The organism is Methylobacterium terricola, from assembly GCF_006151805.1.
In the GTDB taxonomy this organism is placed as follows: Bacteria; Pseudomonadota; Alphaproteobacteria; order Rhizobiales; family Beijerinckiaceae; genus Methylobacterium; species Methylobacterium terricola.
Genome location: NZ_VDDA01000023.1, coordinates 1 through 55,246, shown reverse-complemented (window position 1 = coordinate 55,246; position 55,246 = coordinate 1). Strand labels below are relative to the sequence as shown.

The window sequence follows — 55,246 nt, the reverse complement described above, 5'->3', positions numbered from 1 at the left end:
GCCGGGAGCCTCCGAAGCCGCAAGCGGCGCCACCCTTTCGATCACGGGAAGGTTGCTCCAAGTTCGTCCATATGCCGAGGCGGCGTCCACTTAGACGTACCCCCGGCCCGAAGGGAAACGCCTTCTGGTCGGGCGCAATCGTCGCCTCGGACTGCTCTACATGGTCGATGACCAGCTCGGCGTCGCCAGCGCATGCAGGATGCTGTGGCCGAAGTGGCCGAGGCTGTGGGGCACGAGACCGGCGCGTAAAATGAAAAGGCCCGCACGATGAGCGGGCCTTGGAGATGATTGGGGATGGCGCCTTACTCCGGAGCCGGCAACGTCCTGTAGGTGGTCCTGGATCGGCCCAGCGTCCGCTCGACGACCACCTCGACCCTGCCGCTGTCGACGAGGTCGCGCATCACCGTGTCGAGCTGCCGGGCGTCCATGCGTCCGTCTACCCTGCGGTACAGCTCGGAGCGGGTGACGGGTCGATCGGCCTGCCGAATGAACGCCTCGATCTCGTCCACCGGCAGGGGCAGGGAGTTCGCCAGTGGTCCGCTCACTGCGGGTAGGCCGAGCTCCACCCACAATCGCTGCGCTGCCGCCTTTCCGAAGGTCCGCCGGCACTCGGCCACCATCCGCAAGGCTTCCTTGCGCTGATCGGCCCGCGGGGCGTAGCTGCCCGAGCGGCGGATCGAGGGCAGCACCTCGCCAGTGACCCATTTCCGGAACCGGTGCGGGAGAGTGCCGGGCGTGGTCGCTCCCTGGCACCGCAGGATGAGGGTGTAGAGGCCGCTCTCCGAAATGAGGGTCACTTCCTGCTTGCCGCCAGGGGTGTCGGAAGTTCCGACACCCTTCTCGTCTGCGTCGAGGCGCGCGATGGCATCTCGCGAGTTTGCAATCGCGAGAGCGCCGCACACGTCGGCGGCGACGAACCATGGTGCGCCGTCGCGGTCGATGACGCGCACCGGACGGGCCTCGAACTGAAAGGGAACGACGGCGCTCACGCCGTGCCTCTTGCGGCTATGATGTCGGTCAGGATTGATGCGACGAGGCGACGATCAGTCGTCGAGGCGCAGAGGCTCGCCCAGGCCAAAGGATCTCCGTCGTGGCACCAGGAGAGCGCCAAGACTTTGATCGTGAGGCCCGCGAGCGTCGTGGCGGGCTGGCGTTCGATCCTCTTCACGATGTCGCAGCATCTCAGAACGGCCCCTTCCACCGCCTCGTCAACCGCAAGGCGCTCCGCCTCCCACGCCTCGTTCAGGTCCTGGCCCAAGCTGATGAGCTCGGCATCGGGAAAGGGATCGATCAGCGCCATGGCAGCGACCGGCGCTGCCACTGACGTTGAAGCGGCAGCGCTTGCCACGAAGGACCGGCGTGTCATCAGGGCCTCGTGGGTCGCTGCCAGGGCGGAGGTGACGGGGCCACATTGGGATGTGTTAGGGGTATGCTCAGCCTGTCGCATGGGATGCTCCGTGCTTCGGGTCAGGCCCGGCAGGTGTCGCAAGCACCTTGTCGGGCCGTCCTTTATGGGATATCCCGAAATCATGAATGCGTCAATTGCGGATATCCCGAAACGTAGAGGTCGCAAGCCTTCAGGCGGGCGCAAGGAGGGCATCATGTTGCGCCTCGATCCGGATATGCTTGCCGCCCTCGACGAACTCATCGCGCGGCAACCCGACCCGAAGCCGTCTCGGCCCGAGGCGGTGAGGCAGGTGCTGGCTCAAGCGCTCGGCCTCACGTCCGTGTCCTGATCCTCGTGAGCGTGATCGCCAACGAACAGGGGATGCGCGCCGCAGACGCACCGGACCGCACCGAAGCCGTGGTTCTGAGATCATACACAGCCCTGGGCCACAGTCCGAATTTCCCTTGCATCACCCCCGAATCTGTCCTCGATATTGTCGAGCACGCGAAATTACCCAGGGTGAGAGCGGATGTCGGGGGCGGAGCGGCCGGGGGGATTGGCGATCTCCCGGGAGTGGCAACTGTCGGCGCGCCGGATCTTCTGGATCACGACCCTGATCTGCGTGGGCCTGCCTCTCCTCGGCATCGTCGCCGTGACGCGGCCGGGCTTCCACTACAAGTCCGAGCAGACGATGGTGCTCGGCATGGCGTCGTTCCTGATCCCGGCCTGGATCGTCCTCGGTGGGCTCAGCGCGCTGGTGGGATTCGGCCTCCGGGTCCATGCCGAGCCGGTCATGGTGCAACCGGCCGCTCCGCCGCCTCCACCCGATTCGGCCCCGGTTCCAGCCCCTCCCCCGCGCCGCCGCGGCCGTCCGCTCCTGATGGGGACGGCCGCATTCCTGACCTGCCTCGTCCTGACGCTCGTGCTGTCAGGCGGACGGGAACTCGCCGCAGCCCTGGCCACCGCCTTCGTGGCGGCCTGCTTCGCCGTACGCGGGGAATGGCGGGGGTGATGCACTCCCACGGCGGATGAATGGAGAAGGTTGGCTCGGGCGCTGCAAGTCGATATCCCGGCATGCCTTCGTTATGGCCTCCGTGAATCAGGGACGATTCGCGAGGCACCCGGTCGACAGACGGAAGGCGGAGGAGTTCCCCGCGATGAGACACGTTCTGCCGGCCGCACTCTGCACGCTGGGCCTGTTCGCGGTCTCGCCGGCCGCGGCCTCGGGGAAGATCTACTACGGGTCGCGCGCCGGCATGACCGTCACCGTCGTGTCGATGAGCGGCCTGGACACGGCTCAAGCGGTGATCCGCACCAGGCACACGCGCGAAGACGCGGTCGGCTTCTGCCGGGACTACGTCGGCAAGGTGACGCCCGCCTGCATCAGCGAGGAACTGGCCGTCCCGCTCAACGACCGGATCACCGCCAACTGCCCGCGCGGCGAGTTCACCGACTTCCAGGGCAACCGCTACCGCTTCGCCGGCCGGTCCCGCAGCAAGGACAGCATGGCCAAGTACGTGGTCATGAGCCTCCCGTCCAGCGAGGTGGCGGACGGCTCGAGCGCCAGCGGCTACCCGACCAACATCCGAATCTTCAAGGCACTCTGCCCGAGCCGCGTGCAGGAGGCCGAATGACTTGTGGCCCCTCTCCAGAGACATTGTTTCCACGGTACGGTGTAGTTGAGGCTGGATTAATTTAAAGCCTAGCTAAAAGAATTATATACATGATATATTATACAAAAAAATTTAAATATACATAGTCATAATTGAAATCTTCCTTTTTTCGGATCAAATTCGATCGTTCAATAATTTGAGAAAACCATACCATACGCGTTGGAGAAACACTGCTTTGGGGCGACTAATCGTGCGCCAAAGCCTATTGCAACCAGGGATCCAATGATGCGAGTATACCAAAAAACTCGGTTGTGTCGAAAGGGTCAGATGAAGAGTTACGATTCCCGTACATACGGCATAAATGATTTCGTTGAGTGGGAAGCTGCTAGACAGCTGGAACTCAATCCACGATTTCAGCGTAGATCTGTGTGGAACGATAAGGCTAAAAGTTATCTTATCGACACAATTATGCGTGGCAAGCCAATTCCAAAGGTATTTATTAGGCAAAAAATTAACGTATCTACGAAAACATCCATCAGAGAAGTGGTGGACGGACAGCAACGGCTGCGGACTATATTATCCTTTGTAAAGGACGGATTCAAAGTAAGCAAATCTCACAATAAAGATTACGGAGGCTTATTGTTTAGTCAGCTAGATGAGATTATGCAAAGCCAAATATTGTCTTATGAAATATCTGTAGATATACTAATAAATTTATCCGACTCCGAAGTATTGGATATATTCGGCCGACTCAACTCGTATGCAATAGTCTTGAACGAACAGGAAAAATTAAATGCATCTCATTTTGGTCCTTTCAAGAGTCTCGCTGATGAAATCGCGCGGTATTATACAGAGTACTGGATAAGTCAGAAAATTTTTACTCCGAATCAAGTCCTGAGGATGAACGAAGTTAATATAACTGCCGATTTGTTGATTGCGATGATGGAGGGTATCAAGGCTAAGCGTTCGATTTCAAAGTATTACGAGAAATATGAGAATAAATTCACTGGAGATGGTGACGGGCTCACACTTTGGTTTGATACAACAATATCTAAAATCGCAGAGTTATTTCCAGACGGCTTGGTTGGCACCGAATTCAACCGGCCTTTTTCTATTTTATACGCTTTTCACTTCCATTGCGCATTTTATAGCGGGAATACCGGGGCTTAGTCCGACAAGTATCGATTTGAGTGAAAAAGCTCTCTCTTCTGTGCGCAATAGGCTTGATCATATCACAGAGATTTTCGCAAATAGAGATTCTGTAATTCTCTCCGACGAAGATCGAATATTTTTGCAAGATTCAACTCGAGCAACTACTGACGAGGCTGTCAGGTCGCGGCGTACTAAATATTTAATCAGACTCATCACTGGCGAATATGCGTCAGAAAATCTGGTTGATTAACGTGCCTCAAAACGCTCTCGCGCAAATTACATCGTCTTTTATACAGTGCGACGCACTGATTGCAAGCGCCCATCAGCAAGATGCAAATGGAGCATATTTATTTACATCGATATCACGGCAGCAAATTACTCATGCTGCATTTTTGAATATGTTTATTGCTTGGGAGAATTTTTTGGAAGAAGTAATTTCTGCTTATATGACTGGCTCCACAACGATCAATGGAAGCCAGCCCGTTAGAATGGTCGCTCCCGCTTCGAGAGACGAAGCAAAAAAAATGACAGTCGGGGTCATGAAATATTTTGATTTTAGCAATCACGAATATGTCAAGCAAATATCAAACATCTATTTCCAAAATGGATATCCAGTTAGAGGTGCTATCAACAATATAAATTCCCAACTTTCCGATCTAAAAACAATGAGAAATGCCTGCGCGCATGTTTCTTCGACCACACAGAGAGCTCTAGATAGTCTTGCGCTTCGCATTTTTGGTAGTCCTGCCCCGGGTATTAGCGTTTACACGATAATTACGAGCGTTCATCCGGCCCACAATCCTGATACTGTATATCTTGTGTATCGAAATGCTTTGCTAGCAGCCGCGACGCAGATAGCGAATGGCTAGTTATTGCCAAATATTATATTAAATAATCTAGTCTTCTGATAAATGCCACTGCCTGATTTAGCATCGAAATCATATACCAATAAATAAAATATACAACTTACTAGTAAATTATAATGACGAATTTACAACGTCATGTTCGCTGCCTATTTGATGAAGCGCTACGAAATTGCAACTTGATACATCGTTCTAGGTCTTCCTTTCGTCTTTTCCAACATCTCCTCCACCTGCCCGCTAGTTACGAGGTACTTCATCACGTTGTCGAGCTGACGTGCGTCCATCCGCCCGTCCACCCGCCGGTACACCTCCGAGCGGTTCACTGGCCGCCCGGCCTGACGGATGAACCCGAGCACTGCCTTCAGCCCCGCCTGATGCTCGTTCTCGGCCATGTTCTCCCGCAGGCCGGTGACGAACAGGCTGAACGACCAGTCCACCAGCCGCTGCGCCCAGGCCATGTCCCCCTCCTCCACCTGCACGCCCGCGAGCCCGGCCTTTGCGTAGCGCCCGCAGGCGACGATCAGCGCCACGCGCTTCGTCAGCTCCGCCGCCCGGCTCCAGGCCTCGTAGAGCGGGTCGTGGTCGGCGCGGGCCAGCATCGTTTCGTCGCGCTCGCGGCAGGCGGCGTAGATCGCCTGCGCGCCGGCCGTCATCTCGACCACCACGAGCGGCGGCGGGCGGGCAGGGTCCAGCAGCGTCGCTGTCGCGCCGAGGTGCCGGCGGGGATCGACGCCGGGCGGCGGCGCGTCCTGGAACTCGAACAGGCGCCGGGCCGCCGCCACGATCGCGTCGGGCACCTCCTCCTCCGGCGCCACCCGGGCCTGCACCTTCACCCGCTCGAACCGCGGCAGCACCAGGAAGCGGTTGAGGAAGCCGTTGGAGACCATCTTCGAGCGCATCTGCTCGTAGAACGACGTGAAAGTGGTGGCGCCGTAGAGCGACAGGCACGGCCGCTGGATCAGGATGTCGCCGCGCGTGGTGGTGCTGTTGGGGATGAACGTCCCCATGCCGCGGCCCCAGAGGGTGCAGTAATCCTGCAGCATCTCGGCCTCCTGGGCGTTGGCGTTGCGGTGGCCGACCCGGCGCAGGATCTTGTCGACCTCGTCCACCACCTGCACCTGCACCGGCCGCTCGGCGAGGCGCAAAGCCAGCGACGCCGCCGAGGAGGCCGCCGCGGTGTGCAGCCGCTGCCCTCCGGTCGCCGCGTCGAGGATCTGGCGCACCGCCTCCTGCGGCCGCTCCTTGCCGGCGCCGGTGCCGGCGATCGTCATCACGTAGAGGTGGGCGCCCGAGCGCGGCGTGCCGCAATAGACCCGCCGGCCGATCAGCGTGCCGACCGTCACCAGGGCCGCCGCGGTGGCGAACAGCCGGATCGGCTTGGGGCTCGACGCCATGATCCAGTCGGCAATCTCGCCCACCAGCCCCGGCACGCGCAGGTCCGCGTCCGGGAAGTCGCGGGAATCAACGGGCGCCGGCGGCGCCTCGAGCACCTCGCCGGTCTCGGCGTCGACCGTCACGCCCGCGTGCATCTCCACCCGCCGCGGCTGCAGGTCGATGGTCAGGCCCTCGCCGTAGCCGACCCGCCCCGCCAGCCAGTCGAAGGCCTCGTCCAGGGCGTATCCTCGCGCCGCCATCACGAGGTCGAGGGGCGTGTAGGCCCGGTTGCCGTCGTGGAAGTCGCGGATGCCGTCGGGGTGGATCTTGAGGTTGGGGCTGCGCTTCTCCAGCGGCCGGCCGGTGTGCGACGGGCGCCAGACCGGCACCGCCACGTAGCCGCCGCCCCGGCGGCGCAGCTTGGGCAGGCCGAGTTCCGGCACCCAGGCGCCGAGATCCGCCATGGCGAGGTCGTTGACCCGGCGGTGCGGCGTCTCCTCCCCGGCCGGGGCCTCCCGGCGCGGCGGCCGCGGCGGCTCGGGCCGGTAGCCGAACGGCACCAGCGCCGCGGCGATGCGCTCGCCGACGTCGTCGCCGATCCACGGCAGGTCCCCGGGGGCCACTCCGTCGAGCGCCTCGAGGCGCGTCCAGCGGTAGGGCTCGCCGGTCTCGGGATGGAGCGTCGGCGGCAGCACGGTCTGCTTGCCCGGGCCGAGCAGGTCGAGCACGCGCATCGGCCTGCCGTCCGGGCCGGGCAGGTCGAAGGCCCGGGACGGGAAGGTGGGGCTCGCGCGGTAGAACAGCGTCTCGCCCTTCCGCCCGGCCTTGCCGACCGTGGTGTCGGGCAGGATCGTCAGCAGGACGGCGCGGATCGCCGCGTCGTCTGTGTCGATGTCGGCGCTCACCGTGCCGCCCGAGGGCGGGCCCAGCGCGATCCCGACGCCGGCCCCGCTCTCGGACCAGCGCTCGACCTCGACCTCGACCGGCAGGCGGTGGCGGAACCGGGCCTGCCAGTCGTCGAGGCCGGTCCAGGCGCCGTCGGCCCGCGGTACGCCCGGGCGCTTGGTGCCGGGGATGATCGGAATCGCCGCGTAGCCCCGCTCCACGAGGCGGGCCCCGATCTGCCCGTACGCACCCGGCACCGCACGCATCGCATTGGTCCTCAGAACGGCGCGGTGCGGGCGAGGAGCATCCGGCGCAACTCGTCCTCGAAGCCGACCACGACCTGCTGCAGGAAGGTCGCCCATTCCTCGGGCGTCAGGGTCGCGAGGTCGGTCTTGCCGATGGCGTCGAGGAAGGCCCCTGCCCGCTCGCCGGCCGCGTCGCGCGCCCGCCGCTCGTACTCGTCCAGCTCGATCGTCGGCATCTCGTACACGCTCCTCGCCACCCGGCCGCAATCCGGGCTGTCGCACAGCCACAGCACCGGGCGGCCCTGCTTCCCGGCCCAGCCGAAGCCGGTATTCGCTCGGCGCCGGCACACGCCGCAGATCACCGGCTCGCGGTCGCCCTTCACCCGCGCCACGGCATCGCCCTTCCCTCCCGCCGACATCAGAACGGCACGTCGGCGGAGCTCGCGGCGCGCAAGCCCTCGACGTAGGCGCGGTTGATGTTGGTCATCGCGGCATGCGAGCCGCCGTGGTCCGGGTGGTGCTCGCGGGCGAGCCGCCGGAACGCCGCCCGCACCTCGTCCGCGTGGGCAAAGGGGTCGAGGCCCAGCACACGCCACCACGCCGCGTCCTCGCGCTCGGTCACGGAGCGGGGCGCGTAGGCCCGCACCCGGGCAAGCTCGTCCGGCGCGAAGCGGCGGCTGGCGACACGGGCGAACTTGCCGTCCTGCTTCACCACGATGTGGCTCGGCCGGGCGAGCTCGCCGTCCTCCAGGCGCTCCAGCGCCTCGTCCACGCTCGCCGGCGCCGGCTGGCGGCCGCGCATGTCGCGCCACCACTTCTCGGCCTTGGCCCTGGCGACGCCCTGGTGCTCGAAGCACACCCACTCGGCGTGGCTCACGAAGCCGCAGGCATAGTCCACCCGCAGCGTCGGCGGCGCCTCCGGCTCGAACCGCTTGACGTGCCGGGCGGCCACCATGCCGGTCACCGGCACCCACGGGTCGGGCGGCGGGGGCGGCGCGCCCTGCATCACCGGTCGCTCGGCATCCGCCACCGGATCGTGCTTCGGCACCGGCCGTTCCCACTCGAATCCGCAGCCGGGCGCGGTGCAGGCGTATTCGTCGAGGCCGACGAGGGTGCTGCAGTGCGGGCAGGCCTTCGCCCGGACCGTCTCCGGCCTCACGGCCATCTCGGGCGCCGCCCGCGCCGGACCGCTTCTCGCCGGTGGGGTCAGCGCGTCCACGGGCCCGTGCCGCAGGACGTTCTGCGCGAAGTCCAGCACGAGGCAGTTGGCCTTGACGCTCTCGGCGATCGCCGCCCGCCGCTCCTCCGGGCTCGCCTCGTTCGCGTCGAAGCCGTCCGGGTAGACCGGCCGGGTGCCGCGCCCCAGGATCTGGACGTAGAGGCCGGTCGAGAGGGTCGGCCGCAGCATGGCGATGAGGTCGACGCCGGGCGCGTCGAAGCCGGTAGTGAGCACCATGGCGTTGGTCAGGCAGCGGATGCGGCCCTCCCGGAACTGCCCCACCAGCCGGTCGCGCTCGCCGGACGCGGTCTCGCCGGTCACGGTCTCGGCGGCGATGCCGCGGGCGCGGAGCGCGTTGCGCACGTTCAGCGCGTGCTCGACGCCGGCGCAGAAGGCGAGCCAGGATTGCCGGTCCCGGCCCAGAGCCACGATCTCGTCGCAGGCCGCCTCGGTCACGTCGATCTGGTCGACCGCCGCCTGCAGCTGGCCCTCCACGAACTCGCCGCCGCGCCGGGCGACGCCCGAGAGGTCGAAGCCGGTGAGCGTCGCCTTGCTGACGAGCGGTGCCAGCCAGCCGTCGCGCACCGCGTCGCCGATGCCGTAGGTGTAGACGATGCGGTCGAACAGCCGCTCGTCTCCCTGGTCGAGGCGCCCGCTGTCGAGCCGGTAGGGCGTGGCCGTGAAGCCGGCGACGCGCAGGTCGGGCACCCGCTCGCGCAAGCTATCGACGAGGGTGCGGTACATGCCGTCGCCCGACTTCGGCACGAGGTGCGCCTCGTCGATCAGCACCAGGTCGCGCTTGCCCAGCGAGTAGCCGTCCTCGCGGTAGACGCTCTGGATCGAGGCGAACAGCACCTGGGCGTGCCGGTCGCGCTGGCCGAGGCTGGCCGCGTTGATGCCGACCGGCGCGTTCGGGCACAGGCGCAGCAGCGCCTTCACGTTCTGCGCCACCAACTCCTTGACGTGGACCAGCACGAGCACCCGCATGTCGGGCCACTCGGTCAACACGAGGTCGATGAGCTGGGCGATGCAGACGGACTTGCCGGTGCCGGTGGCGAGGTCGACGAGCGGGTTGCCGCCGCCGGCCCGCCAGTAGTCCAGCAGCGCCTGCACCGTCTCCATCTGGTAGGCGCGGGAGTGCAGGGCCGCCGCGGCCGGCCGGCGCTCGAACAACGTGTCGGATCCCGGCATCATTCGTCGCCTCCGTCGCGGCGCTTGCGGTCGTACTCGGCGAGGATCCGGGCCTGCCGGCGCGCGGGCAGCGCCTCGAGGATCCGCAGCGCCCGCTCGCGACGGGCGCGGTTGAATGGGTCGCCCAGCGCCCGGGCGGCCTCGCTGGCCTCCGGGACCTTCTTCATGGCCTTGGTGAGGATCACGGCGTCCGCGCCCATGGTGAACACGCCGACGATGCCGGGCCGGAAGATCGGCATGGAGCGGAAGCGCGACATCGCCGCTACTCCGCTGCCGCGGCAGACGACCCGCCGGGGACACCCGTTTCCGTCCCACGCTCACCCTCGTCCGCCCGCCAGGTCTGAGCGGATTCCTGGCCGAACAGGCCATCCGCACTCGGCACGAGGTGGCCCGAGGCGATCGCGTCCAGCGCGCTGCGGTGCCGCGTCGATCGGCCCGACGGCTCGAACCAGCATAGGGGGGGCCCGATCTCGCGCACGCGGTGGCCGAGGCAGAGGGTCTGCCCGGCTCGGCAGCGTTCGACGATCCGGCGCACCCGTGCCGGCAGCCTCTCGATCGGGACCGTCGTGCGGGAGGCTGCTGCGCCGGGGCTCACGGGCGCCATCCCGCGGCGCCGGCGCCGTCGACCCAGGTGCTGCCGTCGGCGAGGCGATAGGTGATCGTCTCGCGGCCCTCGTCGACGTCGACCTGCTCGCCGGGCACGAGGCCGGGCACGTAGCGGTGCTGGTGGCAGCCGCGGCGCTGCTCGTCCGGGGTCAGGTGGATGTCGTGGCGGGCGCAGTGCCAGCGGCCGGCATCGCCCTCGTCCACCACCGGCGTCGCGTGCAGGCAGGTCCGGCAGTTCACACGCGCCCAGGCGCCGTCGTGGCAGACCGTCCGGGCCGGGCACCAACCGCAGGCGAAGGCGGCCTTCGCCGACGGGTCGTCATGCAGCTTTGACGGGGGCTGGTCTGCCCGGATGATGCGCTCCGCCCGGGCGACCAGCTGCAGCGCGGCCGTCGCGTCGTAGCGCACCCGCTCCGCGTAGAGCTGGTCGTCGTTCTTGTTCACGGCGACGTAGAGCGCCCGCGTCAGCCCCGTGAAATGCATGTAGAACTGCATCTGCGAGACATGGCCCGGCTTAGACCGCGCGACGCCGTCCTTCAGCAGGGCCTTGAAGCTCCTGTCGTTATGCGTCTTGCATTCGAGGACGTGCGTCGTCTTCGGCGCGTCCGGTACGCCGTCGATCGTGCCGTCGAGGTGCCCGCGCAGGTGGCCGCCGATCGACCACACGCCGAACTGCCGGCCGGTCCGGGGATCGGCGTCGGTGACCACCATGCCGGCGCTCCGCAGGTCGCCGATCAGGCGGCCCTCCTCGAGGTGGCCGGTCTCGAACAGACGGATGCGCCGCCCGTCGAGCGGTTCCGGATCGTGGACCTTGCGCCAGCCGTACCAGAGCGCGCGGTCGCACTCGGTTCCGAACTGCGACATGCCGAGATAGCCGCGATCCTCGTCGCGGCGGTTGTGCTGGAGCGCGGCGTAGACGGCCGACACGGTTGGCGCCTCGATCGGCGGGAGCTCAGCCATGGCGGCGGACCTCCACGGCGCCGTTGCCGGCCTCGGGCAGCGCGAGCGGGTCGCCGTGGCAGCACAGGCGCCGCAGGCGCACCGCACCGGGGCGCAGCTCGATCACCGCCGCGGTCGACCCGCAGGCGCGGCAGGGTTGAAGTCCGAACGGCTGCGGGCATAGCTCCGCCCTGCGCTCGATTCGCATCGTGCGTCTCCGTATCCTTGAGGGGTGCGGGGTGGAGCGGCCGGCTCCTGGCGTCCCTTCCGAGCGCCGGCCGCTCCGGCTTCCTCAGGCCGCGCGGTTGCCCCAGGGCCGCCCGCCGGCGGTGCCGGGGCGTGACGTGGCCGCTGTGCCGCCGGTCTGCGCCTGGCGCGGCGACGAGGCTTCGCCCTGGGCCTTGCCGGGCGGCGGGGCGCCGCCGGCCATAGCCGAGAACTTCTTCATCTCGTTGCGCGGGCCGTATTCGGGGTCCTGCTTGACGGTCAGGCGCACGCGCAGCGGCTTGTAGTGCAGCACCTCGCTGTCGGTGAGGTGCCCGGCGAAGCCGACCGCGTCGCAGATCTGCTTGATCTGCTCGTGCGCGATGCGCTGCGCGGTGGCGTTCGGGTTCTTGTAGTTGAGGTTCAGCCAGACCTTGCGGCCGGCGCTCGGCCCGTCCATCACCTCCAAGGTGAGCTTCAGGATCAGGCCCGTGCCGGCCTTGGTCTCGACCACGTCGCTGTCGGTGACCTGGACCATGTACTCGCCGGCCGGCAGCGGCTCGTAGGTGTTATCGATTTCGATGGTGTCGACGTCGATGCTCTCGCCGAGGTTCGCCATCCTGTTTGTCTCCTTCTGTCGGACGCGGGTGGGGATCAGGCCGCTTCGGCGGCCGGCAACTGGCGGGCCGCATCCGGCAGGTACTTCGACAGCTCGGCGAAGCCTTTGCCTGGCTGGAACATCACCTTCTCGGGCATCCCGAAGCGGTTCTTCGCCACGAAGGCGGGCCGGCCTTCGGTGTAGATCCAGCGCTGCCCGCCGCCGTCGGCCTGGGCGCGCTTCTTGCCGAAGCCCTGGTCCTCGTTCTTGATCGAGGCGTCCTGCTTCACGAGCAGGATGGCGTCGGCCTCGTCCTTGACGATGGCGCTCGCCCGCTGGTGCAGGCGCAGGTCGTAGCGCGAGTAGCTGGCCGTCTGGGGATCGTCGAAGCGATCGATCGCCGAGTGGGCGAGCAGCACGACCGTCATGCCGAGCTGCGTGCGCAGCGCGTTCAGGCCGTCGAGGAAGTCGCGCCAGAGGTAATCCGCCTCCTTGTAGCCCTTGCCGTAGCCGGGCGCCTCGATCGAGCGCCACTGGTGCAGCTCGCAGACCCGGGTCCAGACCAGCGGCTCGAGGCGGTCCAGGCCGTCGACCACCACGGTTCGGAAGGAGTGCTCCTCCTGGTAGAGCGAGCCGATCGCCTCCATCACCTGTTCGAAGGTGGTGAGCACGCCGAACGAATCGATGGTGACGCCGGACGGCGTGCCGTCCTCGACCTGGATGAACACGGCCTCCGGGAACTCCGCCGCCAGCGTCGTCTTCCCAATGCCCTCCGGGCCGTAGATCACGATGCGCGCGGCGCTCTCGTTGGTGCGCTTGCGCAGGCTCTTGAGCGAGATCGACATGGGGTTCCTTTCGTCTGCGCCTGCTCCTGGAGGATCCGGGGCGGCCGGAGCGGAGACCAGGCATCGCGCCTCGGGCCGGGCGTCAGCCCGACACTCCGGCCGCCCTCGGTGAAGGGAGGGGTTGGCCGGGGGCCGCCACGCCCCCGGCCGTCGCCACGCCCCCGACCCGGTCCGGATCGGGAAGCGAGCCCGCGGGCAGGAGCCGCTCGGCGCCGTAGAGCGCCAGCAGGGCCGCCTCTGCCCGGTTGTGGTCCTTCTTGCGCGCGAACAGCTTCGCGCTCGCCGGGAAGCGCCGGAGGGCGAGGGCGCGCCCCGCTTCCTTGCCCTCGGGGCCACCGCGCAGGCGGAAGTGGCCCTTCCAGGCCTGCGGCCGCACGAGGTGGAGCGGGATCTCCAGCATCAGCGCGACGGTACGCGCCGTGGCGTAGGACTGCCCGAAGCTGAAGGCCTGGCGCACGCCGTCGCGCGGCTGCGGGCCGACCTCCTCGAGCACGATGAGGTCCGGGCGCGGCCAGCCGCGGATCAACTCCGCGAGCGCCGCCGCGTCGATGGTCTTGTGGACCTCCGGCATGTCCGCGACGGCGAGCGACGGGCCGGAGGGCATCAGGCTGAGGAGCGCGAGGGCCCCGGTGAGGCCGGGATCAATCCCGAGCAGGCGGACCTCCGGCGTCATCGGCGCCCTCCCCGATCCACGGGGCGATCTTGAGCGCCAGCCAGCCCGAGCTCCGCATGATCCACCCAGCCAGCAGCGTCCGCGGCCGGAAGGCGAAGGGCCTCTTGCCTGACGGTCTCTTGCCGGGAGGCCTCCTGCCCGACGGCCCCGTGTCCGAGGATCTCCCGGCAGGCCCGGAGCCGGGCAAGGTGGGCACGGTACGCACGATCGACATCCTCTAGGGTGCTGGCATCGAGGGCCGCCCGGCGCAGCCGGTCCATCTCCTCGGCCTCGATGCGGCGGGCCTCGCCGTTCCAGATACCACGCACGCGGCGATCGCCGAGGCCCGTGAGCCGTGCGACCCGCGCGAGCGCGGCCTTCACGTTCTCGCCGAGCCGGACTGGCCCGGCGATCAGCTCGACGAGCTGGCGCGCCTCTGCCTGAGCAGTCATGCTACCCTCGTGACGCTCGGGACAGTCTCCCGAGAACTTGGGTGAGAATCCCGACACCTTGGGCCGCTCCTGTGTTCCTCTGCGCTCGCCGGGGAGAGCGCAGAGGCGTGAGCAGCAGGGCCGGAGGACTTGCGGTGTCCCGGACGCACGGAGTCGAGGACACGCGACCAGGGCTTGGGCGGCTGGACGGTCGCATGGAGAGGAGCGCCGGCGGCGGCCCTGGCAGGCCGTCGTCCGGTGCCGGCTTCCGGGATCACCGCCTCGCCGCGTTCCAGCGCGGCGAGAAGCGGCAGGAGCGCGGGCTGGGCCGCGCACCGGAGGACGAAGGCGTGGGCGTCGGCCAGGACCTGGGCCTGCTCGGCATGGTGCTGCACCGCCTCGTCGAGGCCGGCACACGGCGTGCCTGTCGGCAGGCCGACCTGCATCCGGGCCGCCAGGATCTCGGTGCCGCGCGCGACCACGCCGGCATGGGAGGCTGCCGCGTGGAGCCTGGCGGCGAGCGAGGACAGGCCGCCGTTGCTCATCGCGCGACCCGCACGAGCGTCACCCACCCGTCGGCGAGGCAGACCTCGCATCGGCCGTCGGCCCGGAGGCGGTAGCGGATCTTGCGACGGGTCGTCCTCATGGCTGCCTCCGGTGGGGTCGAGGGTTGCGCCCGGCCGGGCGGATGGGGGCGGAAGGGTCCGGCCGGGCGCGATCCGGGACCGCCGCCGCACGGACGCCGGACCCGGAACACGGGGGACCGGCCTCAGCCGGCCTCCGGTCTCGCGTGTAGCGGCTGCTGCGAGGCGCGCTTCGACCAGCAGCCGGCCGTCCCCGTGCCCCAGGCGAGCAGGCAGAGCAGGATCGCGGCTGCGGCCCGGATGACGGGACGCGCTGGCGCCGTGGATCTCCGGGACGTCATGCGGCCACTCCGTGGGCTTCGGCCGGGCCGCGGGCCGGCGGCTCCCACAGATCCGGTCGCAGCCGGTGCTTCGGGATGGCGCCGTCGGTCGCCCGGTCGATCCGGACGGCCAGCTCGCCGGACACCCGCCCGGCCTTCTTCGCTTTCCAGATCGCGCTCTGGGAGACGCCGCAGGCGTCGCCCAGCTTCGCTTCCGAGCCGGCCAGCGTGATCGCGGCCTGAATGAGGGATCGCACGGTCATGACATTGGACATAACCGCCTTGGTTGTTGGTTGTCAACAACCGGAATATGCGAGCGCGACCACAACCGAGGTTTTAGACTGCCGCCCCATGGACTGGCAGGACATCATCCGCGAGGGGCGGCTCGCCAAGAAGCTCAGCCAGGCGCGGCTGGCGAAGGAGGTCGGCACCTCCCAGGCGACGATCGCCAAGATCGAGCTCAAGCAGGTCGAGAGCACGGCGCACCTCGCCCGGCTGATCGAGGTGCTCGGCCTCGACCCGGCGCTCTTCCCGGATGGCGCCCAGGACGGCCGGCCGGCGCAAGCCGCGAGGCAGGCGCCGATGCCGGTCCCGGACTTCGCGCGGGATCCCGCCTACTGGGCGGCTGCGGCGGGGCTCGTCGGAGACGTGCCGCTCTTCGCCTCGGCGGAGGGCGGGGAAGGCTCGCTCCTCATCGAGCGCGACCCGATCGGCACGGTGAAGCGCCCGCCCGCCCTGCAGGGCGTGAAGGACGGCTACGCGATCTACCTCGTCGGCGAATCGATGTCGCCGGAGTTCGAGCCCGGCGACACCCTGATGGTCAACCCGCGCCTGCCCGGCCTGTCCGCGACGCCCTGCGTGTTCTATTCCGGCGCCGGGGACGAACCGCGGGCGATGGTCAAGCGGCTCGTCGGCTCCAGCGCGGAGGCGTGGCGCGTCCAGCAGTTCAACCCGGCGCGGACTTTCGAGTTGTCCCGCGATGCATGGCCGACCTGCCATCGCATTGTGTCGAAGGACTTCAGGAAATAGCCAGATGCTGAGGCTGGAACAGCGTAGACTTGCGAAAAATTATTCCAAGCGGATAGCGATTTCAACTATCTAAGATTTTTGTTTCATCCTCTTGAATTGGGATAAAGTAGTTTATCCAGAAGATTGAAGCGCGATTGTTATTTCCTCTAATTGATGTTAAGCACAATATATTATAAAATTAGAAGTAGTGTCATTGGCCGAAGAGAGGAGGGCTCGCTGGAAACGCGCTTTGACGACCTGAATTTCCAAGAGAAATGGCATACTCCGTCGAAAAATGCTGACTTAATGCGATATTCGGAGAATTTGGTTTAAATTTTGGGCCAAATGTCAGCAATATATCATGTGTCCTCGTGCGATTAACACTAGCCAAAGCTGCCCCATTGCCGCTGTTGAATCTTATAAGTTTCCAAGTAGGATTCAAGCTCCCAGTTGTTATTATTATGAACTTCGCATGGTATGTAAGACTATCTTGATTGAATACATTGCCTTGTGATATTGGCGAGGAAGGAAAATATTTTACAGACGCGAGAGCGTCTGTGAGCCATTGCGTTAAACCTAAATCACTTGTAATAAGCGGAGAGCTGCCTTTTATCTCTCCTGCGTCGTCGCATTCATCTGTTTTATATTTTCTTAAACGATCCAAATCCCAATAGCTTCCAATCTTATCCTCTCTTGTGGCTTGTGAGGACAGCGTTGCGCCCAAGCCAAGCGTGAAATTTTCGGCGGCATTGAAAGGAACTATGTATGATAACCCCGGATTTACGCTCCCTATATGATCAACTTGTAGATCAAGGGTCGATTGTACGGCCCACCCCTCTGGAAATACTCTTTGAGCCTTTACAGCCAAATAAATCGCGCAGTAAATTTTCTCTTTGACATTGGCTTCAAGAATACCGTTTGCCGAAATTTCCTGCGAGCGATTAACATCCCATGACTCTCTAATCTCAGGAAGGTATGTTCCACAGGCTGAGTTTAGTGCCAACAAGGGGCATAGCATGTATTTTATTTTCTGATATATCATCGGATATACTCACTTACCGGACAAATTGATCGGGTTGAAAGCAGGATTTGAAAATGGGCAGACGTATCCGCTACCCTCCTTGAAGGCCGGACCAACCTGGCAGAAATTTTTTGACACTCGAACTGGCCCTTTACGAGATCTCGAAATGTCAGGATAATGAGTATATCTAACGCAATTCACACCTGCAGGCTCAAGATCATCTGGGCACCATACCTGTTGAGCATATGATTCAGAATTTATTAAAACTGTAGCAGCTACGAAAGGTGCGATCGAATAACGCATAGTTCATCTCTTGATTTATATTGGCGCTGCGAAATTATCGTACCTTGGGTTCATCTATGCGTCATCACTGAAATGCCTTAGGACTGAACTGCTGTGGGCATGTGCGATATATTTACAACATGGGAATATCTAATTCTCTCTTACGCTACGAATTAGGTATTTTTCAATTAATCCTGAAGCCTACGCTCAGATTCTAAGCTCGAAAAAGTTGAGAAACTTGTAATTAAATAACTTAGACGCCCCGATTTAATCCATATATACATAATTGATATTATATGTAATGTGTTTTTACGTCTGCAAATGAGCCTTATCTCGGAAACTGCTCATTCAGACTGTACGTTGCGGTTACAAATCGACGTCAGGCTGCCCACGCCCTTCCCTTTGTTGGTCTTCGTCAGTCAGGCGGCCGCGTGCCGGACCTTCTACGGTTCGGCACAGGAAAGAGGCGGTCGTTCACATTGCCAAGCTCGTCGAGTTTCGGGCTCAGGCGCATACGGTCATGGCCACGTCCTCGGGCAATTCCCCATTGCTGAAGATCAGCACCGCGTCGTCGAACTCGCCGGTCTCGGGGTCGCCGGCGCGCGAGAACGCGAGGGTCACGACCTTGGTTGGAGCTAGCCGGCGGGCGACCGCGAGGGCCTCCTCCTCGGACCGCGCCTCGATCGGCTCGTCCATGACGTAGCCCCCATCGGCTAGAGAGAACGACTGCACCACATAATAGGTATGGCGTCCGCCATGCACCGTCACCACCGGTTGCTCCCCATGCTGAACCCGTGGTGGAAATGTTCCCTTTTTGTTCACGTAACGTCAAGCGGGCAAGCGGAGACGAACCTGTGGGGCAACAACCGACATTGTGCGCATAAGGTCGGTAATTGACAACCAACAACTTGAGTTTTAGGTTGTCGCCATCCTCTTACGGATAGCCCCATGCCGAACTCCCCCGACCTCCACCTGGACGGCCCGAGCTACCTGCCGGCCCTGCGGGCGCGCCTCGTCGAGTTTCCGCCGCCCACCGACGAGGACGCATCCGCGGCGCCCTCCCCGGTCTTAAGGGCTGGCCGCCTCACGCTCCGCGAGGCCATCGCCCACGCCGTCGTGCTGATCCTCGCCACCGCCCTCGGTCTCCTCATCGGGACGCTGGCCGGCCTGCTAATCCGCGGAGCCGCGTGATGGCCGGCATCGATCCCGCGAGCGCGGGCGCCTACGCCCAGTACGAGGCCGCCAAGGCCACCGGCCGGTCCTCGCGGCGGCCGTCGCTGGAATGGTTCTCGGACCGGCACAAGCGGCGGGCCGCCGAGCGCGACCGCCGCTTGGCCGAGGCGCGGGCTACGCGCGGTCCGGTCGGCCACGAGGCGGTCGACGCGGCCTGCGAGCACATCCGCACCGAGGCTTCCGCCGCGGCCGAAGCCGCGCGGAACGGCGGCGAGCGCGCCGACATCGCCCGGTGGACCGTGGAGGCGCTCGCCCGGAGGGACGCACGATGAGCGCTGCCGTCCCGGCCCTCACCCCTGCCCTGTGCCGCGTCCTGCGCGCCCTCGCGCGCTCCGGCGAGCCGCACAGCTACGCCAGCCTCGCCGCCGCCCAGGAGCGCTCGCCCAAGGCGCTCGAGAAGACGGTGCGGGCGCTCCGCCATGCGCTCGCCGATACGGGCGTCACGATCACGCGCCGGCGGCTCCCGGGCGAGACCGCCTCGCGCCTCTACGTCGCGGGCGATGCCGCCCTGATCGGTCGGTTGCTCAGCAAGCCGCCGGCCACCGTCCAGCCCGCCTCGCGGCGCATCGAGACCATCACGCTGCCGAGCGTCGCGGGGATCACCTACGCCTTCTCCGCCGAGGGCCGGCTGATCGTCGGCGGCGTGGTGCAGCAGGCACGGGCGGCGTGCTGATGGCTGTGCCAAGGGGCGCTATCGCTGCCGACCCGCTCGCGGAGAACGATGCCGCGAGCAGGGCCGGTCCCTTCGCCCGGCACGGCATCCGCCTGCCCCTCGCCCTGAGCGAGGCCCCGGACGAGGCTGGCGTGGTCCGCGACGCGGACGGCCGCGAGGTCTTCACGGTGAACACCGAGGGCACGTGGCCGGACCCGACCGCACATGCGGTGGCCGCCCTTCTCCTCGGCCGCGCCAACGTCGCCGCGCCGCGGGCACCAGCCGAGGCCACCGAATTCCTCGCCTCCGCGCTCGACGGCGTCCGGACGCTCCTCGCTCCCATCGCCGAGGAGTGTGACGCCGCCCTCGCGGCTCTCCAGATCGCCGACGATGCACTCGCGGATCTTCGCGACCGAGCCGGAGCGGTGCCGTGACCGCGCCCCGCCGCCCGAACGCCGTCCTCCGGGCAGGTGTCGCTCGGCGGGGCGCGCTGCCTTGCGTCCAGCCTTCCCGCCCGGCCTCCGGAAGCGCCGCTCAGCCGTCTCGGCGACCATCGGCGGTGGTGCCACTCGAGCCGTTGAGCCTGCGCGCCGCGCTGCCGCGCCGGGAGCGGCAATGAGACCCGCCACGCGCCTCCCCTCGCCCGAGCCGGTCACGCCCGAGCGCATCGAGCAGGCGCTGGTGCGGCTCGCGTCCATCGTGGTCCAGGACGGGACCGAGGTCTATCTGCCGATCCTGGAGCGACTGGAGGCCGAGCTGATCGAGGCGCGCCGGATCGGGACGCCACGGCAGAGGGCCGAACGCGTGCTGAAGGATTACGGTACCGGCTGGATTCGGGCTTGAACCCGAGCGATTCCGCTCATCGTGCAGATTGGCCGTGCGTCCGCCGTGCATCCATTTCTACACCCGCCCGGGCGGCTTGAACGCGATCCGCTGAAGCCACTCGCGCTTTTGCGACAAGCTCGGCCCCGAGCCGTAGCGCGGCCTCTGGTACTTGTGGCCCATCATCGCCGCGATCAGCTTCTCGGGCGCCTCCACGGCCGTCAGCCGGTCCTCGAAGCAGTGCCGGAACGAGTAGGCCGACTGCCCGGGCAGGTGAAGCAGCCCCGCCGCGCGCATCACCTTGTTGGTGATCGCCGAGAGCGACGCCGCCTTGTCCCGGTAGCGCGGGAAGCCTTCCGGCTGCGCCTGCGCGGCTATCAACGCCACCCCGACCAGCGGCAGCTCCCGGGCCGACTGCTCCGTCTTCATCCGCCGGCCGTCCGCCCGCACCACGACGTGCGGCACCGCATGGTCCAGCCGGATCGTCTCCGCCGTGAGATTGCAGATCTCCGACAGCCGCATCCCCGTCTCGGCCATGATGTAGAGGATGCGCCGGGCCTCGGGGTTGAGCGCGTCCAGGGCGCCGTCCGCGAGGATGCGGGTCTGCACCCACTCGGCCGTGAAGGCGACGCGCTGGCCCTGCGTCTCGCCCTCCAGCCGCAGCTCGGCGAAGACGGGTCCCATGCCGAGCCGGTGGCTGCGCTCGATCTGCCGGAGCATGCGGTTGATGTGGCCGACGTCCTTGTTGGCCGTGCCGATCTCGATGCCCTCGACGAGGACGCGCTCCTGCCACCAGGCCCGGAAGTCGAGGGCGTCGTTGCGGGTGAGCTCGGTGACGGGCTTGTCGCCGACCACCTTCAGCAGGTTGGCGAGCGCCCGCTTCTTCGGGTTGCCCCACTTGCGCAGCTGGTCGGGCGAGAGGTCCTGGCGCGAGGACTTCGTCAGGGTCTCGTACTGCTCGAACAGCTGCGACAGCATCACGGCCGGCACCGGCTCCTTGCCGAGCACCGCCCCGCGGGCCGCCGGGTCGTCGGCCGCGCTGCGCGCGGACAGGGCCTCGATCCGGGCCAGGATCTCGGCGAGCGGCTGCGCCGCCACCTCCGCGGCCGGCATGTAGCTGAAGCCGAGCTGCCGGGCGCGCTTGCGTGCCGCCTCGTAGCGCGCCTTCGCCTCCGCGCTCTGGCCGCCGGCGAGGCCCTGCCAGTAGGCCTCGAGCTCGCCGTTCATCTGCACCGCGGCGCGGGCGGCGCGCAGGCCCCGCGGGTCGTCGGCGATCCGGATGTGGGTCGTGCGCTTGACGATGCCGCGTTGGTCGAGGGCGGCGAACGTCTCCGGGACGCGCCGGACGAAGTGCCAGAAGCCCTGGCGTCGCGTGAGGAACTCGGGCATCGGCGGGCAGCGATGTTGGACGTTGCGTTGGACGAAATGGTGCCCTGCCGCAGGGGCATTCGTCAAGAAAATGCGTTAAGTATCTGATTATAATGAGTAAATTGCAAACTGACTTGGCGGAAGGGGTGGGATTCGAACCCACGGTGGAGTTGCCCCCACGGCGGTTTTCAAGACCGCTGCCTTAAACCACTCGGCCACCCTTCCGGCCGCGAACGCTCACGGGTCCGGGTGCCTCTTCTGTAGGGCGGCGCGGCGGCGTGCGTCAACCGCGGCCAGGGGCCTTGCGGGGTGCAGGCGGGGGCCTACCGCGCGGCGCTCCCGCACCCTACCGTGCGGCCCGTGACCGGGGCGCGCGATGAGCTGTCCCGCAAGGAGGGCCGCATGGGCTATCGGTACGACCATCTCCACCTGCGCAGCCGGGACGCCGTGGCGGCGGCGCGGTTCTATGGCGAGGTGCTGGGCGCGAGGGAGACGGGGCGCGAGGGCGGGGAGACGCCGAGCCGGATCATGCTCGATGTCGGCGGGCTGACGATGTTCATCGAGCAGGCGCCCGAGGGCATCGCGGCGGCGGCCGTGCCGCCGCACCGCGGCATCGAGCATATCGGCTTCCGGGTCGAGGATATCGAGGCGACGGTGGCGGATCTCGCTGCCCGCGGCGTCCCGCTGGTCTCGGGCATCACCGACATACGGCCGGGCCTGCGCATCGCCTTCTTCGAGGGGCCGGACGGCGTGCGCATCGAGGTGCTGCAGCGGGGCTGATGCTCCTCCGTCGCGGCGGCCGGCGCTGGCGCCGGCCCCGTCGGCCGAGATCCTAACTGGGCCGAGATCCTAATGGGCCAAGATCCTACTGGGCGACGTGGACCACGATCGGCTGGGTGCGGCCGCGCAGGGTCAGCGGAAGCGTGCGGGTGAAGCGGCCCGTCGCCCCCGGCCCGGCCGCCGCGAGGCAGTGGTCGGAGACGAGGATGCGGCCGCCGACCTCGCGGGTGGCGGCTTGCAGGCGGCTCGCGACGTTGACGACGTCGCCGATCACCGTGAACTCGACCCGCTGGTCGGCGCCGATATTGCCGATCACCACCGGGCCGCAATGCACCCCGACCGCCACCCGCACCGGCGCGGCGCCGCGGGCCGCGCGCTTGGCGTTCCAGGCGTCGATCTCGTCCTGGAGGTCGAGGGCGCAGGCGATCGCCCGGGCGGCGGCGTCGCCGCGCCCGTCGAGGCCGCCGAAGGTCGCCATGAAGCCGTCGCCGAGGAACTTGTCGAGGGTGCCCGCGTGCTGAAACACCACCTTGCAGCTGCGCTCGCGAAAGCCGCGCAGGAGCGCGAAGGCCCGCTCCGGCTCCAGGTCCTCGCTCATCCCGGTGAAGCCGACGACATCGGCGAACAGCACCGCCACCACCCGGGTCTGTGGCGCGCCGAAGCCGGCATGGGCCCGGGCGCTCAGCGCGTCGGCGACATCGGGCGAGACGTAGCGGGCGAGATCGGCCCGCACCACCTCGGAGCGGACTTGCGCCAGCAGCAGCCCCCGCCCCCGCCACACCGCGATGGCGAGGAGCAGCGTGAACAGGCCGGTGACGATTCCTTGCGTCCAGAGCGGGGTCAGGCCGACATAGGCCGGGTCGAGGAAGATCTTCAGGCTCTCCTCGGGCCTCAGGCGCCCGTCGTGGACAGTGTCGGCGAAGCGCACGCTGTCCTCGCGGGCATAGACCAGCCAGACGCCGAGCGACCAGACAGCGGCGATCCAGCTCCCGGTCCACAACACGGCAAGCGGCCGGTAGGTCAGCGCCGCCTCGCCGAGCAGCAGCAGCAGGTAAAGGAATTCCGGGGTGCGCAGCCGGGTCTGGATCGGCCAGTCGATCCCCAGGCCCGCCGGCGGCGGCAGGATGATGACGGCGCTCATCAGCGCGACGTCGAGCACCGTGAAGGCGAGCTTGATCGCCCAGGCGTGCCGGTGCCGGCGCAGGGCGAACGGGATCGTGCCGAGCACGAAGAACAGGCCGGCGGCGGCGAGGTAGTAGAGCCCGCGGGGCCAGGGCACCAGCACCAGGAGCCACAGCGACACCACCGCGATGGCGACGGCGCGGGCCCGGAACGCGAAGGCGAGGCCGGCGAGCTCGGCGGCGCGGACGTTCTCGGCCAGCCGCCCGCGGGCGCGGGGCGGCAGCCGCCCGGCGAGCCAGTGGCGCAGGCGCGCGACCCGCAGGCTGGTGCGGAAGGCGAGCATGCGGGCAAACCCGGCGCGGGCGAGGCCGGGTGCTCGCGGCTTCGGAAAGGGCTGGGGTGGCGGCTCGGCCGCCGCGATGGGCTCACTCACGGATCCGGTCGCCAGGCTCCCGCTCAGGCCATGATGGTAAGGCATGCGGCGGTGCAGCGAAGCCCCCGGCGGTTGAACAGACCGTGAGCGTCGGCCACCGCATCGCTCATCCCCCCGGAGCCCCTCCCCCGGCCGGCGCCCCCTCCAGGAAGTCCTCGGCGTAGTGGCAGGCCACCGCGCGACCGGCGAGCGGGCGCGGGTCCGGCCGCTCCTCGCGGCAGCGGGCGGTGGCGTGGGGGCAGCGGGTCGAGAACACGCAGCCCCGCGGCGGGTTGAGCGGCGAGGGCAGCTCGCCCCGCAGCACGATCCGCTCGCGGGTCCGCGGGCCGACGCCCGGCGTCGCCGCCATCAGGGCCTGGGTGTAGGGGTGGAGGGGACGAGCGAAGATCGCCTCCTTCGGGCCCTGCTCCATCGCCAACCCGAGATACATCACCAGCACGTCGTGGGCGATGTGGCGCACCACGCCGAGGTCGTGGGAGATGAACAGGTAGGCGAGGCCGAGCTCGCCCTGCAGGTCGGCGAGCAGGTTCAGCACCTGGGCCTGGATCGACACGTCGAGAGCGGAGACCGGCTCGTCGGCGACCACGAGCTTCGGCGACAGCATCAGCGCCCGGGCGATGGCGATACGTTGGCGCTGGCCGCCGGAGAACATGTGGGGGTAGCGCGCGTCGTGCTCCGGGCGCAGGCCCACCTTGGCCATCATCGCCTGCACCCGCTCGCGGCGCTCATGCCCCGACAGGCCGGTATTGATGGCGAGCGGCTGCTCCAGGATCGCCCCGATGCGCTTGCGCGGGTTGAGCGAGCCGTAGGGGTTCTGGAACACCAGCTGCACCGTGCGGCGCAGGCGGCGGCGCTCGGGCGCCGGCGTGTCGACGGCGTCGATCCCGTCGAGGGTGAGATCGCCGTCGGAGGGCGGCTCGATCAGCGTCACCATGCGGGCGAGGGTCGACTTGCCGCAGCCGGATTCGCCGACCACCGCCAGGGTCCGGCCGGGCGCGATCGAGAACGAGATCCCGCCGACCGCCTGGAGCCGGGAGGGCGCGCGAAACAGCCCGCGGCGGATCTCGTAGGTCTGGCGGAGATCGTCGGCGACGACGACGGGGGCGCTCACGGGGTCGTCTCCGCGGTCGAGACAGGGTGGTCCTGACGGATGCGGGCGTCGCGGGAGGGATCGCCGAGCGGATAGTGGCAGCGCACGGAGCCGTCCTGCCATGGCCGCAGGGCTGGCCGCTCGTTGCGGGAGTGATCGGTGGCGTAGGCGCAGCGCGGCGAGAACAGGCAGCCGCGCGGGCGGTCGTAGAGCCCCGGCACCACGCCCGGGATGGTGGACAGCCGCCCGCCCTCGCTGCGCTCCGGGAGGGCGGCCAGCAGGGCCGCCGTGTAGGGGTGCTGGGGATGGGCGAACAGGGCGTCGGCGCGCCGCTCCTCCATCACCTGGCCGGCATACATCACCATCATCCGGTCGGCGGTCTCGGCGACGACGCCCATGTTGTGGGTGATGAGCACCAGAGCCATCCCGCGCTCGCGCTGGAGCGCGAGCAGGAGGTCGAGGATCTGGGCCTGGATGGTGACGTCGAGCGCCGTCGTCGGCTCGTCGGCGATGAGGAGCTTCGGGTTGCAGGCGATCGCCATGGCGATCATCACCCGCTGGTTCATGCCGCCGGAGAGCTGGTGCGGATAGGACGAGAGCCGGCTCTCGGCGGCCGGGATGCCGACCTGCTCCAGGAGCTCGATCGCCCGGCGCCTGGCCGCCTTGCGGTCGAGGCCGAGATGCTGGCGCACGCTCTCGGTGATCTGGAAGCCGATCGTGAAGCAGGGGTTCAGGCTGGTGGTCGGCTCCTGGAAGATCATCGCCACGTCGCGGCCGGTGAGGCGGCGGCGCTCGCGGGCCGGCATCCCCATCAGGTCGCGCCCCGCGAAGGCCAGGCGGTCGGCCGAGACCCGGCCCGGATAGGCGACGAGGCCCATCAGCGCCATCATGGTCACGCTCTTGCCCGAGCCCGACTCGCCGACGACGCCGAGCACCTCCCCCTCCTCCAGGGTCAGGCTGACGCCGTCGACGGCGCGCAACGTTCCGCCGGCGGACGGGAATTCGACCGAGAGGTTGTTGATCTCGAGGAGCGGCATGGGGCGGCTCACCGCTTCAGCTTGGGATCGAGGGCGTCGCGCAAGCCATCCCCGACGAGGTTGAAGGCGAGCACGGTGATCAGGATGATCAACCCTGGGAAGGTCACCACCCACCAGGCCCGCAGCACGAACTCGCGGGCATCGGCCAGCATCGTGCCCCATTCCGGCGAGGGCGGCTGGGCGCCGAGGCCTAGGAAGCCCAGCGCCGCGGCATCCAGGATCGCGGTCGAGACGCCGAGCGAGGCCTGGACGATCAGGGGGGCGGCGCAGTTCGGCAGCACCTCGCCCAGCATCAGCCGCAGGGGGCCGGCGCCGCTGACCCGGGCGGCGGTGACGTAGTCCTTCGACTTCTCGGCGATCACCGCGGCGCGGGCGATGCGGACGTAATGCGGCAGCACCACCACGGCGACCGCCAGCATCGCGTTCATCAGCCCGGGGCCGAGGATCGCCACGATGACGATGGCGAGCAGCAGCGACGGCAGGGTCAGGATGATGTCCATCACCCGCATGATGACGATGCCGGTGGCGCCGCCGACGAAGCCGGCGACGAGCCCCAGCATCGTGCCGACCAGGATCGACACCGCGACGACGGCGATGCCGATCGACAGCGACAGCCGGGCGCCGTGGATCAGGCGCGAGAGGATGTCGCGGCCGATCGCGTCGGTGCCGAGGGGATAGGTGAGCGAGCCGCCCTCCTGCCAGAACGGGGGTTTGAGGAAGGCGGCGTTGTTGGTGAGGTTCGGCGGGTGCGGGGCGACGACGTCGGCAAAGACCGCCATCAGCAGCACCGCGACGATCAGCACGAGGCCGATCACCGCGCCGGTATTGGCGCGAAAGCTCGTCCAGAACTCGGCGAGCGGGTGCGGCGGGCCGGCGGGGGCCGCCGCGGCGGCGGGAGTGTCCAGACGTTCGGCGCTCATCGGGTCGGGGCGCTCATCGGGCGTGCCGGATGCGGGGGTTCACGAGGCCGTAGGCGAGGTCGACGATGAGGTTCACCGCCATCACCACCGCGCCGATCAGCAGGATGCCGCCCTGGAGGACGGGGTAGTCGCGCCGGCCGATCGCCTCGATCAGCCACTTGCCGATGCCGGGCCAGGAGAAGATCGTCTCGGTCAGGATCGCGCCGGTGAACAGCACGCCGACCTGGAGGCCGATCACCGTGACGACCGGGATCAGGGCGTTGCGCAAGCCGTGCAGCCCGACGATGCGCCAGGCCGGCAGGCCCTTGGCGCGGGCGGTGCGCATGTAATCCTCGCCCAGGACCTCCAGCATCGCCGAGCGGGTCATGCGGGCGATGACCGCGAGCGGCACCGTGCCGAGCACCACCGCCGGCAGGACGAGGTGGGACAGGGCCGACCGGAAGGCGCCGGTTTCGTCGGAGAGCAACGTGTCGATCAGCAGGAAACCGGTCACCGGCTCGATGAAGTACTGCACGTCGATGCGGCCCGAGACCGGCGTCCAGCCGAGCTGCACCGAGAACAGCAGGATCAGGAGCAGGCCCCACCAGAAGATCGGCATCGAGTAGCCGGTGAGCGACAGTCCCATCACCCCGTGGTCGAAGACCGAGTTGCGCTTCAGCGCCGCCAGGATGCCGGCGGGCAGGCCGACGAGGAGCGCGAACAGGATCGCGCAGACACCGAGCTCGATCGTCGCCGGAAACAGGCTGGCGAACTCGGCGATCACCGGCTCCTTGGTGCTGATCGAGCGGCCGAGATCGCCGTGGGCGAGGCGCTCGAGATAGATGCCGTACTGGACGGGCAGCGGCTTGTCGAAGCCGTACTCGGCGCGCAACGCCGCGTGCCGCGCCGGATCGATGCCCCGCTCCCCCGCCATCGTCTCGATCGGGTCGCCGGGCACCAGGCGGATCAGGAAGAACGCCACCAGGGTGATCCCGAGGAAGGTCGGGATCACCAGGGACGCGCGGGTCAGGAGGAAGCGGAGCACGGGAGAGCCGTTACCTGAGCAAGGGTCTTACTTGAGGCTCACGCCGTAGAAGGTGTGGCGGCCGAGCGGCGACAGCTTGAAGTCCACCACCTCCTTGCGGATCGGCTTCAGCTGCACCGCATGCGCGATGGTGAACCACGGCGCCTGTTCCTTGAACACCACCTGCGCCTGCTCGTAGAGCTTGGTGCGCTCGGCCTTGTCGGTGATGGTCTTGGCCTTGGTGACGAGGTCGTCGTAGGTCTTGTCGCACCACTTGGCGATGTTGCCGCCGCCGGGCTGGGCCGCGGCGCAGCCGAGCAGGGTATGGAGGAAGTTGTCGGGATCGCCGTTGTCGCCGGTCCAGCCCAGCATCGCGGTCTGGTGCTCGCCCTCCTGGACGCGCTTGCGGTACTCGCCCCACTCGTAGGACTTGATCTCGGCCTTCACCCCGACCTTGGCGAGGTCGGCCTGCATCAGCTCGGCGATGCGGCGGGCATTCGGGTTGTAGGGCCGCTGGACCGGCATCGCCCACAGGTCGATCGAGAGGCCGTTGCCGAGGCCGGCCTCGGCGAGGAGCTTCTTCGCCGCATCCGGATCGTACGGATCGTCCTTCACCGCGTCGTTGTAGGACCACAGGGTCGGCGGGATCGGGTTCTTGGCGGCGACGCCGGTCGAGAGATAGACCGCGTCGATGATCGCCTTCTTGTTGATCGCCATGTTCAACGCCTTGCGCACGCGCACGTCGTCGAACGGCTTCTTCTTGGTGTTGTAGGCGAGGTAACCGACATTGAGGCCGGGCTGCTCCAGCACCTGGACGTTCGCGTCCTTGCGCATCGCATCGACGTCGGCCGGGTTCGGGTACGGCATGACGTGGCACTCGCCCTTCTGGAGCTTGGCCCAGCGCACCGACGAATCCGGCGTGATGGCGAAGACCAGGTCGTCGAGGGCGGCCTTGCCGGCATAGTATTGCGGGAAGGCGCGGTAGCGGACGATCGCATCCTTTTGATATTGCAGCAGGTAGAACGGCCCGGTGCCGATCGGGTCCTGGTGGAGCTTGTCCGGCGTGCCGGCCTTCATCATCGCGTCGGCGTATTCCTTCGACTGGATCGCCGCGAAGGGCATGGCCAGATCGGCGAGGAAGGGCGCCTCGGGCTGGGTCAGGGTGAAGCGGATCGTGTAGTCGTCGACCTTGTCGATCGACGAGAGCAGCTTCGGCAGCCCCATGTCGTTGAAGTAGGTGTGGTTGGCGCTGGTCACCCGGAAGAACGGGTGGCTCTCCTTCCACTGCCGCTCGAACGAGAAGATCACGTCGTCGGCGTTGAAGTCACGGGTCGGCTTGAAGGTCTTGTTGGAATGCCACTTCACGCCCTTGCGCAAATGGAAGGTGTAGACCTTGCCATCCGGCGAGACGTCCCATGTCTCGGCGAGGTCGGGCATCACGTTGGTGGTGCCGCGCTCGAAATTGACGATGTTGGAGTAGATCTGGGCGCTGGCGTCGAACGAGGTGCCGGTGGTGTTCACCGCCGGGTAGAAGTTCTCCGGGCTGCCCTCGGAGCAGTAGACCAGCGTCTTGGCGCCGGCCGGCAGGCTTGCCGCCAGGGCGGTCGCGGCACCTAGAACCACCGCCAGGGACGCGCGCTTCATGCTCTGCTCTCCAGTCCGTGCGGGCCCCGGGCCCGGTCAAGCGCCCTTTCTGGCGGGTTTCCGCGCGGTTCCGCAAGGCCTTGGCGAACTGGACGCACAGCCGCCTAACCTCCGGGGCGGTTGCCGACGGGGCGATCTTGTGTCTGATATCAGACAAACGAGCGCCGCGCGTGCGCCCGGTGCGAAGGGGCGGAGGTGCGGTGAAACCGAAAACCACGTCAGCCGCGACGAATCCGACGGCCGCGGAGGTTTGCCGCAGCGTCGCGCGCCGGCTCGGCCGGCTGGACGAGTGCCGGCGCCGGGGGCTGCCGACCGAGGCCGAGGAGGAGGCCCTGCGCACCCTGTGGACCGATCTTGGCCTCGCCTATGCGCGCGAGGCGGTCAGGGTGGCGGAGCTGCGGCACCGAGCGGCGAGGCCGGGCTGAACGCCGGAGTCAGGCCCGCAACCGGGACATGTCCCTGCGGGACGAGCGTCGCGCCGATGAAGACCCGGCTTGGATCTGTCCGAGGCGCGTGTCCGAGCCCTCCCCCGCAGAGGGGGAGGCCTCGGCGGTGGCGCCTCACCCGTCCACCGTCATCCCGCACGCCTGCGCGATGTCCCCCGACAGCGCCCTGCGCAAGTCCCCCACCACCGGATGCCCGGCGCTGGCGTAGTCCCGCTCCCCGATCCGCCGCACCGGCGCGATCAGCCGCAGGGAGTTGGTGACGAACACCGCCTCCGCTTCCTCCAGTTCCTCGGGCGCGATCGCCCGCTCGACCGGCGCGAGGCCGAGGCCGGGGGCCAGGGCGAGCACCTGCCCCCGCACGATCCCGGCGAGCACCCCCTCGTCGAGGGACGGCGTGACGACCTCCCGGCCGAACACCGCGAACAGGTTGCCGGTCCCGGCACAGGCCACCTGGGCCCGCGTGTTGAGGAACAGGGCCTCGTCGTGTCCTTGCTCGGCGGCGGCCTTGGCGGCGAGCACCGCGTCGAGATAGCCGAGCGTCTTGTGGCGTGCGGCCGGCGAGGTCTCGTTGCGGCGGATCGCGCTCCAGCCGAGGGACATCTCCGAGAAGGCCGTGCCGGGCCGCAGCGGCGCCGCGCTGGCCCACAGGACCGGGCGGGGCTCCGCCGGCGGGCGCAGGCCCCGCGGGCCCGTACCGCGGGTCACGGTGGTGCGGATCGCCGCTTGCGGCAGCGCCGCCGCCAGGGCCCGCATCGCCGTGCGAGCCTCGCCCTCGTCGACGGCGAAGCCGAGCGCGGCGGCGGAGGCCATGAGGCGCGCCAGATGCGCGTCCTCCGCCACCACCGTCCCGCCGAGCGCCATCGCGGTGTCGAACACCCCGTCGCCGAGGAGCAGGCCGCGATCGGCGAGGTCGAAGGGGACGACCGTGCCCGCCTGCACCCGTCCGTCACGCCACAGCATCGCGCGCCCCTCCCGCCGCGTGCCAGCGCCGGGCCAGGTCCAGGAAATTGCCGAACAGGGCGTGGCCGTGCTCGGTCAGCACCGATTCCGGATGGAACTGCACCCCGTAGGTCGGGTGCCGGCGGTGGGAGAGCGCCATCACCTCGCCCTCGGGCGAGACGGCGTCGACGGTGAGATGCTGCTCCATGCCGGGTTCGGGCGCCACGATCAGCGAGTGGTAGCGCCCGACGGTGAGGGGCGCCGGCAGGTCGCGGAACAGGCCTCGCCCGTCATGCGCGATCAGCGTCGCGTGGCCGTGGAGCGGCTGCCGCGCCCGCGCGACCCGGCCGCCGAAGGCCGCGCCGATGCATTGGTGCCCGAGGCAGACCCCGAGCAGGGGCACCTCCCCCGACAGCGCGCGGATCGCCGGCAGCGACACCCCGGCCTCCGCCGGGCTGCACGGCCCCGGCGAGATCACCACCGCCTCCGGGCTCAAGCCCCGGATGCCGGCGACGTCGAGGGCGTCGTTGCGCAGGACCCGGGTCTCGGCGCCGAGTTCCTCGATGTAGCGCACGACGTTGAAGACGAAGGAATCGTAGTTGTCGATGACGAGGATCAAGCCGAGCCGACTTTTCTCTAAGGACAGCAAGGGGGTAGCACCCCTTTGTGTCACGGTTTGTAGCACGGTCGGGGAGGCCTCTGGAAGGCGGACTAGAGGCGGAACGGGGCGGGCTTCTCCCTCCGTTTTGGTGCTCGCTGGTCGCTCGCGAAGTGCTTCTCGGCTGGTAGACCCCCTGCCCTGGTGGTGATCCTCGGAGGTGCCTCGTGCTGCCTTAGGGGCCGCAAACGGATAGGCTTCATCGCCCGATCCTCGGGGGGCCATGTGTGTGCAAGGTGGGAGAGCCCGGAGGGCCGTGCTCAAGGTGACCTCGGGGCCGAGCACGCCAGAGGCGGTGGCGTCGGGCGGGGTTACGGGAGAGGCTTCGGGCTCAAGGCGATGGCGACCGAGATGGCGAAGATTGAGGCCTCTGAGGCGGTGCGGGGTCTGAGGTGGGATGAATTGAGCGGAAGAACTTGCTCGACAGCATAAGATTTGTCATTAGTCTCCGCAGAGATTGATCGTGAATGAAGAATTGGATTCCTGAGATGACTGCAAATATTTTATTGCGAGAAATTACGTATTATGTGCCGGAAGAGGAGAAGATTGGCGCGGCTCATCAAATTAGCGTTGTAGAAAATCTTAGAGGAAAGTTAAATGATTTTGAGGCCGCCCTCGACCTTATAGCGCACATTGATTCAGAGATAGCGCAGCTCACGTCGGAAAGAACAGAATTCCTTAAGAACTCGCATTTGAAAGATATTGATAAAAAACAGAATATCTAAAATCTGCCGCTCACAGACTTCATTATCTCGCTCGGTGGTCACGCTTGACTCGACGCGATGCAGCTATGACCATATTTCATTTTGGGTCGTTACTAGACGGCATTAACTTTAACAATTGCCCAACCATCGGTCGGACTATAAACAATCCGGAGATCAGAAGCGCCAGAGCTTTATTCAAAAAGAATTTCCCTGACCATATTGATGTTAGAAATTCGCTGGCGCATTCTGGCGAAAATTCAGCGGACTATGACCGATCCCGAAAACATTTTACGGACGCAGGCATCGAGAACGGGGTTTTTTCCATTCCAACGGGGGTCTCTGTTCGAGTCAGTGGGATGAGCTTCAATGACAGCTTGATGGCAGCACATAGAGGTGCCCACGAGAAAGAAGCCCAAATTAAATCTATTAATATAGATAGGGCTCTCTCGCAATAATGATAGACATATTTGAAACAATATATAAAGCCTTCGACGAGGCGATTACAAAGATTAAAACGTAAAGATTGCCCTGTGATCAATTTAATGACAGCGAAAAAGCACGCTGCGGGCCGGTGGCGGATCGTCAACGCGCATCGCCGGCACCGTCCAGGTGCCCACGAACGAAGCCCCGGGGGATCAGGCGGGAGCGCTCGCTGCGGCGTGTCGTTTGTGCAGAACGGCATGCCTTACGGTCACACAGACCAACAATTATTGCGGACAGTGACCCTCTCGACATATCTGCTGCCATCCCGTTCGATAATATGAAGCGACCTTCCTGGCGTGAGTAGGACGATATGCCGAACGTCGCATTCAGGTTTGATGGCCCCAGCTCGCTCGGAACAGGCGTATTTGAGACGGTGCCGATTGGAAATGGTACCGATCAGCAAATCGTAAGTGTGTCTGGAACTTTCAACGGCAACACTATCGACGGCTTATCTGATTTTGGAAATGCGAGTAATATACTTCTTCGATTGCAAAGTTCACGTCTTGATTTCTATTCTATCATGAAGAGCGATAATGGAGTATCTTTTACTTCTGGAGGCGCATCATACAATCTGCGCACTGTAGACAACAACATTCAAATAACATCATCTTCGCCGACATTCAGAAATGAAAGTGTATCTTTCAGCGCGAACTCGTCTTCGACGCTCCCATTCCCGTGTTTCTTGACCGGCACCTTAATCAGCACGGGTCGAGGCGACATCGCAGTTGAGGATCTTCGGGTCGGCGATCTTGCTGTCACTGCTTCCGGGGCGATGCGTCCTATCATCTGGATCGGCCACCACGAGATCAATGGGCAGGGCGCTTCAATCCCCTTCGAACGGCAACCCGTGCGCATTCGCGCGGACGCTTTCGGCCATGGTGTTCCAAGACGATCCCTAGGGCTGTCCCCCGGACATCCGGTGCTGGTCGGTGCCGACGCGGACGGCGCGGGCGGCCACCTCGTGCCGATCATGTGCCTGATCAACGGCACCACCATCGCCCGCGAGCCGGTGGCCTCCGTCACCTACTGGCACGTCGAGCTCGACGCCCACGACATTCTGCTCGCTGAGGGCTTGGCCGCCGAGAGCTACCTCGACTGGGGCGACCGGCCATTCTTCGACGAAGCTTCCGACCACGCCCTTCACAACCCCGACTTTGTCGTACCGGGCCTTGCCGCTCGCTGCCGGCCGGTGGCGGTGGACGGGCCGGTGGTCGAGGGGGAACGGATGCGCTTGTCGTCTGTGTTTTCCGCGACGCTCAACGAGGCATGTGCTTGGGACGAGATCGAGCGTTGCCGCTTCACCGGGCGAACGAGCCTGTAGAGCATGGGTGGCACACTATTGTAGCACGGTCGGCCTCGGCTTAACACTCTGACGGCACTCAACTATCTGCGAAGCATGATCTTTTGCAGGCAGTCGCCACCGATGACGAGGATCATGCGCCCTCCCCGGTCGCGAAGGCGGAAAAGACCCGCTCGGCCTTGGTCAGGGTCTCGCGGTACTCGGCCTCCGGGTCCGACAGCAGCGTGACGCCGCCGCCGGCCTGAAGCACGGCGCAGCCCTCGTCCAGCAGCACGGTGCGGATCGCGATGCTGGTGTCGAGGCTGCCGTCGAAGCCGATCCAGCCGATCGACCCGCAATAGGCCTCGCGGGCATCGCCCTCGATCTCCGTGATGATGTCCATGGCGCGCAGCTTCGGCGCCCCGGTGATCGAGCCGCCCGGGAAGGTCGCGGCCAGGAGATCGAGCGCGTCCGCCCCCTCCCGCAGGGTGCCGGTCACCGCCGAGACGAGGTGGTGGACGCCGGCATAGGTCTCGAGGCCGCACAAGGTGGGCACCGCGACGCTGCGGGGGGCGCAGATCCGCGACAGGTCGTTGCGGAGAAGATCGACGATCATCACGTTCTCGGCCCGCTCCTTCGCGTCGGCGAGAAGCGCCTCGGCCCGGGCGCGGTCCTCGGCCGGGTCGGCCGAGCGCCGCGCCGTGCCCTTGATCGGCCGGGTCTCGACCTGCCGGCCGTCGAGGCGCAGGAAGCGCTCGGGCGAGGACGAGGCCACCGTGAGCCGGTCGAACTCGAGATAGGCCGCGAACGGGGCCGGGTTGCGCGCCCGCAGGCGACGGTAGAACGCGAAGGCGTCGAAGCCCGGCGGCAGCGCCGCCTCGAAGCGCTGGGCGATGTTGGCCTGGTAGATGTCGCCGGCCCGGATGTAGTCGCGCACCCGCTCGACCGCCCTTGCGTAGGAGTCGGGCGTGAAGTTCGAGCGCCAGTCGAGGGCCGGGACCGGGGCAGGCTCGGCTGCCGGCTCGGGGGCTGCCAGGGCCGCCTCCAGCGCGTCGAGGTCGGCGGCGGCCTTCGCCGCGCGGGCCGCCGGGTCGGTCTCCGGGAAGCCGGTGGCGATCAGGTGGCAGGTGCCGGCCCGGTGATCGAAGGCGATCACCGTCGCGTAGAGGTTGACCGCGAGGTCGTCGGTGAGGCCGGCCCGGCGCGCGGGTGCCGTCACCCGTTCCAGGCTGGCGCCGAAATCATACGCCACGTAGCCGATCGCCCCGCCCTGGAATGGCGGCAGGCCGGGATCGGGATCGGTGCCGTACGGCGCCAGCACCGCCCGCAGGGCGTCGAGCGGAGCGCCCGGCACCGGGGCACCGTTCCAGAAGGCCTGGCCGCCGCGCACCCGGACGGTCCCGAACGGACCGGCGGCGAGGTAGGAGTGGCGCCCGAGGGTGTCGTGCCGCATCGCGCTGTCGAGGAGCGCGAGACCGGACTGTCGGCCGCGCAGGCGGGCGGCCGCGGCGGCGGGATCGAGCGGGGGGACGAGGCGGCTCCACATCGCGCCGTGATAGCGGAGGCCAGGCCCGCAGCGGAAGCCGGCCGTCGGGCCAAGATGGCGGTGACGATGCCGCCGCGTGACGCCCGCCCTCCCCCGTGCTATGGGCCTGCCCCAGCACCCTTCCCTAAATCCTTGATCCCGCTCGCGCCGGCTTGGCCGTGGGCCGGCGTCCCATCCTGCCTTCGCCATGAACGCACCTGCTCCAAAGATCTCCTTCGTGTCGCTCGGCTGCCCCAAGGCCCTGGTCGATTCCGAGCGCATCCTCACCCACCTGCGGGCCGAGGGCTACGAGCTGGCCCGCAAGCACGACGGCGCCGACGTGGTGATCGTCAACACCTGCGGCTTCCTCGATTCGGCCAAGGCCGAGTCGCTGCAGGCGATCGGCGACGCGATGGCGGAGAACGGCCGGGTGATCGTCACCGGCTGCATGGGCGCGCAGCCCGAGGAGATCCGCGAAAAATACCCGAACCTGCTCGCGGTCACCGGGCCGCAGGCCTACGAATCGGTGGTGGCGGCGGTCCACGAGGCGGTGCCCCCGGCGCACGACCCGTTCCTCGACCTGGTCCCGCCGCAGGGCGTCAAGCTGACGCCGCGGCATTACGCGTACCTGAAGATCTCCGAGGGCTGCAACAACCGCTGCACGTTCTGCATCATCCCGCAGCTGCGCGGCGACCTCGTCAGCCGCCCGGCGGCGGACGTGCTGCGCGAGGCCGAGAAGCTGGTGAAGGCCGGCGTCAAGGAGCTGCTCGTCGTCTCGCAGGATACCAGCGCCTACGGCATCGACACCCGCTACGCCACGAGCCCGTGGCGCGACCGCGAGGTCCGGGCCCGGTTCTACGACCTCGCCAAGGAACTCGGCGAGCTCGGCGCCTGGGTGCGCCTGCACTACGTCTACCCCTACCCGCATGTCGACGAGGTCATCCCGCTGATGGCCGAGGGCAAGGTGCTGCCCTACCTCGACATGCCGCTGCAGCACGCGAGCCCGGCGGTGCTCAAGCGGATGCGCCGCCCCGGCAACCAGGAGAAGATGCTGGAGCGCATCCGCTCCTGGCGCACCACCTGCCCGGACCTCGCCATCCGCTCGACCTTCATCGTCGGCTTCCCGGGCGAGACCGAGGCGGAGTTCGAGGAGCTGCTGAGCTGGCTCAAGGAGGCCAAGCTCGAGCGCGTCGGCTGCTTCCAGTACGAGCCGGTCCGCGGCGCCCCGGCGAACGAGGTGGCGGCGGCGGTGCCGGACGCGGTCAAGGCCGAGCGCCAGCGCCGGTTCATGGAGACGCAGCAGGCGGTGTCCCTGAGGCTCCAGAAGGCCAAGGTCGGCAAGCGCCTGCCGGTGATCATCGACGCCGCCGGCCCGACGGTGGCCAAGGGCCGCTCGAAATACGACGCGCCGGAGATCGACGGCAACGTCCACGTCGCCTTCCGCCGGCCGGTCCGGGTGGGGGATATCGTGACGGTGAAGATCGAGTCGGCGGATGCCTACGACCTGCACGGGGTGGCGGTGTAGGCGGTGGATGAGGCGGCACGCACGAAGGCCCGCAAGCTCGCTGCCAAGCGTACCACCGAGCGGCTGAAGCTGCTTGCGGGCTTCTTTAACGCACTGCACTGTCCCTTGGCGTCATCGGCGCCGGGGTCATCATCCCGACGGTCGCGGACCTGACGAACGCATGGCCGCAGAGTCTCGTTTGGCTCGCGACCGGACTCGTCCGACATTGTGCGGCACAAGGTGCATTCACCTTCCTGCGCAGCGAGGACTGACATGCTGACCTGGACCCTGACCATTCAGGTCGCAGCGACCACCGTGGTGCCCAGCGTCGGCGGCTTGCTCTACGCCCGCCACATCGCTCGCTCCTTCGACCGCAAGTGGGGCCGGCCCGAGGATTGGGGTTGAGCCTTCGCCGCACCTTCGATCAGGCCGATCGGTTCAAACCCTCCATGTCATCCCCTCCAAGTCATCCCGGATTCCGCTGTCGCGGCCCCGGGACGACATGGAGGGTGTCACTCGCGTCGAGCGGGACTGCCCGCCTCTACCCCCCGATCGTCCCGCTCTCCTCCCGCTCGACCCCCGCCGCCGCCATGTCGGCCCAGGCCCGTTCGAGCGAGCCGTCGCGGTCGATCGCCCGGCAGGCATCCTCGACCACCACCGCCTCGAACCCGGCCTCCCGCGCGTCGATGGCGCTCCAGGCGACGCAGTAATCGGTGGCGAGCCCGCACAGGAACACCCGGGTGAAGCCGCGCTCGCGCAGGTAGCCGGCGAGCCCGGTCGAGGTTTTGCGGTCGGCCTCGCGGAAGGCCGAGTAGCTGTCGATGCCCGGCCGGTAGCCCTTGCGGATCACCAGCTGGGCGTGCGGCAGGGCGAGATGCGGCGACAGCTCCGCCCCCGGCGTGCCCTGGACGCAGTGCTCCGGCCACAGCACCTGGGGGCCGTAATCCAGGATCGTGGTCTCGAAGGGCGCCTTGCCGGCGTGGCTTGCCGCGAAGGAGGCGTGGCCGGCCGGGTGCCAGTCCTGGGTCAGGACGACGTGCTGGAACGTCTTTCCCAACGCGTTGATCGGCGCGATCACCGCGTCCCCGTCCGGCACCGCGAGGGCGCCGCCGGGCAGGAAATCGGCCTGGACGTCGATGACGAGGAGACAATCGGTCTCGTTTGCCGTCAGGGCGCAGGAAGCCATCGCGTTGGGGTCTCCGCCCATCCGGGGCGAATCGCCCCGGATGGCGCAGCGTCAGCCTATCAGGGATGCATCACCGTCGCACCGGTCGTCTGCCGCCCGGCGAGGTCGGCATGGACCTTCGGCGCGTCGGCGAGCTTGGCCCTCGTATGGACCGGGATCTTCACCGCGCCGTTCCCCACCACCGCGAACAGGTCGGCGGCCATCTCCTCCAGGGTCGCGCGGTTGGCGGTGTGGGTGAACAGGGTCGGCCGCGTGGCGTAGAGCGAGCCCTTCTGGGCCAGCAGGTTGATGTCGAACTGCGTGATCGGCCCCGAAGCGCTGCCGAAATTCACGAAACAGCCAAAGGGCCGCAGGCAATCGAGCGAGGCCGGGAAGGTCGCCTGGCCGACGCCGTCATAGACGACCGCGCAGCCCTTGCCGCCGGTGATCTCCTTGACCCGGGCGGCGAAATCCTCGGTCCTGTACAGGATCACGTGGTCGCAGCCATGCTCGCGGGCGAGCGCGACCTTGTCCTCTGACCCGACGGTGCCGATCACCGTGGCGCCGAGGTGCTTGGCCCATTGCGTCGCGATCAGCCCGACGCCGCCGGCGGCGGCGTGGAACAGGATCGTGTCGCCGGGCTGGACCTTGTAGGTGCGGCGCAGCAGGTACTGGGTGGTGAGGCCCTTGAGCATCATCGCGGCGGCGGTGTCGTCGTCGATGCCGTCCGGCAGGCGCACCACCGAGCCCGCCCCGATCACCACCTCCTCGGCATAGGTGCCGGTGGCCGAGCCGTAGGCGACCCGGTCGCCCGGCGAGAAGCCGGTGACGCCCTCGCCGACCGCCACCACGGTGCCGGCGCCCTCGTTGCCCGGGGTGAAGGGGAGCTGGGGCGCCTTGTACAGGCCGGAGCGGAAGTAGATGTCGATGAAGTTGACGCCGATCGCGCTCTGGCGCACCCGGATCTGGCCCGGCCCGGGATCGCCGACCGCGACCTCCTCGTAGCGCATCACCTCGGGGCCGCCATACTCGTAGATCCGGATCGCCTTGGGCATCGGTCCGCTCCCACCCTGGTCTCGTTGTCCGGGCGGGATCATAGGTGGCGGCGCGGCTGCGGCAATGGCCCGGGATGGCGGACCGGCCCTGCATGACCCAGATCCCCCCGACGCGTGCGCGAGGACCCGTTCCGTGAGCCAGACAGCCGAGCCGAATCCCCGAGAGCCCCATTCCGAGGGGGGCCTCTACGACGTGGCGGTGGTCGGCGCCGGCGCGGTCGGCCTCGCGGCGGCCCTGGCGCTCGCCCGCGACGGGGTGCGGACCGTGCTGGTCGGCCGCCACGCCCCCGTGGCCGACGGGCGCACCGTGGCGCTCCTCGACGGCTCGGTGCGGCTGCTGCGGGCGCTCGGCGCCTGGGAGGCCCTGGAGCCGCAGGCCGCCCCCCTCGCCGAGATGCACCTGATCGACGATACCGGCAGCCTGTTCCGTCCACCGCCGGCCCGCTTCGTCGCCCGCGAGATCGGCCTCGACGCTTTCGGCTGGAACATCGAGAGCGCCCGCCTCGTCGAGGCCCTGCGCGCCCGCGCCCGCGCGGTGCCGGACCTGACGCTGGTCGAGCATGACGCCGCCGGCCGCACCTTGGAGGCCGACCGGGCCGTGCTGGCGCTGGAGGGCGGCGGGGGCGTGGCGGCCCGCCTCGTCGTCGCGGCCGATGGCGGCCTCTCTCCCTTGCGCGAGGCGGCGGGCCTGAGCGCCCGGCGCTGGACCTACCCGCAGAAGGCCCTGACCACGATCCTCGCCCATGCCCGTGACCACCGCGAGGTCTCGACCGAGTTCCACACCCGCGAGGGGCCCTTCACCCTGGTGCCGCTGCCGGGCGGGCGCCGCTCCAGCCTGGTCTGGGTCTCGGCCGAGGCCCGGGCGGAGGCCTTGAGTGCCCTCGACGACGCGGCGCTGGCCCGGGCGATCGAGCGGCAGGCGCAGTCGATGCTGGGCGCGATGCGGATCGACGGGCCGCGGGGCCTGGTGCCGATGCGCGGCCTGTCGGTGCCGCGCCCGGTCGGGCCGCGGCTCGCGCTGGTCGGCGAGGCTGCCCATGTCTTCCCGCCGATCGGCGCGCAGGGGCTGAACCTCGGCCTTCGCGATGCCGCGGCGTTGCGCGACGCGGTCGTGGACGGGCGCGATCCTGGCGGCGACGCGGTGCTGTCGCGCTTCTCCCGCGACCGGGCGCTCGATGCCCGCCTGCGCACCACCGCGGTCGACACCCTCAACCGCAGCCTGCTCACCGCCTTCCTGCCGAGCGACCTCGCCCGCGGCGCCGGCTTGCTGGCCCTCTCGACCATCGCGCCGCTGCGGCGGCTGGTGATGCGCGAGGGCGTGACCCCGCGGCTCGGGACGCCGACCCTGATGCGGGGGTGAGGCCCCCGACGGACGGGTTTGACGCCCCGTAACGCCGTCCGGGCTCCGCTGCGCGGCCCCGGACTGCCCTGGCGGTCGTCTGGCCTGGTGGTTCTCAGCTCCGCCGAGCCGACGAGCGGCGGATGTCCTGATGGTTACGGCGCGTTGCTCGCGCTCCGCCTCGTCGAGCTGGTGACCAGGCTGTCGGGCGACCAGTCGAAGGCGGTGCCGTCCCGCCCGAGCGTCTCGCCGTGGGCGAATAGGGCCCGCATGTAGCCCTGCTCGAACGGCGCCTGCGAGACCTGGCCGAAGCGCTGGTCGATGGTGGCGACGTGGAGCGGAAGTCCGGTGCGCGTCGCGAAGGCCTTGGTCACCGCGAGGGCGCCGGCGGTCTGGGCCTTGATCATCGCCGAGAGCGAGCGGCCGAGGATGCTCAGCATCGAGCGCTGGGCGACCTGGAAGTCCGGTGCCTGCGAGGTGTTGACGACGACGTAGACGGCCGGTGCCGGCAGGCGGTCCGCCGCGGGCGCCGCGCCCTCCACCTGCTCCAGCAGGGAGCGGCCGGGGGCGACGAAGAACGGCGCCGTGGCGCCGCCATCGGCGTGCATCTCCTGGAATCGCTTGGCCCCGGGGCCGACCGATTCGATCATCACCGGCGGGAAGATGCCGGGGATCGCCGCCGAGGCCAGCATCACCTCGCGGAACAGCTTGAGCCCGGCAGGACCGCCGGCTTGCGCGATCGCGCCCATGTCCCACAGGGTCGGGCGCAGGGAATCGAGCTCGGTGGTGACGACGAGGAGGCGCCGTCCCTTGCGGTGCTCCGCCGCCACCGCGGCGAGCAGGTCCGGCGTGACGCTGCGCTCGATGCCGCGCTTGAGCGGCCAGGTGTCGGTCAGGCTCTCCTGGCCGCCGCCGAACTCGAACACGTCCGCCGCCGAGGTTTCGGTATACGCCTTCTCCAGGGCCGCATCCCCCGACGCGCCGATGAAGGCGAAGGGGGCGATCAGCGCGCCGGTCGAGACGCCGGTGACGATGCCGAAATCCGGCCGGGTGCCGGCCCGGGTCCAGCCCTTGAGCAGGCCGGCCGCGAAGGCGCCATTCTCGCCGCCGCCGGAGAGCGCCAGCCAGGGCGCGCGCGAGGCCATCGCGGCGCCGTCGAGGAAGGCCTTGAACGCCGCCGGGTCGTCGCCCGGCACCCGCACCGAGGCGGGCAGCCCCTCCGGCCGCGCCGCCGCGAGATCCGCCGCCGTGAAGCTCGCCCGCACGGTCGAGCGCTGCCGGTCGGCCACCGTGCCGGCCTGGGCGGGCATCGTCGCGCCGAGGGCGAGTGCCACCACCGCGGCGCCGGCCAGCCCGCGCCGATTCCACTGTCGGGACATCGTGATCGTCCTCATGTCCTCCGCCGCCCGCCTTGCCCGATGAACGCCGGGTATGCACCGGCGTTCCATGCTGCACGTGCGAAACGGCACGGGCGCATAGGTCTTCGCCGGATTCTCGCCAGGTCACGGCGTGACGGCCCGCGGCCGGTGATCAATCCGGCCCCCGCGCCGTCCGGGATCTTCTGTCCCCTGCCAGCCCTCGCGATGATATCTTCAAAATCGAAAACGGCAAGTCGACAGGGCGTGAATTGACGGGTGACTTGCGGTTTCACCTCGGGACAGTCCGGAAGACAAGTCATGACAGGTTTTGGGGCCTCCCGGTGGGGGGAGGCCGCGGGACGATGCCTCGAAAGCGGGAGCCGTCCCTACATCCTCGGGATGATGCGCCGCGATGGTCTTTCGGCCCCGCGATGGGCGTTCCGATGTCCCGACCGGGGGGCACCAGGCGGGCGAGCCCGGCGCGGAACCGAGGGCGCGACGGCCCGGGAGCACGACCATCTGCCGAGACGCCGCCCCTTTACGGCCGCGCCGCCCCTGCTCTACCCCTCCGTCACGATCGGGCCTTCTCGCGATCCGGGAGGCCGGCCGTGCCGGAAGGTTGGAGAAACGCCCCATGAAACTGCCGCGCCGCTTCTTCCAGCCCCTGGCCACCGGGGCGCCGGCCCCCTTCCGCGAGCTGCCGGTCCGGCTCGAGCGGATGATCCACTTCGTGCCGCCGCACAACGACAAGGTCCGGGCCCGGGTGCCGGACCTGGCGACCCAGGTCGACGTGGTGCTCGGCAACCTCGAGGACGCGGTCCCCGCCGACCAGAAGCTGAACGCCCGCAAGGGCTTCATCGCCATGGCGCGGGACACCGACTTCGCCGCCCACGGCACCGGCCTGTGGACCCGCGTCAACGCCCTCAACAGCCCGTGGCTGCTCGACGACCTGATCGAGATCGTCGCCGAGGTCGGAAACAAGCTCGACGTCGTGATGGTGCCGAAGGTCGAGGGGCCGTGGGACATCCACTACGTCGACCAGCTTCTCGCCCAGCTCGAGGCCCGGGCCGGCGTAAGCAAGCCGATCCTGGTCCACGCCATCCTGGAGACCGCGGAGGGCGTCGCCAACGTCGATGCCATCGCCTGCGCCTCGCCGCGCATGCACGGGATGAGCCTGGGACCTGCCGACCTCGCGGCGTCCCGCGGCATGAAGACCACCCGGGTCGGCGGCGGCCATCCCGATTACCGGGTCATCGCCGATCCGACGCCCGGCTCGTCGGAGCGATCGAGCGTGCAGCAGGACCTCTGGCACTACACCATCGCCCGCATGGTCGATGCCTGCCAGGCCAACGGCATCAAGGCGTTCTACGGCCCGTTCGGCGACTTCTCCGATGCGGCGGCCTGCGAGGTGCAGTTCCGCAACGCCTTCCTGATGGGCTGCGCCGGGGCCTGGACCCTGCATCCGAGCCAGGTCGCCATCGCGAAGGGCGTCTTCGCGCCCGATCCGGGCGAGGTCGCCTTCGCCAAGCGCATCCTGGAGGCGATGCCTGACGGCACCGGTGCGGTGATGCTCGACGGCAAGATGCAGGACGACGCCACCTGGAAGCAGGCCAGCGTGATCGTGGACCTCGCCCGGCTCGTCGCCGCCAAGGATCCCGACCTCGCCCGCGCCTACGGCCTGGACGCCTGACGCTCCCGGCATCGTGAGACCCCGGAGGCGGGACATGCATCGCGCGAAGGCCTCGCGCCGGTGCAAACCCGCCCCCGTCATCCTATGTTGACGACCATGCCTCTCGGACAGACCTTCTCCGCCATGCCCGCCCCGCAGCCCGACGCCGCGCCGTCCGGCGCGGTCATCCGCCTCGCCAAGTTCAACATCGGCGACGTGGTGCGCCACCGAATCTACCCGTTCCGCGGCATCATCTTCGATGTCGATCCGGTCTTCGCCAACACCGAGGAATGGTGGCAGGCGATCCCCGAGGAGGTGCGGCCGTCCAAGGACCAGCCGTTCTACCACCTGCTCGCCGAGAACCAGGAGACCGAGTACGTCGCCTACGTCTCCGAGCAGAACCTGGTGCCCGACCGCTCGGGCGAAGCCCTGCGCCACGCCCGCATCGCCGAGATCTTCGAGCGCGACGCGGAGGGCGGGTACCGCATGCGGAGCGACGCGGCGAATTGAGGCGCTGCGCCTTCCCCTCTCCCTGTGGGGACAGGGGAAGGTGCGATGCTCTTCGACCGGTCGGTTTGAGCCACGAACAAAGAAGGGCCGGGCGTCGCCGCCCGGCCCTTGCTGCATCCCGCCGCGGGCGAGCCCGCGGCGTGACGCCCAATCCTTATACCCTCGCACCTTGGCATCGACACGTCGATGCCAAGGTGTCCGGCGCATCAGCGCCGGCGCCCGTTCGGGCCCGCCTTGCGCCTTCGAACGGATCCGTTCGAAGGCGCGGCGGTATTACTTGGCCGGAGCCGCCGCCGCCGCCGGGGCGCCGCCCTTCTCGAGCTGCTTGCGCATCTCCTCGGAGCGCTTCTCGAGCTCGGCCTGGAGCTTCTTCTGCTGCTCCTCGAGCACCTTCGGGTCGATCGGGGCGCCGTCGAAGGCCTTGCCGAAGCCGGCCAGCGGCACCGCGAAGGTGACCTCGCGCTGCATCTGGTTCTGCACGCTGACGTTCAGGGTCGTGCCCTTCTTCATCGCGGCGACCACGTCGTCCTTCAGGCCGGGGGCCTCGGCGAAGCAGCCGTTCGGGAAGCAGACGGCGTAGCGGCCGGGGGTCGGCTGGCCGTTATCGACCGTGAAGCGGATGCCGGGCTGCAGCAGCAGGCCGAGCGGCATCAGGAAGCGCACGACCTTGGTGCCCTGCGGGCCCTTCATGTCGTAGACCGCGACGGCCAGCACCGCCTGGCCCTGGTCGGAGACGAAGTCGCGGGTGGTGTAGCAGACCTCGTTGCCGCTGCCCTGGTCCTTGCCGCAGACCTTGGTCCAGTCGGCCTGGGACGGCTCCGCCTTCACCTGCACGACCATCGGGCCGGTCTGCTGCTGCTGGGCAGCGGGAGCGGCCTGGGCCGGGGCGGCCGGCGCGGGAGCGGCGGGCTTCTTGGGCTGGGCGAGCGCCGGGGCGGCCGCGAGACCGAGCCCGAGGCCGGCCAGGGCGAAGGCGATGGCGGCCTGGTTCGGGCGCGCGGGACGATTCGCGAAGAACATCAGGAGTGGACCCCTCAAGCGGCAGGAACGCCGAACGGCAAGAACGTCGGTGGCCGGTGGCGCGGGATCCCGCGGGGCGGGGGCGCCGACAGCTGGCGGAGCGCGGCCGAAGGGCTCCGCCCGGCCTCCGGGGCGCCTGCTTTCCCCCGGATTGAGGCGAAGGCAAGGCCTCGCGGCCGCCGACTGAGGGCCCCTTAACCGATCCCTTCGCCGACCGCGAGGGGGCCGCAGAGTTAAAACGCCCTTAACCATGCGGGGTCAGGATGCCCGGTGGGGTCAGGGCGACGGGGTGACGGCGGTGGCGGCTCAGGCGACGATGAGACGAGACGACGCGTCGTCCCTGCTGCGCGATCCGGGGCTGCCGGGCCGCGAGGCGCCGGTGACCGCCGGGATATCCGGCGCCGCGATGGGGCTCGGCGCGCTGCTGGCCGCCGTCGCCGACCGGCACCCCGCCCGCATCGCCCTCGTCGACCAGGCGAGCAAGCCGGCCTGGTGCGGCCGGCCCGCCATCGCCTGGACCTTCGCCGCCGCCCGCGAGATCGTCGCCCGCCTGGCCGAGGGCCTGCAACAGCTGCGGCTGCCGCCGAAGAGTCCCGTCGGCCTGTGCATGGCCGGCATGGCCGAGGCGCATCTCGCCTTCCTGGCGATCGAGCAGGCCGGTCACGTCCCGTGCCTGCTGCCGGTCACCTGGGACGAGGACCGGCTTCTCCAGGCGGTCGAGGCGGCGCAGGTTCTCGCCGTCCTGACGCAGGGCGTTCTCGGCAGCGAGCGGCCGGCCGAGACGCTGTGCCGGGTCGCGATGCGCTACTTCCCCCTCCGCTTCATCGCCGCCTTCGGGCCGCACGTGCCCGACGGCGTGATCAGCCTCGACCAGGTCGTGCTCGACCACCGGGGCGACGCCGCCGCGCTCGGCACCGGCCCGGCCGCCGGCCTCGTGACCTTCGCGCTGCCCGGGAGCGGGCCGGCGCGGCTCGCCGGCCCGCCCTCCGAGCCCGAGGGCGCGCCGCTCGCGATGCGGCGCGAGGCCGAGGCGTTGACCGCGGCGGCCGCCTCCTGCCTGGTGCCGCTGCGGGTCGAGCCGGGGGAGCGGATCCTGAGCCTGCTGCCGCCGAGCGACCTGAAGGGCCTCGCCACCGGCCTCACCGCCGCCCTGCTCGCGGGGGCGACCCTGGAATGCCACCCGGTCTTCGACGCGGGCGCTCTCTCGGCCGCCCTCGACCAGCCGGTGCCGACCCACCTGATCGCCCCGGCCTGGATGGAGGCGGGCTTTGCCCGCACCACCGTGCCGGGCCGCCTGCGCACCCTCGCCTATCTCCACCGGGCGCCCTGCCGCCTCAGCGGCCGGCTGCCGGGGCGCGCCGGCGTGGTGGACATCGTGGCCTTCGACGAGACCGCCCTGCTCTGCGGCCGGCGCGACGCCCAGGATGTCGGCCTCGTGCTCGCCGCGCCGGAGCGGGCCGGTGCCGAGCGGACCGGCCTGATCCAGCTGCGCCGCGATCCCGACGGGCGCCTGAGCTTCCGCGGGCCGGCCTGCGAGGTCCGCATGTTGCGCCGCGGCATCACCGTGGATGAAAATTCTGACGGATGGATGCCCTCGCGCTTCCGGGCCTCGCTCTTCGCCGGTGTCGCCACCGCCCTCACGGAGGTCTAACAGCTCGCCGGCAAATTTTTCGCCTCTCGGTGGCACTCGAAAATCCATGATCGATCAAGGGCTTATGGTAAGGCGCGTGGTCCTCGCCCCGGATGCCCGACCAGGCCTCGCGCTGCGGCAGGGGTGAACCTTCGTCGGCTCACAGCGTTACTGCCCCGGTGCCTTCACGAGAGGCACGCGATCGGCTAACGCTTGACCATGGGTGCGCTGCAAAAAGTTCTCGTCGTCGACGATGGCCACCGCGCCGTCGACCGGGCCCTCTCCGCCGAGCTGGCCGAGCTGGGCTATGCCAGCGTCACCGCCTCGCTCGAGGCGGCGGACGACGTCCTGGCGATGATGCCTCGCCCCGCGGCGGTGCTGCTGCACGTCCCGCCGCGCGACACCGGCGGAGCGTTCCGGCTCCTGTCGGAGCGCCTGCGCGAGCAGATGCGCGGCGCCGGCGTCCCGGTGATCGAGGTCGACGCCGTGGGCCAGCAGAGCGGCGCCCCGATCGACCTGCAGAGCCGCATCGGCACGCGGGTGCTGAACGAGCCGGAATTCTAGGCCGGTCCCTTTTCCGCGACGGGTTCGAAACCCTGGGCGTCATTCCGGTGCCGCAGACGCGGAGCCGGGACTCCGGACGCGCCGATGCCGCAGAACCATGCGGCACGCCGTCTGTCATTCCCCGAACCATCCGCGGTTCCGGGCTCCGCTGCGCGGCCCCGCGATGACGGGGTGGGGTCCCAGGGTCATCGGTGGACCAGGGCGCCCCCTTCACCCCGCCTGCAGCAGCTTCACCGCCGCATCGCGCTCGAACAGGTAGAGCAGCGCCCGCAGGGCCTGCCCCCGCTCCGACTTCAGCCCCGGATCACGCTCGACGATCAGCCTCGCATCGTCCCGTGCCGCGACGATCAGGTCTCCGTCCGCCTCGGGCCGGGCGAGGCGGAAGGCGGCGAGGCCCGACTGGCGGGTGCCCAGCACCTCGCCCTCGCCGCGCAGGCGCAGGTCTTCCTCGGCGATGCGGAAGCCGTCCTCGGTCTCGCGCATCATCTCGAGCCGGGCGCGGGAGACCTGGCCGAGCGGCCCCTTGAACAGCAGGAGGCAGGTCGAGGCGCCCGACCCCCGCCCGACCCGTCCGCGCAGCTGGTGCAATTGCGCCAGGCCGAAGCGCTCGGCGTGCTCGATCACCATGACGGTGGCCTGCGGCACGTCCACGCCGACCTCGACCACCGTGGTCGAGACCAGGATCTTGGTGTCTCCGACGACGAAGCGCTCCATCGCCTCGTCCTTGTCCTTGCCCGGCATCTTGCCGTGGACGAGGCCGACCGCGTCGCCGAAGCGCTCGCGCAGGGCCGAAAAGCGCTCCTCGGCCGCCGCGAGGTCGACGTATTCGGATTCGGCGACGAGCGGGCAGATCCAGTAGACCCGGTCGCCCTTGGCGAGCGCCCGCTCCAGGCCGAGGGTCACCTCCTCGATGCGGTCGGTCGAGACCAGCACGGTCTTGATCGGCTGGCGGCCGGCCGGCTTCTCGTCGAGGACCGAAACCTCCATGTCGCCGAAATAGGTCAGCGCCAGGGTGCGGGGGATCGGCGTCGCGGTCATCACCAGGATGTCGACCGCCTCGCCCTTGGCGCCCAGCGCCAGGCGCTGGTGGACGCCGAAGCGGTGCTGCTCGTCCACCACCGCGAGGCCGAGGTCGTGGAACGCCACGTCGTCCTGGAACAGGGCGTGGGTGCCGACGACGACGTGGATCGAGCCGTCGGCGAGGCCGGCCAGCGTCGTCCGGCGCTCCGCCACCCGGTCGCGGCCGGTGAGCAGCGCCAGCCGCAAGCCCGCCGCCTCCACCATCGGCCGCAGGCGCTCGGCGTGCTGGCGGGCCAGGATCTCGGTCGGCGCCATCATCGCCGCCTGGCGGCCCGCCTCGATCGCCGAGGCCATGGCGAGCAAGGCCACCGCGGTCTTGCCCGAGCCGACATCGCCCTGGAGCAGGCGCAGCATCCGCCGGTCGGAGCCCATGTCGCCGCGGATCTCGGCGAGCGCCCGGGTCTGCGCGCCGGTGAGCCCGAACGGCAGGGCCGCCTCGATCCGCCGCGACAGGGCGCCGTCGCCGACATTGGTCCGTCCCGCCGGGCGGTGCATCCGGCTGCGCACCAGCGCCAGCGCCAGTTGCGAGGCCAGCAGCTCGTCATAGGCGAGGCGGCGGCGCGCCGGGGTCTTCAGGTCGTCCTCGGTCTCCGCGGCCTCGGCGGGGCGGTGCTCGGTGCGCAGCGCATCGGCGAAGGCCGGCCAGCCCTGGCGGTCCAGCCATGAGCGGTCCTGCCACTCGGGCAGGATCGGCAGCCGGTCGAGGGCTGCGAGCGCGAGCTTGCCGATCGCCCGCGAGGTCAGCCCTTCGGTGGCGCCGTAGATCGGTTCCACCGCCGGCAGGTCGGCCAGCCCCTTCTCGTCGAGGATGCGCGACGGATGCACCATCTGGCGGAAGCCGTCCCACAGCTCGATCCGGCCGGAGACGTAGCGGTGGCTGCCGAGCGGCAGCATCTTCTCGATGCGGGCGCGGGGCAGGTTGAAGAACACCAGGGTGATGTCGCCGGTCTGGTCCTCGACCAGCACCCGGAACGGCTTTCGCCCGCCCCCCATCTGCGGCGGACGGTGGGCCACCACCGTGACGCCGAGCGTCACCGGCTCGCCGGGCGGCGCCTCGGCGATCGAGCCGCGCAGCTGCCGGGCGATGCCGCGCTGGGGCAGGTGGAACAGCAGGTCGACCACCCGGGCCGGGCGCTCCGGCGTGCCGACGAGCTTGTCGATCAGCACGGCGACCTTGGGACCGGCCCCCGGCAGCACGGTCGCGGGGGCGAACAGGGGATCGAGCAGGGAGGGACGCAGCGACATCGGGGCGGGAGCGGAGGAGAATCGGGGGCTCTATACACGACAGCGTCGCGCTTGCGGGCCTGCGGGTGTCGCAGGCTGCGGCGAGTCCCATATCAGTCCAGGGTTTCGCACCCGCGCCCCGGGCGGTAAAGCCGCTCCGGACCAGCCCGAGGATTTGTCTCAAGCGATGACCGGCACCACCCGCACCAGCGCCGACCTCGATCCGCGCCGCCGCCGCACGCTCTACCGCTCCTGGCACCGGGGCACCCGCGAGATGGACCTGATCATGGGCCGTTTCGCCGATGCCGAGATCGGCACGCTCACGGACGAGGAGCTGACCGATTTCGAGCTCCTGATCGAGGTGCCGGACCGCGACCTGTTCCGCTGGATCACCGACGAGACCGAGGTGCCGTCGAACTACGACACCGCGGTTTATCGCCGGATGAAGGCGTTCCATCAGCACGGGGCGCCGGTGGATTTATAATGTGGGCTTCCAGGTGAAGCGCGGGTCGACCCTCCCCCGCAGACGGGGGGAGGGTTCACCCCCATTCTGGAACGTTGACGATCCCACGCTCCTGCCCGCCCGTTCGAAGACCCGCTAAAGACCCGATGGCCAAGCCCGCCCCCAAGCCCGCCCCCAAGCCCCCCGCTCCGCCCGCCGCTCCGAAGAAGCCACCGGCCGCCCGCTTCGCCCTGCCGAAATCCGCCGCGCTGACCAGGGCCGTGGAGGCGCTGAAGGCCGGCGACAGCGCGACGCTGGCCCGGGTGCCGGACGGGTTCGACGCCCTGGTGGTGGCCGACCTCGCCCGGGCGCTCTCTCAGGTGTCGGAAGGACCCGCGGTGCTGGTCCACGTCGCCCGCGACGGCACCCGCTCGGCGGCCTTCGCCAGCGCGCTGTCCTTCGTGGCGCCGGAGATCGAGGTGATGAGCGTCCCGGCCTGGGACTGCCAGCCCTACGACCGGATCTCGCCCAATGCGGCCATCGCCGCGCAGCGGATGACCGCCCTGTCGCGGCTCGCCCGCACCCGCTCCTCGGCCGAGAAGCCGCGCATCCTCACCACCACGGTCAACGCCCTGGTGCAGCGCGTGCCGCCGAAGGCGCGCATCGCCGTCGAGACCTTCTCGGCCGCCCCCGGCAACGCCCTCGACACCGACCAGATCGTCGCCTGGCTCGAGGCCAACGGCTTCCTGCGCACCGGTACCGTGCGCGACACCGGCGAATACGCGGTGCGCGGCGGCATCATCGATCTGTCGCCGCCCGGCTTGGCCAATCCGGTCCGGCTCGACTTCTTCGGCGACACCCTCGAATCGATCCGCGCCTTCGATCCCGAGACCCAGCGCACCATCGGGCAGCTGCGCTCCCTCGACCTCGTGCCGATGAGCGAGGTGCAGCTCACCACCGAGACGATCCGGCGCTTCCGCCAGGGCTACGTCACCACCTTCGGCGCCGCGACCCGCGACGACCGGCTCTACGAGACGATCAGCGAGGGCCGGCGCTATGCCGGCCTCGAGCACTGGATGCCGCTGTTCTACGACCGCCTCGACACGCTGTTCGACTACGTCGCCGGCGTGCCGCTGGTCCTCGACCATCAGGTCGACGACGCGGTGGCCGAGCGCCTGTCCCAGGTGCAGGAGTATTACGACGCCCGCTGCGAGGCCCTGAAGGAGCGCCAGAGCGGCACCGCGCCCTATAAGCCGCTGAAGCCCGACGCGCTCTACCTGTCGCCGAACGAGTGGGCGAAGCGGATCGACGGGGCGACGGTCGCCCGCCTCGCGCCCTTCGACGTGCCGGAGGTCTCCGGGCGGCGCCTGATCGACTGCGAGGGCCTGCCCGGCCGCGACTTCGCCCCCGAGCGGGCGCAGGAGGGCGTCAACGTCTTCGATTCGGCCGTGAGCCACGTCCGCGACCTGCAAGGCGCCGGCCACCACGTCGTCCTGGCGGCGTGGTCCGAGGGCTCGCGCGACCGGCTTTGCGGCGTCCTGACCGAGCACGGCCTGCCGAAGCCGAAGAGCATCACGCGCCTCTCCGACATCCTGGCGATGAAGCGCGGCCAGGATATCGGCGTCGCGGTGTGGGGGCTGGAGGCCGGGTTCTCGGCGGGCCAGCTCGCCGTGGTGGCCGAGGGCGACATCCTCGGCGACCGGCTGGTGCGGCCGAAGCGCAAGGCGAAGCGCCCCCAGGACGTGATCCTGGAGGTGCAGGCGCTCGCCCCCGGCGACCTCGTGGTCCATGCCGATCACGGCATCGGCCGCTTCGTCGGCCTCAAGACCGTGACGGCGGCGGGCGCACCGCATGATTGCCTGGAGATCCAGTACAGCGGCGGCCTGCTGCTGCTGCCGGTCGAGAATATCGAGCTTCTCACCCGCTACGGCTCGGAGGATGCGGACGTCGCCCTCGACAAGCTCGGCGGCGGCGCCTGGCAGGCGCGCAAGGCCAAGCTCAAGCGCCGGATCATGGAGATGGCCGGCGCCCTCATCAAGGTCGCGGCCGAGCGGTTCCTGAAATCGGCGCCCAAGATGGCGCCGCCGGAGGGCACCTACGGCGAGTTCGCCGCCCGCTTCCCCTACGAGGAGACCGAGGACCAGGAAGCCGCGATCGCCGCGACGCTGGGCGACCTCACCTCGGGCCGGCCGATGGACCGGCTGGTCTGCGGCGATGTCGGCTTCGGCAAGACCGAGGTGGCGCTCCGCGCCGCCTTCGTCACCGCGCTCTCGGGCAAGCAGGTGGCGGTGGTGGTGCCGACCACGCTGCTCGCGCGCCAGCACGCCCGCACCTTCGAGGCCCGGTTCAAGGGCCTGCCGGTCAACGTGGCGCAAGCCTCCCGCTTCGTCGGCAATGCCGACCTGAAGAAGGTCCGGGAGGGCCTGGCCGACGGCTCGATCGACATCGTCGTCGGCACCCACGCGCTGCTCGCCAAGAACATCGTCTTCAAGGATCTCGGCCTCATCATCATCGACGAGGAGCAGCATTTCGGCGTCGCCCACAAGGAGCGGCTGAAGGCGCTGAAATCCGAGGTCCACGTGCTGACCCTGTCGGCGACGCCGATCCCGCGCACGCTGCAGCTCGCCATGACCGGGGTGCGCGAGCTCTCGATCATCGCGACGCCGCCGGTCGACCGGCTCGCGGTCCGCACCTTCGTGATGCCGTTCGATCCGCTCTCGATCCGCGAGGCGCTGCTGCGCGAGCGCTACCGCGGCGGCCAGGCCTTCTACGTCGTGCCGCGCATCGAGCACCTGGAGGAGGTCAAGCGCTTCCTCGACCGCGAGGTGCCCGAGGCCAAGGTGGCGGTCGCCCACGGCCAGATGGCGGCGGGCCAGCTCGAGGACGTGATGACGGCCTTCTACGAGGGCCAGTACGACATCCTGCTCGCCACCACGATCGTCGAATCCGGCCTCGACATCCCGACCGCCAACACCCTGATCGTCCATCGCGCCGACATGTTCGGCCTCGCCCAGCTCTACCAGCTGCGCGGCCGCGTCGGCCGATCCAAGGCCCGGGCCTATGCCCTGTTCACCACGCCGGAGGGCAAGACCCTGACGGTGCAGGCGGAGCGGCGCCTCTCCGTGCTGCAATCCCTCGACACGCTCGGGGCCGGCTTCCAGCTCGCCAGCCACGACCTCGACATCCGCGGCGCCGGCAACCTGCTCGGCGACGAGCAGTCCGGCCACGTCAAGGAGGTCGGCTACGAACTCTACCAGCAGATGCTGGAGAGCGCGGTGGCGGCGCTCAAGTCCGGCAACGCGCTCCCGACCGACGAGCAATGGTCGCCGACCATCGCGCTCGGCGCGCCGGTCACGATGCCGGAGGAGTACGTCTCGGATCTCTCGGTGCGGCTCGGCCTCTACCGCCGCCTCGCGACGCTCGAGAACGACCGCGAACTCGAGAGCTTCGGCGCCGAGATGATCGACCGCTTCGGCCCGATGCCGCCGGAGGTGGAAGAACTGCTGAAGATCGTGACGATCAAGATCCTGTGCCGCGAGACCAACGTCGAGAAGGTCGAGGCCGGCCCGAAGGGCATCGTCATGCATTTCCGCGACCGGTCCTTCGCCAACCCGGCCAAGCTCGCCGGCTACATCGCCGACCAGCGCTCCTTCGCCAAGGTGCGCCCGGACATGAGCGTGGTCTTCATCCGTGATCTCGCCACGGTGGCGGAGCGGTTGAAGGAGACCACCGCGATCCTGCGGGATTTGGTGAAGCTGATCACGCGGAAGAAGGCCGCGTGAGACAACAAGAGAGACGGTCGAAATCCGTCTCTCTTTCCGATGCAGGGGTGACGAGCCACTACGCTCTGTAGATACGTGTAAATATCATGGTGTGGCATTTAATTTATAAGATATAAAATTACGATCTTTATTATCGAATATAAATTGTGCGATTTATGATTTTGCTTCAATTTCGTCCAAGCTAAGAAGCTTGAATTTTGCCAAGAAACCCAAAAGCCCTATGCCCCACGTATAAACGATAGTCCCTTCAGATTGTTTTTTTGTATATGTAGTCGGTATTTTGGGTATAATTAAGCATATTTCCCTCAAACTTTCCATCTTTATACATATCATACGAAACGCCTATGTAATCAAGCCCGGCCTCGTCCTCAGGACGACTGAAAGTTATATTTCCTGTGTCAATTGCATGTTGTAGAGACATTTGAACTTGATAGGCAAATCTTGTTGTTTCCAGGGTGTCTCGCCCTACCAGCGTGCGATTATCGACGTTCGATAAGGCAAATTTAGTATTTACATTATTAAACGCCTCCTCATAGTATTGGTAGTTTTCCACTACGCCATTATCTGGCAGCATCAAATCCAGGCTCTTCCGCGCTGCCGCTTCAAAAGCCTCCGACGATAGTTTCGGGGCATGGTGTGCTACCCAGCCATTCGCTCCCAAGCCGCGCATGAAGGCCTCGTCCTTGGCCGAAATAGGTTGGTGCAGCATGCTGTCCGGCAGCTCAAGGTACGGCGCGGGTGCCACAAACTGCATGGCAAACCGGTCGGTTGGCGTCATCGATGCCAGATCGTCGGCAGTCGTATGCCTGTCGAGTCGCTTAAGATTTGCAATTGCATCGAATGTTCTGGTCGATGTGAGCTTGATCGCCTTTGACGTCGTATCGAGAGCCGTAGCGGCTTCTTTCGGAGACGGTTGTTCAGATGTGGCTATGATTTTATTGAGCAGTGTGAGCGCAATCGCGCTTGATGTCATCTTCGCGCCAGAGGTTGCGCTCGCCGAAATCATCTGACGCCCCTCAAATATGTATTGGAGAAGGTGCTTGGGTGCGATGGTTGCATCTAATTATTTCTAATTTTTTCTTAAGTCCTGCCGCTTTCTATGATCTTACGACAATATTGGATCATTTATTGGCACGACATTATGGATCGATCCATAATTTAGAAAATACATGATTGCGATGATCTCCGGAGGCGTGCCGAAGTGGCAGATAAACCGTGAGATTTAGAGCGCCTAACAGAACCGCCTGATCTGGCGGAGGGTGATGAGGCTTGCCTGCAGGAACGTGAAGGCCTCGTAGATGTCGGCGCGGCGTTCGTAGCGGACGGGCAAGCGGCGGGCGCGGTTGA

The 55,246-nt window shown here is 67.9% G+C and carries 56 protein-coding genes, 1 tRNA gene and 1 pseudogene; 25 read left to right on the top strand and 33 right to left on the bottom strand.

The features are described from left to right. Nucleotides 1-302: 302 nt before the first annotated feature. Together FF100_RS29375 and FF100_RS29370 are read right to left on the bottom strand one after the other, a co-directional pair. Entirely contained in the window at nt 303-989 is a 687-nt protein-coding gene (locus tag FF100_RS29375; protein WP_139039369.1) for a BRO-N domain-containing protein, read from the bottom strand. Further along, nucleotides 986-1,300, bottom strand: coding sequence for a hypothetical protein (locus tag FF100_RS29370; RefSeq protein WP_139039367.1), 315 nt, complete (start codon nt 1,298-1,300; stop codon nt 986-988). The genes FF100_RS29375 and FF100_RS29370 overlap by 4 nt, the downstream gene beginning before the upstream one ends. Nucleotides 1,301-1,601: 301 nt before the next feature. On the opposite strand from FF100_RS29370, the gene FF100_RS29365 reads away from it, so the two are divergent. The 5 genes from FF100_RS29365 (at nt 1,602) to FF100_RS29345 (ending at nt 5,021) form a co-directional block, all read left to right on the top strand. Further along, nucleotides 1,602-1,736 carry a ribbon-helix-helix domain-containing protein gene (locus FF100_RS29365; RefSeq protein ID WP_139039365.1) on the top strand — a complete coding sequence of 45 codons (135 nt, stop codon included), beginning with the start codon at nt 1,602-1,604 and terminating at the stop codon, nt 1,734-1,736. A gap of 207 nt (nt 1,737-1,943) precedes the next feature. Continuing rightward, nucleotides 1,944-2,399 carry a hypothetical protein gene (locus tag FF100_RS29360; RefSeq protein WP_139039364.1) on the top strand — a complete coding sequence of 152 codons (456 nt, stop codon included), beginning with the start codon at nt 1,944-1,946 and terminating at the stop codon, nt 2,397-2,399. 145 nt (nt 2,400-2,544) lie between these two features. Beyond that, the gene (locus FF100_RS29355; RefSeq protein WP_246102517.1) at nt 2,545-3,021 is read left to right on the top strand and encodes a hypothetical protein; all 477 of its coding nucleotides are present in this window, start codon (nt 2,545-2,547) and stop codon (nt 3,019-3,021) included. A 306-nt stretch (nt 3,022-3,327) separates the two neighbouring features. Next, on the top strand, nt 3,328-4,170 hold the full coding sequence (locus tag FF100_RS29350) for a GmrSD restriction endonuclease domain-containing protein (protein ID WP_171070376.1): 843 nt from the start codon (nt 3,328-3,330) through the stop codon (nt 4,168-4,170). Between the two features lie 206 nt (nt 4,171-4,376). Continuing rightward, on the top strand, nt 4,377-5,021 hold the full coding sequence (locus tag FF100_RS29345) for a hypothetical protein (RefSeq protein WP_139039360.1): 645 nt from the start codon (nt 4,377-4,379) through the stop codon (nt 5,019-5,021). A 158-nt stretch (nt 5,022-5,179) separates the two neighbouring features. On the opposite strand, the gene FF100_RS29340 is transcribed toward FF100_RS29345, so the two are convergent. The 10 genes from FF100_RS29340 to FF100_RS29295 all read right to left on the bottom strand — a co-directional run bounded on the left by FF100_RS29340 (nt 5,180) and on the right by FF100_RS29295 (nt 14,225). Next, the gene (locus FF100_RS29340) at nt 5,180-7,540 is read right to left on the bottom strand and encodes a bifunctional DNA primase/polymerase (protein ID WP_171070375.1); all 2,361 of its coding nucleotides are present in this window, start codon (nt 7,538-7,540) and stop codon (nt 5,180-5,182) included. Between the two features lie 11 nt (nt 7,541-7,551). Continuing rightward, the gene (locus FF100_RS29335; protein WP_139039356.1) at nt 7,552-7,938 is read right to left on the bottom strand and encodes a DUF6511 domain-containing protein; all 387 of its coding nucleotides are present in this window, start codon (nt 7,936-7,938) and stop codon (nt 7,552-7,554) included. Next, nucleotides 7,938-9,932 (bottom strand): DEAD/DEAH box helicase family protein, encoded by a 1,995-nt coding sequence (locus FF100_RS29330; RefSeq protein ID WP_246102515.1) that lies wholly within the window; start codon nt 9,930-9,932, stop codon nt 7,938-7,940. The genes FF100_RS29335 and FF100_RS29330 overlap by 1 nt, the downstream gene beginning before the upstream one ends. Then, entirely contained in the window at nt 9,929-10,186 is a 258-nt protein-coding gene (locus tag FF100_RS29325; protein ID WP_139039355.1) for a hypothetical protein, read from the bottom strand. Before FF100_RS29325 ends, FF100_RS29330 begins: the two co-directional genes overlap by 4 nt. A gap of 334 nt (nt 10,187-10,520) precedes the next feature. Further along, nucleotides 10,521-11,495, bottom strand: a complete 975-nt coding sequence (locus FF100_RS29320) for a PD-(D/E)XK nuclease family protein (protein WP_139039353.1) — start codon at nt 11,493-11,495, stop codon at nt 10,521-10,523. Next, entirely contained in the window at nt 11,488-11,682 is a 195-nt protein-coding gene (locus tag FF100_RS29315) for a hypothetical protein (RefSeq protein WP_139039351.1), read from the bottom strand. Before FF100_RS29315 ends, FF100_RS29320 begins: the two co-directional genes overlap by 8 nt. Before the next feature lie 84 nt (nt 11,683-11,766). Beyond that, on the bottom strand, nt 11,767-12,297 hold the full coding sequence (locus FF100_RS29310; RefSeq protein WP_139039349.1) for a DUF669 domain-containing protein: 531 nt from the start codon (nt 12,295-12,297) through the stop codon (nt 11,767-11,769). A gap of 35 nt (nt 12,298-12,332) precedes the next feature. After that, the gene (locus FF100_RS29305) at nt 12,333-13,121 is read right to left on the bottom strand and encodes an ATP-binding protein (protein ID WP_139039348.1); all 789 of its coding nucleotides are present in this window, start codon (nt 13,119-13,121) and stop codon (nt 12,333-12,335) included. An 82-nt stretch (nt 13,122-13,203) separates the two neighbouring features. Next, entirely contained in the window at nt 13,204-13,794 is a 591-nt protein-coding gene (locus FF100_RS29300; protein WP_171070374.1) for a RuvC family protein, read from the bottom strand. Beyond that, nucleotides 13,791-14,225 (bottom strand): hypothetical protein, encoded by a 435-nt coding sequence (locus FF100_RS29295; RefSeq protein WP_139039346.1) that lies wholly within the window; start codon nt 14,223-14,225, stop codon nt 13,791-13,793. Before FF100_RS29295 ends, FF100_RS29300 begins: the two co-directional genes overlap by 4 nt. A gap of 194 nt (nt 14,226-14,419) precedes the next feature. Between FF100_RS29295 and FF100_RS29290 the strand changes: the two genes are divergently transcribed. Further along, on the top strand, nt 14,420-14,824 hold the full coding sequence (locus FF100_RS29290; RefSeq protein ID WP_139039344.1) for a hypothetical protein: 405 nt from the start codon (nt 14,420-14,422) through the stop codon (nt 14,822-14,824). Nucleotides 14,825-15,125: 301 nt separating this feature from the next. Here the strand turns inward: FF100_RS29290 and FF100_RS29285 are convergent, their stop codons facing one another. Continuing rightward, nucleotides 15,126-15,371, bottom strand: coding sequence for a transcriptional regulator (locus FF100_RS29285; RefSeq protein ID WP_139039342.1), 246 nt, complete (start codon nt 15,369-15,371; stop codon nt 15,126-15,128). Nucleotides 15,372-15,459: 88 nt separating this feature from the next. On the opposite strand from FF100_RS29285, the gene FF100_RS29280 reads away from it, so the two are divergent. Beyond that, the gene (locus tag FF100_RS29280) at nt 15,460-16,137 is read left to right on the top strand and encodes an XRE family transcriptional regulator (protein ID WP_171070373.1); all 678 of its coding nucleotides are present in this window, start codon (nt 15,460-15,462) and stop codon (nt 16,135-16,137) included. Between the two features lie 190 nt (nt 16,138-16,327). Here FF100_RS29280 and FF100_RS29275 read toward each other — a convergent pair whose 3' ends face one another. Together FF100_RS29275 and FF100_RS29270 are read right to left on the bottom strand one after the other, a co-directional pair. Continuing rightward, nucleotides 16,328-17,158: a hypothetical protein gene (locus FF100_RS29275; RefSeq protein WP_139039338.1), complete on the bottom strand. Its 831-nt coding sequence runs from the start codon at nt 17,156-17,158 to the stop codon at nt 16,328-16,330. 765 nt (nt 17,159-17,923) lie between these two features. Beyond that, complete coding sequence (locus FF100_RS29270) at nt 17,924-18,190, bottom strand: hypothetical protein (protein ID WP_139039336.1); 267 nt, start codon at nt 18,188-18,190, stop codon at nt 17,924-17,926. A gap of 177 nt (nt 18,191-18,367) precedes the next feature. Here FF100_RS29270 and FF100_RS29265 point away from each other — a divergent pair, with 177 nt between their 5' ends. From FF100_RS29265 to FF100_RS29245, 5 genes are all read left to right on the top strand, one after another. Beyond that, a complete protein-coding gene (locus tag FF100_RS29265; protein WP_139039335.1) occupies nt 18,368-18,610 on the top strand; it encodes a hypothetical protein in 243 nt (80 codons plus the stop codon). Continuing rightward, nucleotides 18,610-18,924 (top strand): hypothetical protein, encoded by a 315-nt coding sequence (locus tag FF100_RS29260; protein WP_139039333.1) that lies wholly within the window; start codon nt 18,610-18,612, stop codon nt 18,922-18,924. Before FF100_RS29265 ends, FF100_RS29260 begins: the two co-directional genes overlap by 1 nt. Then, entirely contained in the window at nt 18,921-19,325 is a 405-nt protein-coding gene (locus tag FF100_RS29255) for a hypothetical protein (RefSeq protein WP_139039331.1), read from the top strand. Before FF100_RS29260 ends, FF100_RS29255 begins: the two co-directional genes overlap by 4 nt. Then, nucleotides 19,325-19,738 (top strand): hypothetical protein, encoded by a 414-nt coding sequence (locus FF100_RS29250; RefSeq protein WP_246102514.1) that lies wholly within the window; start codon nt 19,325-19,327, stop codon nt 19,736-19,738. The genes FF100_RS29255 and FF100_RS29250 overlap by 1 nt, the downstream gene beginning before the upstream one ends. Nucleotides 19,739-19,919: 181 nt before the next feature. Beyond that, nucleotides 19,920-20,147 (top strand): vWA domain-containing protein, encoded by a 228-nt coding sequence (locus FF100_RS29245; protein WP_139039329.1) that lies wholly within the window; start codon nt 19,920-19,922, stop codon nt 20,145-20,147. Nucleotides 20,148-20,204: 57 nt separating this feature from the next. On the opposite strand, the gene FF100_RS29240 is transcribed toward FF100_RS29245, so the two are convergent. Both FF100_RS29240 and FF100_RS29235 read right to left on the bottom strand, forming a co-directional pair. Further along, nucleotides 20,205-21,515, bottom strand: a complete 1,311-nt coding sequence (locus tag FF100_RS29240) for a tyrosine-type recombinase/integrase (protein ID WP_171070372.1) — start codon at nt 21,513-21,515, stop codon at nt 20,205-20,207. 114 nt (nt 21,516-21,629) lie between these two features. Continuing rightward, nucleotides 21,630-21,719 (bottom strand) — tRNA-Ser (locus tag FF100_RS29235). Between the two features lie 177 nt (nt 21,720-21,896). Here FF100_RS29235 and FF100_RS29230 point away from each other — a divergent pair. After that, nucleotides 21,897-22,274 carry a VOC family protein gene (locus FF100_RS29230; RefSeq protein ID WP_139039327.1) on the top strand — a complete coding sequence of 126 codons (378 nt, stop codon included), beginning with the start codon at nt 21,897-21,899 and terminating at the stop codon, nt 22,272-22,274. An 85-nt stretch (nt 22,275-22,359) separates the two neighbouring features. Here the strand turns inward: FF100_RS29230 and FF100_RS29225 are convergent, their stop codons facing one another. From FF100_RS29225 to FF100_RS29200, 6 genes are all read right to left on the bottom strand, one after another. Next, the gene (locus FF100_RS29225) at nt 22,360-23,829 is read right to left on the bottom strand and encodes an adenylate/guanylate cyclase domain-containing protein (protein WP_246102512.1); all 1,470 of its coding nucleotides are present in this window, start codon (nt 23,827-23,829) and stop codon (nt 22,360-22,362) included. A 106-nt stretch (nt 23,830-23,935) separates the two neighbouring features. Then, on the bottom strand, nt 23,936-24,940 hold the full coding sequence (locus tag FF100_RS29220; RefSeq protein WP_139039325.1) for a peptide ABC transporter ATP-binding protein: 1,005 nt from the start codon (nt 24,938-24,940) through the stop codon (nt 23,936-23,938). Continuing rightward, nucleotides 24,937-25,956, bottom strand: a complete 1,020-nt coding sequence (locus tag FF100_RS29215) for an ABC transporter ATP-binding protein (protein WP_139039323.1) — start codon at nt 25,954-25,956, stop codon at nt 24,937-24,939. The genes FF100_RS29220 and FF100_RS29215 overlap by 4 nt, the downstream gene beginning before the upstream one ends. An 8-nt stretch (nt 25,957-25,964) precedes the next feature. Continuing rightward, nucleotides 25,965-26,876, bottom strand: coding sequence for an ABC transporter permease subunit (locus FF100_RS29210; RefSeq protein ID WP_139039321.1), 912 nt, complete (start codon nt 26,874-26,876; stop codon nt 25,965-25,967). Nucleotides 26,877-26,889: 13 nt separating this feature from the next. Beyond that, a complete protein-coding gene (locus FF100_RS29205) occupies nt 26,890-27,900 on the bottom strand; it encodes an ABC transporter permease subunit (protein WP_139039320.1) in 1,011 nt (336 codons plus the stop codon). A 27-nt stretch (nt 27,901-27,927) separates the two neighbouring features. Then, the gene (locus FF100_RS29200) at nt 27,928-29,523 is read right to left on the bottom strand and encodes an ABC transporter substrate-binding protein (protein ID WP_139039318.1); all 1,596 of its coding nucleotides are present in this window, start codon (nt 29,521-29,523) and stop codon (nt 27,928-27,930) included. A gap of 200 nt (nt 29,524-29,723) precedes the next feature. Between FF100_RS29200 and FF100_RS29195 the strand changes: the two genes are divergently transcribed. Then, complete coding sequence (locus FF100_RS29195) at nt 29,724-29,948, top strand: hypothetical protein (protein ID WP_139039316.1); 225 nt, start codon at nt 29,724-29,726, stop codon at nt 29,946-29,948. A gap of 135 nt (nt 29,949-30,083) precedes the next feature. Here FF100_RS29195 and FF100_RS29190 read toward each other — a convergent pair whose 3' ends face one another. Continuing rightward, a complete protein-coding gene (locus FF100_RS29190; protein ID WP_139039314.1) occupies nt 30,084-30,929 on the bottom strand; it encodes an aminotransferase class IV in 846 nt (281 codons plus the stop codon). Next, nucleotides 30,916-31,527 carry an anthranilate synthase component II gene (locus FF100_RS29185; RefSeq protein WP_139039312.1) on the bottom strand — a complete coding sequence of 204 codons (612 nt, stop codon included), beginning with the start codon at nt 31,525-31,527 and terminating at the stop codon, nt 30,916-30,918. The genes FF100_RS29190 and FF100_RS29185 overlap by 14 nt, the downstream gene beginning before the upstream one ends. A gap of 506 nt (nt 31,528-32,033) precedes the next feature. On the opposite strand from FF100_RS29185, the gene FF100_RS29180 reads away from it, so the two are divergent. Together FF100_RS29180 and FF100_RS29175 are read left to right on the top strand one after the other, a co-directional pair. Next, entirely contained in the window at nt 32,034-32,291 is a 258-nt protein-coding gene (locus FF100_RS29180; protein ID WP_139039310.1) for a hypothetical protein, read from the top strand. Between the two features lie 772 nt (nt 32,292-33,063). Then, nucleotides 33,064-34,074 carry a Hint domain-containing protein gene (locus FF100_RS29175; RefSeq protein ID WP_139039308.1) on the top strand — a complete coding sequence of 337 codons (1,011 nt, stop codon included), beginning with the start codon at nt 33,064-33,066 and terminating at the stop codon, nt 34,072-34,074. A 112-nt stretch (nt 34,075-34,186) separates the two neighbouring features. On the opposite strand, the gene pabB is transcribed toward FF100_RS29175, so the two are convergent. Next, nucleotides 34,187-35,578, bottom strand: coding sequence for an aminodeoxychorismate synthase component I (pabB, locus tag FF100_RS29170; protein ID WP_139039306.1), 1,392 nt, complete (start codon nt 35,576-35,578; stop codon nt 34,187-34,189). A 187-nt stretch (nt 35,579-35,765) separates the two neighbouring features. On the opposite strand from pabB, the gene rimO reads away from it, so the two are divergent. Further along, on the top strand, nt 35,766-37,082 hold the full coding sequence (gene rimO / locus FF100_RS29165) for a 30S ribosomal protein S12 methylthiotransferase RimO (RefSeq protein WP_139039304.1): 1,317 nt from the start codon (nt 35,766-35,768) through the stop codon (nt 37,080-37,082). Between the two features lie 252 nt (nt 37,083-37,334). Then, nucleotides 37,335-37,466: a hypothetical protein gene (locus FF100_RS38440; protein WP_281287337.1), complete on the top strand. Its 132-nt coding sequence runs from the start codon at nt 37,335-37,337 to the stop codon at nt 37,464-37,466. Between the two features lie 136 nt (nt 37,467-37,602). Here the strand turns inward: FF100_RS38440 and pncA are convergent, their stop codons facing one another. Continuing rightward, nucleotides 37,603-38,247, bottom strand: coding sequence for a bifunctional nicotinamidase/pyrazinamidase (gene pncA / locus FF100_RS29160; RefSeq protein WP_139039303.1), 645 nt, complete (start codon nt 38,245-38,247; stop codon nt 37,603-37,605). A gap of 59 nt (nt 38,248-38,306) precedes the next feature. Then, nucleotides 38,307-39,281, bottom strand: a complete 975-nt coding sequence (locus FF100_RS29155; RefSeq protein ID WP_139039301.1) for a quinone oxidoreductase family protein — start codon at nt 39,279-39,281, stop codon at nt 38,307-38,309. Between the two features lie 133 nt (nt 39,282-39,414). Between FF100_RS29155 and FF100_RS29150 the strand changes: the two genes are divergently transcribed. Further along, nucleotides 39,415-40,641 carry a UbiH/UbiF family hydroxylase gene (locus FF100_RS29150; RefSeq protein ID WP_246102510.1) on the top strand — a complete coding sequence of 409 codons (1,227 nt, stop codon included), beginning with the start codon at nt 39,415-39,417 and terminating at the stop codon, nt 40,639-40,641. Between the two features lie 134 nt (nt 40,642-40,775). On the opposite strand, the gene FF100_RS29145 is transcribed toward FF100_RS29150, so the two are convergent. Further along, nucleotides 40,776-41,999 (bottom strand): patatin-like phospholipase family protein, encoded by a 1,224-nt coding sequence (locus FF100_RS29145; RefSeq protein ID WP_139039297.1) that lies wholly within the window; start codon nt 41,997-41,999, stop codon nt 40,776-40,778. A gap of 613 nt (nt 42,000-42,612) precedes the next feature. On the opposite strand from FF100_RS29145, the gene FF100_RS29140 reads away from it, so the two are divergent. Both FF100_RS29140 and hspQ read left to right on the top strand, forming a co-directional pair. Then, nucleotides 42,613-43,668, top strand: a complete 1,056-nt coding sequence (locus tag FF100_RS29140) for an HpcH/HpaI aldolase/citrate lyase family protein (RefSeq protein WP_139039295.1) — start codon at nt 42,613-42,615, stop codon at nt 43,666-43,668. 123 nt (nt 43,669-43,791) lie between these two features. After that, on the top strand, nt 43,792-44,157 hold the full coding sequence (gene hspQ / locus FF100_RS29135; protein WP_139039385.1) for a heat shock protein HspQ: 366 nt from the start codon (nt 43,792-43,794) through the stop codon (nt 44,155-44,157). Between the two features lie 273 nt (nt 44,158-44,430). On the opposite strand, the gene FF100_RS29130 is transcribed toward hspQ, so the two are convergent. Further along, nucleotides 44,431-45,177 (bottom strand): invasion associated locus B family protein, encoded by a 747-nt coding sequence (locus FF100_RS29130; protein WP_139039293.1) that lies wholly within the window; start codon nt 45,175-45,177, stop codon nt 44,431-44,433. 316 nt (nt 45,178-45,493) lie between these two features. On the opposite strand from FF100_RS29130, the gene FF100_RS29125 reads away from it, so the two are divergent. After that, a complete protein-coding gene (locus tag FF100_RS29125) occupies nt 45,494-46,828 on the top strand; it encodes an AMP-binding protein (RefSeq protein ID WP_246102503.1) in 1,335 nt (444 codons plus the stop codon). A 198-nt stretch (nt 46,829-47,026) separates the two neighbouring features. Next, a complete protein-coding gene (locus FF100_RS29120; RefSeq protein ID WP_139039381.1) occupies nt 47,027-47,371 on the top strand; it encodes a hypothetical protein in 345 nt (114 codons plus the stop codon). A gap of 210 nt (nt 47,372-47,581) precedes the next feature. Here the strand turns inward: FF100_RS29120 and recG are convergent, their stop codons facing one another. Beyond that, a complete protein-coding gene (gene recG, locus FF100_RS29115; protein ID WP_139039291.1) occupies nt 47,582-49,696 on the bottom strand; it encodes an ATP-dependent DNA helicase RecG in 2,115 nt (704 codons plus the stop codon). A 166-nt stretch (nt 49,697-49,862) separates the two neighbouring features. On the opposite strand from recG, the gene FF100_RS29110 reads away from it, so the two are divergent. Beyond that, a complete protein-coding gene (locus tag FF100_RS29110) occupies nt 49,863-50,159 on the top strand; it encodes an FAD assembly factor SdhE (RefSeq protein WP_139039289.1) in 297 nt (98 codons plus the stop codon). Nucleotides 50,160-50,284: 125 nt separating this feature from the next. Continuing rightward, nucleotides 50,285-53,899: a transcription-repair coupling factor gene (gene mfd, locus FF100_RS29105; RefSeq protein ID WP_139039288.1), complete on the top strand. Its 3,615-nt coding sequence runs from the start codon at nt 50,285-50,287 to the stop codon at nt 53,897-53,899. 247 nt (nt 53,900-54,146) lie between these two features. Here mfd and FF100_RS29100 read toward each other — a convergent pair whose 3' ends face one another. Both FF100_RS29100 and FF100_RS29095 read right to left on the bottom strand, forming a co-directional pair. Beyond that, nucleotides 54,147-54,905, bottom strand: a complete 759-nt coding sequence (locus tag FF100_RS29100) for a hypothetical protein (RefSeq protein ID WP_139039286.1) — start codon at nt 54,903-54,905, stop codon at nt 54,147-54,149. A gap of 225 nt (nt 54,906-55,130) precedes the next feature. Next, a pseudogene (locus FF100_RS29095) lies at nt 55,131-55,246 on the bottom strand (IS5/IS1182 family transposase); the annotation flags it as partial.

Coding starts and splice junctions, on each gene's coding strand:
- FF100_RS29370 (WP_139039367.1), bottom strand. CDS start 1,300: ATGGCGCTGATCGATCCCTTTCCCGATGCCGAGCTCATCAGCTTGGGC.
- FF100_RS29365 (WP_139039365.1), top strand. CDS start 1,602: ATGTTGCGCCTCGATCCGGATATGCTTGCCGCCCTCGACGAACTCATC.
- FF100_RS29355 (WP_246102517.1), top strand. CDS start 2,545: ATGAGACACGTTCTGCCGGCCGCACTCTGCACGCTGGGCCTGTTCGCG.
- FF100_RS29350 (WP_171070376.1), top strand. CDS start 3,328: ATGAAGAGTTACGATTCCCGTACATACGGCATAAATGATTTCGTTGAG.
- FF100_RS29345 (WP_139039360.1), top strand. CDS start 4,377: ATGCGTCAGAAAATCTGGTTGATTAACGTGCCTCAAAACGCTCTCGCG.
- FF100_RS29340 (WP_171070375.1), bottom strand. CDS start 7,540: ATGCGTGCGGTGCCGGGTGCGTACGGGCAGATCGGGGCCCGCCTCGTG.
- FF100_RS29335 (WP_139039356.1), bottom strand. CDS start 7,938: ATGTCGGCGGGAGGGAAGGGCGATGCCGTGGCGCGGGTGAAGGGCGAC.
- FF100_RS29330 (WP_246102515.1), bottom strand. CDS start 9,932: ATGATGCCGGGATCCGACACGTTGTTCGAGCGCCGGCCGGCCGCGGCG.
- FF100_RS29325 (WP_139039355.1), bottom strand. CDS start 10,186: ATGTCGCGCTTCCGCTCCATGCCGATCTTCCGGCCCGGCATCGTCGGC.
- FF100_RS29320 (WP_139039353.1), bottom strand. CDS start 11,495: ATGGCTGAGCTCCCGCCGATCGAGGCGCCAACCGTGTCGGCCGTCTAC.
- FF100_RS29315 (WP_139039351.1), bottom strand. CDS start 11,682: ATGCGAATCGAGCGCAGGGCGGAGCTATGCCCGCAGCCGTTCGGACTT.
- FF100_RS29310 (WP_139039349.1), bottom strand. CDS start 12,297: ATGGCGAACCTCGGCGAGAGCATCGACGTCGACACCATCGAAATCGAT.
- FF100_RS29305 (WP_139039348.1), bottom strand. CDS start 13,121: ATGTCGATCTCGCTCAAGAGCCTGCGCAAGCGCACCAACGAGAGCGCC.
- FF100_RS29300 (WP_171070374.1), bottom strand. CDS start 13,794: ATGACGCCGGAGGTCCGCCTGCTCGGGATTGATCCCGGCCTCACCGGG.
- FF100_RS29295 (WP_139039346.1), bottom strand. CDS start 14,225: ATGACTGCTCAGGCAGAGGCGCGCCAGCTCGTCGAGCTGATCGCCGGG.
- FF100_RS29290 (WP_139039344.1), top strand. CDS start 14,420: ATGGAGAGGAGCGCCGGCGGCGGCCCTGGCAGGCCGTCGTCCGGTGCC.
- FF100_RS29285 (WP_139039342.1), bottom strand. CDS start 15,371: ATGACCGTGCGATCCCTCATTCAGGCCGCGATCACGCTGGCCGGCTCG.
- FF100_RS29280 (WP_171070373.1), top strand. CDS start 15,460: ATGGACTGGCAGGACATCATCCGCGAGGGGCGGCTCGCCAAGAAGCTC.
- FF100_RS29275 (WP_139039338.1), bottom strand. CDS start 17,158: ATGATATATCAGAAAATAAAATACATGCTATGCCCCTTGTTGGCACTA.
- FF100_RS29265 (WP_139039335.1), top strand. CDS start 18,368: ATGCCGAACTCCCCCGACCTCCACCTGGACGGCCCGAGCTACCTGCCG.
- FF100_RS29260 (WP_139039333.1), top strand. CDS start 18,610: ATGGCCGGCATCGATCCCGCGAGCGCGGGCGCCTACGCCCAGTACGAG.
- FF100_RS29255 (WP_139039331.1), top strand. CDS start 18,921: ATGAGCGCTGCCGTCCCGGCCCTCACCCCTGCCCTGTGCCGCGTCCTG.
- FF100_RS29250 (WP_246102514.1), top strand. CDS start 19,325: ATGGCTGTGCCAAGGGGCGCTATCGCTGCCGACCCGCTCGCGGAGAAC.
- FF100_RS29245 (WP_139039329.1), top strand. CDS start 19,920: ATGAGACCCGCCACGCGCCTCCCCTCGCCCGAGCCGGTCACGCCCGAG.
- FF100_RS29240 (WP_171070372.1), bottom strand. CDS start 21,515: ATGCCCGAGTTCCTCACGCGACGCCAGGGCTTCTGGCACTTCGTCCGG.
- FF100_RS29230 (WP_139039327.1), top strand. CDS start 21,897: ATGGGCTATCGGTACGACCATCTCCACCTGCGCAGCCGGGACGCCGTG.
- FF100_RS29215 (WP_139039323.1), bottom strand. CDS start 25,956: ATGCCGCTCCTCGAGATCAACAACCTCTCGGTCGAATTCCCGTCCGCC.
- FF100_RS29210 (WP_139039321.1), bottom strand. CDS start 26,876: ATGAGCGCCGAACGTCTGGACACTCCCGCCGCCGCGGCGGCCCCCGCC.
- FF100_RS29200 (WP_139039318.1), bottom strand. CDS start 29,523: ATGAAGCGCGCGTCCCTGGCGGTGGTTCTAGGTGCCGCGACCGCCCTG.
- FF100_RS29190 (WP_139039314.1), bottom strand. CDS start 30,929: ATGCTGTGGCGTGACGGACGGGTGCAGGCGGGCACGGTCGTCCCCTTC.
- FF100_RS29180 (WP_139039310.1), top strand. CDS start 32,034: ATGAAGAATTGGATTCCTGAGATGACTGCAAATATTTTATTGCGAGAA.
- FF100_RS29175 (WP_139039308.1), top strand. CDS start 33,064: ATGCCGAACGTCGCATTCAGGTTTGATGGCCCCAGCTCGCTCGGAACA.
- pabB (WP_139039306.1), bottom strand. CDS start 35,578: ATGTGGAGCCGCCTCGTCCCCCCGCTCGATCCCGCCGCCGCGGCCGCC.
- rimO (WP_139039304.1), top strand. CDS start 35,766: ATGAACGCACCTGCTCCAAAGATCTCCTTCGTGTCGCTCGGCTGCCCC.
- FF100_RS38440 (WP_281287337.1), top strand. CDS start 37,335: ATGCTGACCTGGACCCTGACCATTCAGGTCGCAGCGACCACCGTGGTG.
- pncA (WP_139039303.1), bottom strand. CDS start 38,247: ATGGCTTCCTGCGCCCTGACGGCAAACGAGACCGATTGTCTCCTCGTC.
- FF100_RS29155 (WP_139039301.1), bottom strand. CDS start 39,281: ATGCCCAAGGCGATCCGGATCTACGAGTATGGCGGCCCCGAGGTGATG.
- FF100_RS29145 (WP_139039297.1), bottom strand. CDS start 41,999: ATGTCCCGACAGTGGAATCGGCGCGGGCTGGCCGGCGCCGCGGTGGTG.
- FF100_RS29140 (WP_139039295.1), top strand. CDS start 42,613: ATGAAACTGCCGCGCCGCTTCTTCCAGCCCCTGGCCACCGGGGCGCCG.
- hspQ (WP_139039385.1), top strand. CDS start 43,792: ATGCCCGCCCCGCAGCCCGACGCCGCGCCGTCCGGCGCGGTCATCCGC.
- FF100_RS29130 (WP_139039293.1), bottom strand. CDS start 45,177: ATGTTCTTCGCGAATCGTCCCGCGCGCCCGAACCAGGCCGCCATCGCC.
- FF100_RS29125 (WP_246102503.1), top strand. CDS start 45,494: ATGAGACGAGACGACGCGTCGTCCCTGCTGCGCGATCCGGGGCTGCCG.
- FF100_RS29120 (WP_139039381.1), top strand. CDS start 47,027: ATGGGTGCGCTGCAAAAAGTTCTCGTCGTCGACGATGGCCACCGCGCC.
- recG (WP_139039291.1), bottom strand. CDS start 49,696: ATGTCGCTGCGTCCCTCCCTGCTCGATCCCCTGTTCGCCCCCGCGACC.
- FF100_RS29110 (WP_139039289.1), top strand. CDS start 49,863: ATGACCGGCACCACCCGCACCAGCGCCGACCTCGATCCGCGCCGCCGC.
- mfd (WP_139039288.1), top strand. CDS start 50,285: ATGGCCAAGCCCGCCCCCAAGCCCGCCCCCAAGCCCCCCGCTCCGCCC.
- FF100_RS29100 (WP_139039286.1), bottom strand. CDS start 54,905: ATGATTTCGGCGAGCGCAACCTCTGGCGCGAAGATGACATCAAGCGCG.